The organism is Rahnella bruchi, assembly GCF_003614975.1.
Classification (GTDB): Bacteria; Pseudomonadota; Gammaproteobacteria; order Enterobacterales; family Enterobacteriaceae; genus Rahnella; species Rahnella bruchi.
This window is the reverse complement of the sequence record NZ_QZWI01000017.1, coordinates 57,672-103,047: the sequence shown is the minus strand read 5'-3', so window position 1 is coordinate 103,047 and position 45,376 is coordinate 57,672. Positions and strand designations below refer to the sequence as shown.

Annotated in this window: 32 protein-coding genes (1 of these 32 running past the window's edge); 19 read left to right on the top strand and 13 right to left on the bottom strand. The window is 54.0% G+C overall.

The features are described 5' to 3' along the window. Nucleotides 1-135 precede the first annotated feature (135 nt). Nucleotides 136-840, bottom strand: a complete 705-nt coding sequence (locus D5398_RS21705; RefSeq protein ID WP_120509486.1) for an SDR family oxidoreductase — start codon at nucleotides 838-840, stop codon at nucleotides 136-138. A gap of 553 nt (nucleotides 841-1,393) precedes the next feature. On the opposite strand from D5398_RS21705, the gene D5398_RS21700 reads away from it, so the two are divergent. From D5398_RS21700 to D5398_RS21685, 4 genes are all read left to right on the top strand, one after another. Further along, a complete protein-coding gene (locus tag D5398_RS21700) occupies nucleotides 1,394-1,975 on the top strand; it encodes a fimbrial protein (protein WP_113877688.1) in 582 nt (193 codons plus the stop codon). Nucleotides 1,976-2,168: 193 nt separating this feature from the next. Next, on the top strand, nucleotides 2,169-4,571 hold the full coding sequence (locus tag D5398_RS21695) for a fimbria/pilus outer membrane usher protein (protein ID WP_244216810.1): 2,403 nt from the start codon (nucleotides 2,169-2,171) through the stop codon (nucleotides 4,569-4,571). 79 nt (nucleotides 4,572-4,650) lie between these two features. Continuing rightward, nucleotides 4,651-5,361 carry a fimbrial biogenesis chaperone gene (locus D5398_RS21690; protein WP_244216813.1) on the top strand — a complete coding sequence of 237 codons (711 nt, stop codon included), beginning with the start codon at nucleotides 4,651-4,653 and terminating at the stop codon, nucleotides 5,359-5,361. Beyond that, nucleotides 5,361-6,332 (top strand): fimbrial protein, encoded by a 972-nt coding sequence (locus D5398_RS21685; RefSeq protein ID WP_120509484.1) that lies wholly within the window; start codon nucleotides 5,361-5,363, stop codon nucleotides 6,330-6,332. Before D5398_RS21690 ends, D5398_RS21685 begins: the two co-directional genes overlap by 1 nt. On the opposite strand, the gene D5398_RS21680 is transcribed toward D5398_RS21685, so the two are convergent. Continuing rightward, the gene (locus D5398_RS21680) at nucleotides 6,326-7,234 is read right to left on the bottom strand and encodes an HlyD/EmrA/EmrK family protein (RefSeq protein WP_162940810.1); all 909 of its coding nucleotides are present in this window, start codon (nucleotides 7,232-7,234) and stop codon (nucleotides 6,326-6,328) included. The genes D5398_RS21685 and D5398_RS21680 overlap by 7 nt on opposite strands. Before the next feature lie 460 nt (nucleotides 7,235-7,694). On the opposite strand from D5398_RS21680, the gene evgA reads away from it, so the two are divergent. From evgA to D5398_RS21625, 11 genes are all read left to right on the top strand, one after another. Then, on the top strand, nucleotides 7,695-8,327 hold the full coding sequence (gene evgA, locus D5398_RS21675) for an acid-sensing system DNA-binding response regulator EvgA (RefSeq protein WP_113877684.1): 633 nt from the start codon (nucleotides 7,695-7,697) through the stop codon (nucleotides 8,325-8,327). A 4-nt stretch (nucleotides 8,328-8,331) separates the two neighbouring features. Next, on the top strand, nucleotides 8,332-11,943 hold the full coding sequence (locus tag D5398_RS21670; protein ID WP_120509487.1) for a response regulator: 3,612 nt from the start codon (nucleotides 8,332-8,334) through the stop codon (nucleotides 11,941-11,943). A gap of 283 nt (nucleotides 11,944-12,226) precedes the next feature. Further along, nucleotides 12,227-12,739, top strand: coding sequence for a fimbrial protein (locus tag D5398_RS21665; protein WP_120509482.1), 513 nt, complete (start codon nucleotides 12,227-12,229; stop codon nucleotides 12,737-12,739). Between the two features lie 117 nt (nucleotides 12,740-12,856). Then, nucleotides 12,857-13,573: a fimbrial biogenesis chaperone gene (locus D5398_RS21660; protein WP_120509481.1), complete on the top strand. Its 717-nt coding sequence runs from the start codon at nucleotides 12,857-12,859 to the stop codon at nucleotides 13,571-13,573. After that, nucleotides 13,557-14,099: a fimbrial protein gene (locus D5398_RS25685; RefSeq protein ID WP_113877681.1), complete on the top strand. Its 543-nt coding sequence runs from the start codon at nucleotides 13,557-13,559 to the stop codon at nucleotides 14,097-14,099. The genes D5398_RS21660 and D5398_RS25685 overlap by 17 nt, the downstream gene beginning before the upstream one ends. 21 nt (nucleotides 14,100-14,120) lie before the next feature. Continuing rightward, complete coding sequence (locus D5398_RS21650) at nucleotides 14,121-14,687, top strand: fimbrial protein (protein WP_120509480.1); 567 nt, start codon at nucleotides 14,121-14,123, stop codon at nucleotides 14,685-14,687. 10 nt (nucleotides 14,688-14,697) lie between these two features. Then, nucleotides 14,698-15,444, top strand: coding sequence for a fimbrial biogenesis chaperone (locus tag D5398_RS21645; RefSeq protein ID WP_120509479.1), 747 nt, complete (start codon nucleotides 14,698-14,700; stop codon nucleotides 15,442-15,444). After that, nucleotides 15,441-16,196, top strand: a complete 756-nt coding sequence (locus tag D5398_RS21640) for a fimbrial biogenesis chaperone (RefSeq protein ID WP_120509478.1) — start codon at nucleotides 15,441-15,443, stop codon at nucleotides 16,194-16,196. Before D5398_RS21645 ends, D5398_RS21640 begins: the two co-directional genes overlap by 4 nt. A 91-nt stretch (nucleotides 16,197-16,287) precedes the next feature. After that, nucleotides 16,288-18,846: a fimbria/pilus outer membrane usher protein gene (locus D5398_RS21635; RefSeq protein WP_120509477.1), complete on the top strand. Its 2,559-nt coding sequence runs from the start codon at nucleotides 16,288-16,290 to the stop codon at nucleotides 18,844-18,846. Nucleotides 18,847-18,901: 55 nt separating this feature from the next. Next, nucleotides 18,902-20,032 (top strand): hypothetical protein, encoded by a 1,131-nt coding sequence (locus D5398_RS21630; protein WP_162940809.1) that lies wholly within the window; start codon nucleotides 18,902-18,904, stop codon nucleotides 20,030-20,032. A 113-nt stretch (nucleotides 20,033-20,145) separates the two neighbouring features. Next, nucleotides 20,146-21,204 (top strand): hypothetical protein, encoded by a 1,059-nt coding sequence (locus D5398_RS21625; protein WP_120509475.1) that lies wholly within the window; start codon nucleotides 20,146-20,148, stop codon nucleotides 21,202-21,204. A gap of 101 nt (nucleotides 21,205-21,305) precedes the next feature. Here D5398_RS21625 and D5398_RS21620 read toward each other — a convergent pair whose 3' ends face one another. Further along, a complete protein-coding gene (locus D5398_RS21620; RefSeq protein ID WP_120509474.1) occupies nucleotides 21,306-22,151 on the bottom strand; it encodes an EAL domain-containing protein in 846 nt (281 codons plus the stop codon). A gap of 547 nt (nucleotides 22,152-22,698) precedes the next feature. Here D5398_RS21620 and D5398_RS21615 point away from each other — a divergent pair. Together D5398_RS21615 and D5398_RS21610 are read left to right on the top strand one after the other, a co-directional pair. Further along, on the top strand, nucleotides 22,699-23,196 hold the full coding sequence (locus D5398_RS21615; protein WP_120509473.1) for a helix-turn-helix domain-containing protein: 498 nt from the start codon (nucleotides 22,699-22,701) through the stop codon (nucleotides 23,194-23,196). 97 nt (nucleotides 23,197-23,293) lie between these two features. Then, the gene (locus D5398_RS21610; RefSeq protein ID WP_120509472.1) at nucleotides 23,294-24,391 is read left to right on the top strand and encodes a pectate lyase family protein; all 1,098 of its coding nucleotides are present in this window, start codon (nucleotides 23,294-23,296) and stop codon (nucleotides 24,389-24,391) included. A gap of 57 nt (nucleotides 24,392-24,448) precedes the next feature. On the opposite strand, the gene D5398_RS21605 is transcribed toward D5398_RS21610, so the two are convergent. Continuing rightward, complete coding sequence (locus D5398_RS21605) at nucleotides 24,449-32,983, bottom strand: glycoside hydrolase family 94 protein (RefSeq protein ID WP_120509471.1); 8,535 nt, start codon at nucleotides 32,981-32,983, stop codon at nucleotides 24,449-24,451. A 332-nt stretch (nucleotides 32,984-33,315) separates the two neighbouring features. On the opposite strand from D5398_RS21605, the gene lldD reads away from it, so the two are divergent. After that, on the top strand, nucleotides 33,316-34,464 hold the full coding sequence (lldD, locus tag D5398_RS21600) for an FMN-dependent L-lactate dehydrogenase LldD (protein WP_120509470.1): 1,149 nt from the start codon (nucleotides 33,316-33,318) through the stop codon (nucleotides 34,462-34,464). A 44-nt stretch (nucleotides 34,465-34,508) separates the two neighbouring features. On the opposite strand, the gene D5398_RS21595 is transcribed toward lldD, so the two are convergent. The 9 genes from D5398_RS21595 to fhuE all read right to left on the bottom strand — a co-directional run bounded on the left by D5398_RS21595 (nucleotide 34,509) and on the right by fhuE (nucleotide 44,805). Next, entirely contained in the window at nucleotides 34,509-35,639 is a 1,131-nt protein-coding gene (locus D5398_RS21595) for a GGDEF domain-containing protein (RefSeq protein WP_120509469.1), read from the bottom strand. 84 nt (nucleotides 35,640-35,723) lie between these two features. After that, nucleotides 35,724-37,907, bottom strand: a complete 2,184-nt coding sequence (pqqF, locus tag D5398_RS21590; RefSeq protein WP_120509468.1) for a pyrroloquinoline quinone biosynthesis protein PqqF — start codon at nucleotides 37,905-37,907, stop codon at nucleotides 35,724-35,726. 7 nt (nucleotides 37,908-37,914) lie between these two features. Then, nucleotides 37,915-39,048, bottom strand: a complete 1,134-nt coding sequence (gene pqqE, locus D5398_RS21585) for a pyrroloquinoline quinone biosynthesis protein PqqE (protein WP_415838502.1) — start codon at nucleotides 39,046-39,048, stop codon at nucleotides 37,915-37,917. Beyond that, on the bottom strand, nucleotides 39,035-39,292 hold the full coding sequence (gene pqqD / locus D5398_RS21580; RefSeq protein WP_244216812.1) for a pyrroloquinoline quinone biosynthesis peptide chaperone PqqD: 258 nt from the start codon (nucleotides 39,290-39,292) through the stop codon (nucleotides 39,035-39,037). Before pqqD ends, pqqE begins: the two co-directional genes overlap by 14 nt. A 26-nt stretch (nucleotides 39,293-39,318) precedes the next feature. After that, on the bottom strand, nucleotides 39,319-40,086 hold the full coding sequence (gene pqqC, locus D5398_RS21575; RefSeq protein ID WP_120509465.1) for a pyrroloquinoline-quinone synthase PqqC: 768 nt from the start codon (nucleotides 40,084-40,086) through the stop codon (nucleotides 39,319-39,321). Nucleotides 40,087-40,098: 12 nt separating this feature from the next. Continuing rightward, entirely contained in the window at nucleotides 40,099-41,010 is a 912-nt protein-coding gene (gene pqqB / locus D5398_RS21570; RefSeq protein ID WP_120509464.1) for a pyrroloquinoline quinone biosynthesis protein PqqB, read from the bottom strand. 58 nt (nucleotides 41,011-41,068) lie between these two features. Further along, nucleotides 41,069-41,140: a pyrroloquinoline quinone precursor peptide PqqA gene (gene pqqA, locus D5398_RS21565; RefSeq protein ID WP_013578120.1), complete on the bottom strand. Its 72-nt coding sequence runs from the start codon at nucleotides 41,138-41,140 to the stop codon at nucleotides 41,069-41,071. A gap of 170 nt (nucleotides 41,141-41,310) precedes the next feature. Next, on the bottom strand, nucleotides 41,311-42,348 hold the full coding sequence (locus D5398_RS21560) for a dipeptidase (protein ID WP_120509463.1): 1,038 nt from the start codon (nucleotides 42,346-42,348) through the stop codon (nucleotides 41,311-41,313). 234 nt (nucleotides 42,349-42,582) lie between these two features. Next, entirely contained in the window at nucleotides 42,583-44,805 is a 2,223-nt protein-coding gene (fhuE, locus tag D5398_RS21555; RefSeq protein ID WP_120509462.1) for a ferric-rhodotorulic acid/ferric-coprogen receptor FhuE, read from the bottom strand. 511 nt (nucleotides 44,806-45,316) lie between these two features. Here fhuE and D5398_RS21550 point away from each other — a divergent pair. Continuing rightward, a protein-coding gene (locus tag D5398_RS21550; RefSeq protein WP_120509461.1) for a methyl-accepting chemotaxis protein crosses the window boundary here: on the top strand, nucleotides 45,317-45,376 show its 5' portion. 1,608 nt of this gene lie beyond the right edge of the window; only the first 60 of its 1,668 coding nucleotides appear in the window; the start codon lies at nucleotides 45,317-45,319; its stop codon lies beyond the right edge, outside the window.

Sequence of the window (45,376 nt, the reverse complement as noted above, 5' to 3'; positions counted from 1 at the left end):
TTACTGCCCATCGAGGCCAGTGTAAGTCCGTCATAAAGGCGGTTGCAGCCTAAGAAGTGGGAAGCCTCGCCGTTTACGGCGGGGAGCAGTCACCCGTCGCTTCCTTTTCACATCTGCAATACTATTTATCCTGATTCAGCGCTTCGCCTTATCCCGCCTCGGTCTGACCGCAATATCTGTAATTTGCGTGTCGTCACTGGCGTCGATCACCAGACGTACTGCCGCAGCCACTGATTTCGGCGTGCTGTATTCGCGCGGGTCGATGGCTTCAAAGTTGCCCTGACTTTCGCGAGTTTTGCGATTCATCGGCGTATCTGTCGGGCCGGGCGCGACGGTGGAAACACGCACGCCGTGTTCGCTTTCTTCCTGCCGCAGCGCGTGGGCGAGGGCGCTGAGGGCAAATTTTGACGCGCAATACACCGTGTTTCCGCCATCGGCTTTGGTACCGGATCCTGAACCGATAAACACCACCTGACCTTCCTGTTTTCTCAGCGCCGGTAATGCCAGTCTCGTGAATTCAGCGGGGGCAAACACGTTAATGGAAAACTGCTGCTGCCAGTCCTCTGGCGTTGCATTTTCAAGACGGAACGGTTTGGAAATGGCCGCCGAATGCACCAGCACATCAATCGCCGGTATTTCACCGACAAACCGCGCAATGGTGTCAAAATCATGCAGGTTAATTTCAACAGCATCGACATTTTCAATCAGCCGCAGCGCAATCAGGCTGTCTTTATTACGCCCGAGCGCATAAACGCGATGGTCGCGCGCCAGATTGTGGACAACCGCCAGTCCGATACCGCTGGTACCGCCGGTGACCACTGCAACAGGGAGTGAACTCATGATGTTTTCCTTAGGTTTTTTCATCAAGTTATCAGCTTTGCGCAGGGCGAACGACTGCGTTTATTGGATTAGCTTTTGCACGGAGTGGAATAGTCATGCTGTTTTTTGGAATAATAAAAAAAGGGATTAATTCTTTATTTATCCCGCCGCTTACATCCTGACTAAATCGGTAAATAAACTGTGGGAAGAGGCCCTAATGCGAGTTGAGAATACTGGCGGAGAATATATGCGCGAAGAAAATTCCTAAAAAATCGGAATAGGCACCCAATTGTTATTAATTTCCCCAATATTTTGTCTTACCAAAAGCTGCATTCTTATCATGCTCAGATTATCTTGTGCTGATTGCTTTCATTTTTATGTGAATTTTCATGATTTTTTTCATGTTTAACGGCTTGCTATAGAGCAAAAATCTTAACAAATGAGTTATTCAACTTAATATAGCGCAGCCTGAGTAGTTGTTAGTATATTGATCTGGCGGGAGCAAGGGTTGCTCTCAGAGTCAGGGCGAAAATATCGCTTAATAACGACGCCATCAATATCTCAAGGACTTACAATGTTTAACACTAAAAATAAAACGCTGGTTATTGCTTTATCTGCCCTTATTTCAGCTTCTGCTTTCGCAGCTGATGATCCGACGCCACCGGCGGGTGCCGATAATGGTTCCGGACGTATTCATTTCACCGGAACCGTGATTAATGCACCTTGCTCTGTCGCGGCAGGGGATGAAGACATTAATGTGAATATGGGACAGGTAGCGAATAAAGTGCTGGAAAGCGGCAGCAAATATTCGCAAAACGTGAACTACACGATTCACCTGCAAGACTGCGACCTGGCGGCCCAAACCGTGGGTACTGTGGCTTATCCTGCAGTTTCTAAAGTCGCGGTGTCATTTACCGGCACACCTGACAGCAGTGCAACTGAACTGCTGGCGAATACCGGCAGTGCCAAGGGTGCGGGCATCCGCCTGATTGACGCTAACGGCGATTTGCTGAAAGTCGGTGATACCTCTAAAGATATTGATCTGGTGACGGGTAATAATAATCTGGTCTTTGCTGCGCGTGTGGAAGCCAATACTCAGCCTGTTGCCACCGGTACTCTTGTTTCTCAGGCAACTTACGCCCTGAATTATAAATAAACGTCCGCTATCACTTGGGGGGGAGTATTTCCCCCTTTTTATCTTTGCCAGTACCGGGGTTTTCGATTTATTACCATAAACAAGTGATTTTATTATGGCAGTTGCGATGGAATGGATTTTCACAGGGAAACGGGCAGTTACCGGCATTGTTTTATTTTTATCAGGATGTTGTATTTCAGTCAGAATTTTCGCAGTGGAATTTAACGTTAACTTTATTGATTCCGCCGACCGTAATAATGTCGATTTATCGCGTTTTCAGGTGGCTGATTATATCGCACCCGGCGAATACCTGCTGGATGTGGTACTCAATGGTCGCACGCTCGGCGATCAAAGCCTGATTAAGTATTATGCCTCACAAGATAATAAAAACAGCCGCCTTTGTCTGCCGCCCGCGCTGGTGGATAAATTCGATCTGACGAAGGATGCCCGCCAAAAGCTGACGCTCTGGCATCACGGCGAATGTACCTCTTTAGACCGGCAACCAGAAGTCACCGCCCGCTATGACCAGGAAAAACAAACGCTGAACATTAGCATTCCGCAGGCGTGGCTGGTTTTTCACGACCAGAACTGGGTGCCGCCTTCACAGTGGGATAACGGCGTGAACGGCGTGTTGCTCGATTACAACCTGCTCGGCAGCAAATACATGCCGCATTCTGGCGACAGCACCACCAGTTTCAGCAGCTACGGCACCACCGGTTTTAACCTCGGGGCGTGGCGCGCCCGTGCGGATTATCAGTATTCATCGTCGCGTACCTCCGGCACACCGGCCAGCGATCAATTCACCTGGACGCAGAGCTATTTGTATCGCGCTTTACCGTCGATGGGGGCACGACTGACGGGCGGACAAACTTATCTGAGTTCTGACATTTTCGATTCTTTCCGCTTTCTTGGCGCTTCACTGAACAGTGACCAGCGCATGTTACCGCCTTCGTTACGCGGTTATGCGCCACAGGTCACCGGCATCGCCAAAACCAACGCGAAAGTGAGCATCAGCCAGAACGGTCGTGTGATTTATCAGACCAATGTGTCGCCGGGGCCGTTCGTGGTTCAGGATTTGACCGAAGCGGTTCAGGGCGCGCTGGACGTGAAAATTGAGGAAGAAAACGGCAGCGTCACGACCTATCAGGTGACCACCGCGACTATTCCGTTTCTGACCCGCAAAGGCCAGGTGCGCTTCAAAACGGCGATGGGTAAACCGACCACTGGCAGCAGTCATCACGTTTTGCAGCCCGGTTTTTACAGTGGCGAAATGTCGTGGGGCGCGCTGAATGATTTCTCGGTATATGGCGGCCTGATCGCTACCACCGGCAACTATCAGGCGCAGGCGGTCGGTGTCGGACAAAACCTGCAAAAGCTCGGCGCGGTGTCTTTTGATGTCACACGATCTTCGGCGGCCGTACCGGTGGTGGGTGAGCAAACCGGCCTGAGTTACCGCGCCAACTATTCCAAGCGTTTCGACTCCACCGGTAGCCAGATAACCTTTGCCGGATACCGTTTCTCGGAAAAAACCTTCATGTCGTTCAGCCAGTATCTCGACAAGATGAACGGCGACGGTTATTCGCGCGACGATAAACAAACCTACACCGTTACCGCTAACCAGTATCTGCCGTGGCCGGCCATCACCTTGTATCTGTCGGCGACGCACAAAATCTACTGGAACGAGAGTGCCAGTAACAACTACAGCGCGTCGGTGAGCAAGATTTTCGACATCGGCCGCTTTACCGGCATTTCCGCGACGTTCTCCGCCAGCAAACTGAATTACCGCAGTACCGATGAAAACCAGATGTTTCTGTCGCTGAGTCTGCCGCTGTCTTCCAGGCAGCAAATCAGTTACGACGCGCAGCAGGACTCGCAAAACGGTTTCTCGCAAACGGCGTCCTATTACAACAGTCAGGATCCAAATAACAGCTGGCGCGTGGGCGTGGGGGGTAGCAGTCCGGATCTGCAAAAAGGCCAGGGTGTATTCCGCGCGAACTACCAACACATGTCGCCATACGGCCAGTTCGGGGCTAACGGCAGCGCGAAAAATAACGATTACCGCTCGGTGAATGCTAACTGGTACGGCTCGATGACCGCCACGGCGATGGGTGCGGCGTTGCATCAGAGCAGCGCGGGCAACGAGCCGCGCATGATGTTATCAACGGGCGTAAAGGGGATCCCGGTCAGCGACGGCGCATCAGTCACCAACGATTACGGGATCGCGGTGGTCAACGGTGTGTCGAGCTACCAGACCTCTGATGTTCGCGTGGATGTGAATAATTTGCCGGACGACATAGAAGTTTACAGCTCGGTGGTCAGTAAAACGCTGACCGAAGGGGCGATTGGTTTTCGCAAAATGCGCGCGATCAAAGGCGAACGTCTGATGGCGGTGATCCGCCTGAAAGACGGCAGTCATCCGCCTCTCGGTGCGGCCGTCACCGACAACAGCTCAGGTTTTGAAGCGGGACTTGTCGGCGACAGCGGACTGGCGTATCTGGCCGGAGTGTCCGGCGAAACATCTCTGACCGTGCACTGGGGCGAAGGGCAGCAATGTCAGATTCAGGTGCCGTCAGACCCCGGCGCCCGCGCCGGACAAATTTTGCTGCCGTGCAGCTAATGAAAACTGAAAATCGATCATACAAATTTTACGAGGAAAGGAAGTCCTGATGCACAAACTCATTTCATACTGCGCACTCATGCTGATGGCTGGCGCGGCGTATCCGGTTTATGCCGCCATCAATCTTGACCGGACGCGCGTCATTTTTAACGGCAGCGATAAATCCGTCAGCGTGTTGCTGGAAAACCAGAGCAAACAACTGCCCTATCTGGCGCAGGTCTGGCTGGAAGACACGCAGGGCGAAAAGATCACTTCGCCGCTGGTGGCCTTGCCGCCGATGCAGCGCATCGAAGCCGGACAGAAAAGTCAGATCCGCATCCTGCAATTGCCGCAAGCCGCCACTCTGCCGAAAGACCGTGAATCGCTGTTTTACTTTAACGTGCGCGAAGTGCCTCCAAAGAGTGACATGTCAAACGTCATCCAGGTGGCGATCCAGAGCCGTGTGAAGCTGTTTTACCGCCCTGAGGCATTACAGGATCAGCTAAAGGAAAACTGGCAGGAGCAGCTTGAAGTTTTCGGTCTCAGTGACGGACTAAAACTGACCAATCCCACGCCGTTTTACATCACCGTCGGCTATCTGGGTAAAGATAATAAAGGCAATTTTGCGGGTTTTGATAGCGTAATGCTGGCACCGTTTACCTCTGAAAATCTCACCGGCAGCCGGTATGTGAGTCATCAGTACAGCCTCGGTTATATGGATGATTACGGAGGTTTGCAGGTGAACGAATATTCCTGCCAGACCGCGCATTGTCAGCTTGTGCCAAAAAATCCTCAGGCGAAGAGGTTGTGATGGTTGAACTGATTCGGTTTTTAAGCGGACGAATGACAGTCCTTTTTATCATGCTGTTATTTTCCCGTAGCGCGCTGGCGCTGGACTGCGTGGAGAAGGGCACCGGAATTGTCGACAAACTGCCGATCCCGGTCGGGCAACTCGCTATTCCGGCGAATGTGCCACCGGGAACCAAAGTCTGGGAATCCAACGACATCACCGTGACCGCGTATTGTGACAACGTGCTGGGCAGTAGCATTGACGTGGTGCATTTCTATTTTAATCCCAAATCACAGTCGATTGGTGAAGGGTTAAGGCTGGGCGTCAGTTATAACGGGCAGGAGCTGGAGCAGGATCAGCAGCGCGCCAGTACCAACAGCGCACCGATTCAGCGGGGTGGAAGTGTGACGCTGGACGTCACTTTCCGTCTGTATATCAAGGTAACCGGCACTCCGCCTTCCACCGGGTATTATCTGGGTGCGGATCAGTTCACGGTATTTCAGCTCGACGGCAGCAGCAGTGTCAACAACACGCCGGGGGCGAAAAACCTCAAATACAATCTGTCGGGTTTACAAGGGGTGCGTTTTCTGGCCTGCGGTTCAGATCTGAAAGTGTATCCGGAATCGCAGATTTTAAATTTTGGCGAAATTCAGCGCACGACACTTTCGCGAACTGCGGGCGTTTCGCTGCCGTTTGCTATCCGGGCGGTGAAGCAGGGGTGCTTGGATAACTTCTCGCTACAGGCGGAATTTTCAACGGCCAGTCCGCTGTGGGATAACACGGCGATTGACCTGGCCAACGGAGCGAAACTGATGCTGTTTAACGAGCAGCAACAGGCTATTACGTTCAACCGCTACGATGACTTTGCTCAGCTGAATAATGTGAATGAAGTGACCAAAAACTTTACGGCAAGAGTGAGCGCCATTCCCGGAAGAGAGCTGTCGCTCGGGCAGTTTGATGCGTCGGTGATCGTAAAAATTAACTATTACTGATGGCCATCCAGCAATGTCACCTGTGAGGATAACCCCGGATGCAGCGGATACTGGCTCAGTTGCAGGGGATTAATTGAGATACGCACCGGAATTCGCTGCACATCATTAATCCAGTTCGCCGCGCCGTTTTTGGCTGACAGGGCGGCCAGCGCGGTATCTGTGTCCAGATTGATCCCTTCAATCTGGCCGTCTAATACGACTTTTCTGCCATTAAACTCAGTCACGATGGACGCCTTCTTGCCGATAAGCAGGTCAGAAAGTTGCGTCGCTTTAAAACTGGCGGTCACCCACATCTGATCGTCGGGCACGATGGTCATCAGCATTTGTCCGGCGCTGACGCCCACGCCCGCATGCACATTGTGCCGGGCGACATAACCGGTCACCGGACTGCGCACTTCGGTACGCATCAGTGCCAGACTGGCTTGCTGAAATTCTTCGGTGGCCTGCGAAACCATCTGTTGCTGAGCCGCATCAGAAGCGTCAAGTAATTGCTGATCCTTACGGTAGGCAGCAATCGCTTCATCCAGCGCTCTCTGGCTGCTGCTGACGGCTTTGAGGGTCTGTTGCAAATCCTGTTTTGAAATTGTCACCGCGCCTTTTGACTGGATCCGGCGATGATACCCGCTCAGCGCCTGCTGGTACGCCATCTGGGCTTTCAGGATGCGGGTATTATTCTTTTCATCGGTGGCATAACGGACCTGCGTTTTTTTGACTGATTCTGACAGTTTATTCTCAGCCTGCATATAAAGGTGCCGGGCTTCAGTGTCGTCCAAACGTACCAGTAAATCCCCTTTTTGCACCCGGCCGGTGACGGGCGCGAAAACCTGCGCCACCCGGCCACTGATTTGTGCGGCAAGCGTTATTTCATTGCCGGTGATATATGCATCGCGGGTGCTGGGCATAGCAGAAAAATTAAAATGCCCCCCGGTGGTGAAAATAAAGCACGAGATAAAAATAAATATCCTGATAAGTAATCGTGTTTTATTTCTTGTCTGAAGGGGCAGCGAAATGCGATGTGTTTTTGCATCGTGCCGTAGTTTCATGAAAAATCTTAATTCGCCTTTCCGTAGGAAATAGAAATCCTCACGCGTTCCGAGCACTTAACAAGCCGTGAGGTCATGTCAGTCAGCAGGGGCGTGTAAATATGATCCGTGTTTAAAATATCGAATAAGACTAATCTCCGCTGTCTGATAAATACAGCGGACACGTCGGAAATTTTTGCAGGTGATATCCTACACGTGAAGTCCGTGAGGAAATTTGGGGATTAATCAGTACTATTTTTCTTAACGCCAATGGCAATGGTATTAGGGAGGCTGTAGACTTAATATGAACTCCGTTTCCGGCAAAGAAGAATGCTATAGCATGAGTAAAACGAATAAATTAAACGCTGTCATTGTGGACGATCATCCGCTGGCGCGTATGGCGATTAAAAATTTGCTGGAAAGCGAAGGCATTACCGTGGTCGCAGAAGCCGGAGATGGCGCGCAGGCGCTGCTGCTGGTGGAAGAACACTATCCGGATCTGGTGATCGTGGATGTGGATATTCCGGTAATGAGTGGTATCGAAGTAGTGGAGAAACTCAGGAAACAAGCCTTTAGCCGTATTATTATTGTGGTTTCTGCCAAGAACGATCTGTTTTATGGCAAGCGTAGTGCCGATGCCGGGGCGAATGCTTTTATCAGTAAGAAAGAGGGCATGACCAATATTATTGCCGCCGTTAATGCTTCGCTGAATGGTTACAGTTATTTCCCGTTATCGCTGCATGCTTTTATGGGCAGTCTGTCTTCAGAACAGGAAATGTTGCAGTCGCTTTCCAGTCAGGAAATCAAAGTGATGCGCTATATTCTCGGTGGTGCGGATAATATGAAAATCGCCTCAGAAATGTTTATCAGTAATAAAACAGTAAGTACCTATAAAAGCCGCTTGATGGAAAAGCTGAATTGTAAATCGCTGATGGATTTGTTCTCTTTTGCGCAGCGCAATAAAATTGGGTAAAAGCATGATAATCAGGGTAATAACGTTGTGGTTTGTCTGGTTGTCGGTGATATATCCGGCACAGGCGGCAACGCCCGAACCGGTCACGCTGACGCTGGCTAGCGATTATGACGTTTTTACCCCGGCACTTCCGTTAAACCATTACGATTTATTATGGCTTGCTGCCAAGCGTACGCTGAACATTGGCGTTTATGGCACAGAAATCCCGCCGCTGAGCCTGAATTCCTCCACCGGCCGTTACCGGGGAATGAACGCGGATTACCTGCGGTTGCTGGAAAACTCTTTGCAGGTCAGTGTCGTCATTAAACATTATAACGACGAAGCGCAGGCGCTGGCCGCGCTGAAAGACGGCAATATCGACACCATTCTGACTTCACCCTCCGGCAACGTTGACCTGACCGCGCCGTTCGTTGTCTCGCTCCCGCTGGTTCGTGCGTTTCCGACGTTAGTCACCCGGCAGGCCGATGTGATGAACCCGCTGTCCGATGATAAGGACGAAGTGCGGGTGGCTATCCGGCGAGGATATCCTTCCGAACAATTTATCAGAATTGCGTTCCCGAAGGCTCAAATCACCGCGTATGACGATAACTATCTGGCGCTGGCTTCTGTCGCCAATAAACAAAATGACTACTTCTTTGGGAATAACCTGACGTCGAGTTTTATTCTGGCTCGCGATTTTTATCAGTCGCTGCAAATGGTGAAATTCTGGCGTGAGCCGCAAACCGGCAATCACTTTATTGTTCTGGAAAATCAGTCGCAACTGCGCGGCATTCTCGACACCTTTATCAGTTCCCTGAGCGAACAGACGCATAAACAGGTGGCGCAGTCGTGGGTGGATACCGGCAACGTCTCGTTTCTGAATAAAGCGATGAAATTCACGCCCCGCGAAGAACGCTGGATTGCCAAACATCCGGTGCTGAATGTGCTGATCAACCCGTATTACGCGCCGCTCAGCATGATGGACGACAATCAGGAAATCCGGGGGCTGCTCGGCGATATTCTCAATCTGATCCAACTCCAGACCGGGTTAACGTTCAAGCCGGTCATCGCCAATTCCAACAGCGACATGGTCAATATCATGCGCAAAGGTGGCTGGGATCTGGTGCCGACCGCCACTTACAGCGTCGAGCGCGAAGAAGATATGTTATTCACCCACCCGTTTATCGCCACGCCTTTTGTGCTTGTGACACGGGCCTCCAGCGATCAGCCGGATATTCTGATGCCCGGCGATAAAGTGGCGATCCCCGCTTACCATCCGCTGAGTGAAAAGCTGAAAAAGAAATACCCCGGCGTGACCTGGGTGATTGCCGAAAACACCAGCACGGCGCTGAGTAAACTGATGCTCGGGGAAGTGGATGCCGTTGTCTCCACCCAGCTCGCCTCCCGGTTTATCATCGACCATTATTATCCTGAAAAGATGACCTACACCCGCATCCCCGACGAGCCTTCGGCGCAGATTGCCTTTGCTATCCCGCGCGGTTCACTGGAGTTGCAGAGTATTTTGAACAAGGCGCTGGATGATATTCCGCCGAAAGAAATTCTCAATGTGGCAGGCAAATGGGTGAAAGCGCCGGACGTCAAAATCGGGACCTGGAATCTGTACAACCGCCCATTTTATCTGGTGGTCGGGCTGGCGGCGTTACTGGTGATCAGCAGCCTGTTGTGGGGAGTCTATTTGCTGCGCGCCATCAGCCGCGGCAAAGCGTCGCAGGCCGCGCTGAGCTATCAACTGATTTTGCGCCAGACTTTATCCAACGCCATTCCGGTGCCGGTGTATGTCATTACGCCGGAAGGTGAACTGGAAAGTTATAACAGTGCTTTCGGCGAGTTTTTCACGCCACAATTGCGTGAAAATATGCGCCATTCGCTGTACGACCGGCGTAGCCCTCTGGCGGATATTTTCCCTGATGTGCAGCAGGACATTCAGCAAGGGCTGGTGCCGGACACGGTCATCACTCATCAGCTGGTACTCAATAACGGTCAGGAAGACCGGCTGATCCTGCACTGGCTGACCTCGTGCCAGATGCCGGAAAACATGCCAGCGACGCTGATTTGCGGCTGGCAGGACATCACGGAATCCCGGCAACTGATGAAAGCGTTGCAGGTCGAGAAAGACAAAGCCATTGACGCCAGTCAGGCGAAAAGCCGGTTCCTGGCGGATATGAGTCATGAGATCCGCACGCCTGTCAGTTCGATCATGGGATTTCTTGAGCTGCTGACCACCCGCAAGCAAAGCCCGGAAGAAGCCCGCGAGGCGATTCAGTTGGCCTACAGCACGGCGCAGACGCTGATAGGGCTTATCGGTGATGTGCTGGATATGGAAAAAATCGAATCCGGCAACTTTACGCTGGTACCTGAATGGGTGGATCTGGCGGCGCTCGTCCACGCGACGGTGGCGAATTTCGAAGGGCTGGCGCGGCGGAAACATCTCCGGCTGACCGTCGATTGTCGTCTGGAAGAGGGCAAAACGCTGTGGCTGGATCCGCAGGCTTTTAAACAGGTGCTGTCTAATCTGGTCAGTAATGCCGTTAAATTCACCACGCAGGGCGGGATAGAAGTGATGGCGCACACGCAGGCGCTGGGCGAGGAGCGGGTTTACCTGTCAATGAGCGTGCGCGATACCGGCGCGGGGATAAGCGAGCAGGAGCAGCAGCAATTGTTTAAACCGTTCAGCCAGACCGCCGTGGGTAAACGCAGCGTTGGATCCGGGCTCGGGTTGGTGATTTGCCGCGAAATGGTCGAGAGAATGTCCGGGCAAATCAGCCTTGCCAGCCAGCCGGATGCGGGCACGACCATGACGGTCACCTTGGTGACGCGTACTTCTGACCATGCGCCAGGCGTTTTGTTGCTGGCTGAACAGGAAGCAGTGCTTCCTGCTGCATTAAGGATTGTGATTGCCGAAGATAATCCGACCAATCGCCTGCTGTTGCGCCGCCAGCTGGATATGCTCGGTTATCATGTGGATGAAGCCGAAGACGGTTTGCAGGCGCTGAATCTGATCCAAAAGCAGGATTACGATTTGCTGATCACTGACCTGAATATGCCGAACATGGACGGCATTACGCTCACGCAAAAGGTGCGGGAAACCAATCAGCAGATCATTATCTGGGGCTTAACCGCCAATGCGCAGACTGATGAAAAAGAGCGGTGTCTGGCGACGGGGATGAACCTGTGTCTGTTTAAGCCTATCGATCTGCAACAGTTGAAAGCGGCGTTAAGCGGCGTGCATATGTTCGCAGATACCCGCCCGCTGGAAGAATTCGTCGATATGCCGACGCTTGAGGCACACAGTCTCGGTGACAAAAAGCTGATGTGTCAGATGCTGGAACAGTCGCGCATCGAAAACGATAAAGATATGGCCGCCGCGTTACAGGCGCTGGAACGCCAGGACTGGGATGTACTGCGGCACCATCTGCACCGGATCAACGGCACGATGCAGCTGCTGGGCGCGACAAAGTTGCATTTGCTGGCGGAAAAGTTAGAAAACGTGCTGGCTACCGGGCAACAGGGTTTACAAATAGAAGCTGCAATAGAAGAAGGTACTGCGCAGCTTAAACAGCAAATCATGGCATTCAGCGCCGCCATCGAAACGTATTCAAAATCCACCCGGCATTAATATTGTGTTTTATCCCGCTAAGCCATTCTCCGGAATGGCTTTATTTTTATCCGCCGGTGTGATAAATATTTATTTGAGCGGATGTTCATATTCCCTGTAATCCTCCATTTTACTTCAGACGTTATTCGCAGCCTACGCGTGTAGGCCGAGACCTTCATTAAAATAATCTCCCTCTGATATTTAATACTCTTTAGGAAAAGTATTATCTTCTCCTCAGCCAAGGCAGGCTGAAATGAATTATTTCCATTGTCATAATGACGCATATTTAATGAAGGATCTTGTAATGAAAAAAATTATCGCCCTTGCGCCTGTCGCTCTGATGTTAGGTTTGGCAGGTCAGGTTCAGGCTGCAACCCAGGCTGATGTCCAGTTGCAAGGGTCTATTGTAGACACCACTTGTGAAGTGACTGCAAATAACGGTGCTTCTACTCTGAACGTCGGTTCTTTCTCTAAAATCGCTTTCGACGTAGCGAAAAAACAGATTGGTGAAGAACCACTGCTGGTGTCCCTGAAAAACTGTAGCAAAGACGAAGCGGGTGCTTTACAGGTCAGCGGTATCGTTGCGACCGGTAACGAAACTGTGTTCCTGAGCGACGTTGCTCAGTCCGCAGGTTTCATGATGACCCGTGAAGACGGCACCACTCAAGTGACCAACAACACCAGCATCCCGGTTGTTGCTGATACGACTGGCGCACTGACTTATACCTTCAACACCGGTATGGCCGTGCTGGATAAGACTAACGTTGAGCCGGGTGCTTACCACGCGCCGATCAAAATCTCTTACGTAAGCAACTAAGCGTAAAGAACCTGAAGTACGGGACCCGTCGTAAGGCGCGAGCAGTACGGCATTAAGCGTCCGGAAAAGAGAGGTTCTATGAAACCTCTCTTTTTCATTTAACTGGCAGAGAACATTATGAAGTTTATTCACAAGTTAGGCGTTATTTTAAGCCTGGGGATATTATTGACCCCGCCAGCAATCGCAAGTATTGCGGTGCGTGCCTCCCGCATTATTTTTACGGCATCTGACAGCAGTCAGAGTATTGACATTAATAACCGATCTCATAATCAACCTTATCTTATTAATGTCGGTATTTCAGAAAGTCTCTCAGCGAAATCATCGAACAGCGTGTTCTTGCCAACCCCGGCGTTATTTCGCATCGAGCCTGATTCCGCTAATAAAATCCGGATCATGAAAAAATCCAATTCTCTGCCGGGTGACCGGGAGTCGGTCTTTTATTTAAATATTCTGGCGATCCCGACCGGTAAAACAGGTCAGGAAAATAATGACAATAAAGTCGGTGGCACCTTACAGGTGGCGACCGGTAATACCCTGAAGCTGTTCCATCGTCCGGATAACCTGCCGATGACGCAAAAAGAAGCAATGGGCAAATTGCAGCTTTCCAGAGCAGGCCAGAGCGTGAAGGTGTCGAATCCGACGCCGTATTTTATCTCACTCAACAAACTGACGATTGACGGCAAAAAGATCCCGCTCGATGTGATTAAAGGCACCAGCATGATTGCGCCCTTCGCATCAAATAATTATCCGGTGACAGCCGGGCAGGGCAAAGCCGAGTGGACAGCGATTAACGATTTTGGCGGTGTGGAGACGTTCCGTGGCACGGTTAATTAAACAGGTTTCATCAGCACTTTTGCTGATTTTATCCGGCGTTTCTGCCGGTCAGGCACTGGCTGCCACCACTGACATTAAAGCCACGGTAATGGATGGCAATTGTCAGGTGGCGATCGACACGCCGACGCTCAAATTCGACACAAAAGATGTTACGCAATTTGCGACCGGTACCGCCGCCATTCTGCCACTGGCGGTCAGTGTGAACTGCGAAGGAATGCAGGGCAAAACGCCGTCGCTGACTGTGTCCGGGGAATCCGCTCAGCTCAGCGACACGCAGCTGTTTCGCTCGGCCAGTTCAACGGCGAAGTACGTCGGTTTTATGTTGAAAAAAGGCACGCTGAATAACCTCAGTGATTTTTATAACGCGGCCGGTACGGTTGCGCCCGGTGATTCGGTGGCGATCACTCAGGATGACGGCACATCTGTGCAACCTTTCTCGGTGGGACTGGTGCGTAGCGCCGGTGATCCGCTGCTGACGGCGGGTGCGGTCAGCGCAAAAATCACCTTCGCCTTTATTTTCCCTTAACGCTTTCAACAGACAGACACCATGAAAAATCACATTTCTTTATCAGGACACCACGTTGCCCTGAGGGCTTCGCTTTGCCTGTGCCTGCTGGCGATGGCGGGTCACGCGGCGGCGGCAACAGAGGTGCAGTTTACGGCCACATTCCAGGCGCCGACCTGCCAGGTTTCCGCGCCGCCGGTGCTGGATTTCGGTGCGGTGCAGTCTTCCGGTATCCGCAGCGGCGACAGCCTGGCCAATCCGTTACCGCTGACGGTGACCCTGTCGCAATGCGCCGGTTTTGTCGGTGCGGTGCAAAAACCTGTGGTGAAAGTGTCGGGAACCGGCAACACAAGTTCCGGCGATTTTCTGTTCCTGCAACCGGCGTCCTCACAGGTGGTGAATTACGGCGTACGCATCGTGAACGCGACGGGTGATGTGGTGAACAACACCACGTTGCTGCCGGTGCCGCTGAACGCCACCAATTTTGACGGCGGCAACGTCAGCATTCCGCTGAAAGCAGCGCTGTCCTGTGGCACCAAATGCAGCGATGCCGCCACCAAAGGCGGCACGCTGAACGCCAGTGTCACCTTTGATTTCGCCTATCAGTAAGGGGTTTTCTGTGCAGTTTATTTCTCTTTTAGTACGCCGTGCCGCACTGATTTTAATGGGCATTGTGACGCTGATTCAGGGCGCTTTTGCCGCTGACGGGGGGATCAGCCTCAGCCGTACGCGGGTGATTTTTCAGTCAACCGACAGCGCCCAGACGCTGACCGTGCAAAACCACGGTTCCCGGCCTTATCTGGTGCAGTCGGCGGTCGTCGGGTCACCGCAAGGCCGTGAAGTTTCGCCTTTTCTGACCACGCCGCCGCTGTTCCGACTGGAAGAAAATAGCAAAAACACCCTGCGCATTTTGCGTAAGGACGATGCGGCGCTGCCTGCTGACCGTGAGTCGGTGTTTTATTTCACCGCGATCGCCGTACCGGCGATGACGGAACCGAAAGAAGCGGAAGACGCCTCGCTGGCGGCGCGGATTTCGGTGGGTATTCAGAACACCATCAAGCTGTTTTACCGCCCTGCTGGGCTGCCGATGACGGCTGAGGAAGCGCAGGGGCGTCTGACGTTTCATCTTCAGGACGGCAGCATCGAGGTAAAAAATCCGACGCCTTACTTCCTGACGTTTTCACGTCTGGCGTTTGATGGCCACGACGTGGCGGTGCGCGACGTTGTGCCGATGATCCCGCCATTCTCGCAGGCCAGTTATCCGGTGAGCGGTCAGGTGAAGCAGGCGCAGTGGACGGTGATTAATGATTACGGCGGCAACAGCCCGCTATTTTCAGCCGCTGTGCACAACGGAGGGAAATCATGACGTTTTCGCTGAAAGTGCCGCTGCTGATTGCCGCGCTGGCATTGGCATTGCCGTGTGTTGCCGCGCCGGAACAGCCTTCCGGCCTATCGATCAATCAGTTCCGCCTTGTGTATCCGGCATCGGAAACCAAAGGCATCACCTGGTCAATGACCAATAACACCCACCGTGCGTATCTGATGCAGTCATGGGTGCGGCCGCTGGATTTGGCCACCGGTTTACCGGCGACAGAACAAGACGATAAAGCGCCCGCCACGGCCATTCCGCTGCTGGTGACGCCGCCGTTAAAACGTGTTGATCCGGGTGAACAGCTCCAGCTGCGCATCCGCCTTACCGACATGACGCTGCCGCAGGACAGGGAATCAGTGTTTTACCTGTCGGTAAAAGGCATCCCGTCGGTGCCGGATAAAGACAACCAGACCGGCGGTCAGCTGGTGGTCGCGGTGGTCAACAACATGAAGTTGTTCTACCGACCGGAAGGTTTACCGCCAGGCGGCGTCACTAAGGCGTCTGAGCAGCTGCGTTTCAGCCTGCAAGGGGATGCGCTGGTGGTGGATAACCCGACGCCGTTTTACCTCAACTTCAGCCAGCTGAAAGTGGGTGGAAAAACCTTACCGGCAGCCGATCTGCGCAAGCTGGTACCGCCGAAAGGGCAGCAGCGCTATCCCGTCCCTGAAGGGGCGCGGGGCGAGGTGGAGTGGCAGGTGATCGGCGAAGACAGCCGGGTGACATCCGTCCAGCGTAAGACATTGTAAGACCGGGGAAATCCGGAACCGCTAATCATATATTACAGAGCAGGGAACGACCTTGAGTAAGAAATTGACATCCTGTTTAAGGACTAACGGAATGGCAGCCAGCACCCGCGCCTTCCCGCGCAAAACGCTTGCGCTGTTTGTATTAATGAGCTGCCAGAACGCGTGGGCAGAGGATTACTTTGATCCCGAATTGCTCTCGCTGGGAAGCGGCGCATCGGATGTCGATCTCTCCGCGTTTTCCCAGGCGGGCGGCGTGGCGGAAGGGAAGTATCCGGTCACTATTTTCGTCAACCAGCGTGAAGCGGTCTCCCGCGAACTGGTGTTCGGCAAAAACGCCCACGGCAATATTGCGCCTGAACTGTCGCCGGAGTTGCTTGGCGCGCTGGGCGTGAATGTGGATCAGCTGCCTGCATTTAAAGGCTTAGCGAAAGACAAACCGGTGGATGATCTGACAGCGCTGGTTCCGCAATCTACGGTGAAATTCGATTTATCCCGCCTGCGGCTGGACGTCAGTATCCCGCAGGTGGCGATGCAGCCGGGCAGTGACAGCCAGACGGATCCGTCACAGTGGGACGACGGCATTCCGGCGATGTTGTTTAACTACAACGTCAGTGCCGGTCGCAATGAGCAGACGCTCAACAGCGATACCCGCGTGAATAACAACCTGTTTGCCAACGTGCAGACCGGCGCTAACGCCGGTGCCTGGCGGCTGCGCAGTACGCTGACGCACAGCCACACTGATGTCAGTGGTAGCAGCAGTAATAACGACAGCACGCATTTTTCCAATACCTATCTGTCGCGCGATATCCGTGACTGGCGTTCTCGCGTGACCATGGGCGAATCCAATACCGGCAGTGACGTGCTGGACGGCGTGCCGTTCCGCGGCGTGCAGCTGAATTCGTCCGAACAAATGATGCCTTCGCGTCTGCGTGGTTTTGCGCCGCTGATCACCGGCGTAGCCAGCAGTAACGCCCGCGTGACCGTGCGTCAGAACGGCTACGTGGTGTATGAAACCTACGTCGCGCCGGGCCCGTTTGAAATTAAGGATCTGTATCAGGCGGGGTCCTCCGGTGACCTGGACGTGGCAGTGACCGAATCCGATGGCAGCGTACACAGCTTCGTGGTGCCGTATTCCTCCCTGCCGGTGATGCTGCGACCGGGCGCCATGAAATATGAAGTGACCGCCGGGCGTTATGACGGCGGAACGACGCAGGGTTCACGCGAATCAGAATTCGTGCTGGCGACGCTGATTTATGGCTTACCGAAAAACCTGACCCTGTACGGCGGTCTGTTGGGCTCGCAAAACTACAGTGCGCTGAGCATGGGTTCAGGTATTTCGCTGGGCGATCTCGGCGCAATGTCTGTGGACGGCACTTTCTCCAGCACGAAGCTGGAAGAAGAAGATCGTCAGGCGGGCGGGTCATGGCGGGTGCGTTACTCCAAAAGTATGTTGACCACCGGCACGTCGTTTGACCTGACTGCGCTGCGTTATTCCACCCGAAATTATTACAGTTTCGCAGAATACAACAGCATGGGTTATGCGCAGAAGGATGATGTGTCGCCGTGGACGATGAGCCGCCGGCGCAGCAGTTTCCAGACGCAGGTAACACAGCAACTTGGGGATTATGGCTCTGTGAGCCTGCGCGCCAACCGTGATGATTACTGGGGGTCGACCAAAACGCTGACCAGCCTGTCATCCGGTTACAACGGCAGTTATCACGGCGTCAGTTACGGCGTGTATTACACCGTGGATCGTATGAAAGGCAACGGCGACTGGCCGGAAAACCGTCAGGTTTCCTTCAACCTGAGCGTGCCGTTCAGCATCTTCAGCTATTCGTCTGCGTTGCAAAACACCTACGCCACCAGCCAGATATCTCATGACAACCACGGACGCACGCAGAATCAGGCGGGGATTTCCGGCAGCAACCCGAACGGCGCGTTGTCGTACAGCGTGATGCAGGGCTGGGGCAATCAGGATCAGGCCAGTAACAGCAACCTGAATCTGGGATATCAGGGCAGCAAAGGCAACGTTTCTGCGGGTTACGGTTACTCAAACGACATGCGCTCGATGAACGTCAACATGAGTGGCGGCGCGGTGGCCCATGCGCAAGGTGTGACGCTGTCACGTCCGCTGGGCAGCTCGGTGGCGCTGGTCAGCGCGCCGGGTGCGGAAGGCGTCAGCCTGTCTAATGGCGGTGGCAAAACCGATTCGCGCGGGTTCGCCGTGGTGCCGTATCTGTCGGATTATAGCCGCAACAACGTCGGTCTCGATCCGAGCACGTTACCGGACAACGTCGATTTGCCGCAAAACCAGAAAGTGGTGTACCCGACCAACGGCGCGGTGGTGAAAACTGACTTTGCCACGCGTATCGGTTATCAGGTGCTGATGTCCCTGACGCGGGCTGGCGGAGCAGGCGTGGTGCCGTTTGGTGCCACCGCATCACTGCTGGAAAACGCAGGTCGTGAGGAAATCACCGGCATCGTCGGCGATAACGGCCAGGTCTATCTGACCGGCCTGCCGGAAAAAGGCCAACTGGCGGTGTCGTGGGGCAAAGGCAACGATAAACAGTGCCGCGTCAGTTATGACCTGAAGGGGCTGAAACCGACGGCACAAATGCCGGTTATTCAGCTGAACGGCGAATGCCGCTGATAAACGGCCGCGCACCGTTGCGCGGCCTTAATGCACACCAATTTAAGGAGCAGTCATGACTGCAAGGATGTTATTGGGGTCTGTGGCTCTGATGTGGGGAATGAACTGCGCTGCACTCGAGCTGAAATCGGGTTATCAGGTGGTCAGTGACGTGGTCAACACCCGGCTGACGTGGACCGAGGGCGATACCATTCCGGGCAATAAACCCGGCTGGTATTACTCACAAAACGTGGTGCCTTTTATGGCCTCGGGCGTGGCGGGCACCGTGGTGGTTTCCCCCGTGCCGGTGCCCAGCGGCGAATGTGCGTCGATGTATCCGATGAAATCCTATGACGGCTATCGCGGTTATGAAATTTCTCCCGGCATTCTGATGATCCCGTTCGGTTCTATATCCGGCCAGATTGTCATTAATTCCGGGACGATGAACCCGGTCGCCACCGGTGGCACGTTTATCCCTAACGGTGCGCCGGATCTGAACACCGTGTCGTCCGCGTCATGGGACAAATCCGGCAACGGCAGCGGCGACGTCAGTATTCGCACCGACTGTCTGGGGGTGATGACCACCTTTAATCAGTCGTTTGGCGCGGTGGAAATGAACAGCGGAGGCGGCTCGCAGTCGGCGATGGGTTACGGCGTCTATGTACAGCCGGGAGCCGCCAAAATGGCAGCAAAAACCGTCTATGCACAGGCCGCGCGGGGCTACCGCTGGAACGTCACGCCGGCGACCTTTGACCGGCGTATCCTGTCGCTGGCGTGGAGTGGCATGGACTGTACGGTGAATTCAACGCCTGCGATTGCCTTCGGTGATGTCACGCCGGATGAGCGCAAGGTCGCGGTGAACGCCTCAGTGGATGTGACGTGCAGTAATCCTTCCGGCACCGCGTTGCCGGTGTCCTATTCGGTGCTGCCCAAGACTCAGGCCGGTGACCATTTCAGTATCCCGATGATGTCGGACAAAGGCGTGGCGGGCGGCGATGTACGTGGTTTTATTGGTGCATCCGCGACCACAGAAGCCGGTTGTGCAGACCGCACTTCCTCATTGCCGATGGACGGCACCAAAGTCAGCCTGCACACGGTCACTACCAGCACGAACTGGTCTGATCCACTGGTCTGGGTGTTATGCCCGCGGACGACCGCAGAACCCGGTCCGGCCACGGCGGCGGTGACGCTTGACATGAGCTGGTAATCAACCACATCGAGCCAGATTTTAGTCTTTACAAAATTGTTGATATAGGGAAAAAGATGTCTGTTTTTAAGCGTTTTTTGGCGCAAGCCTTTCGTCGATGCGGGATCACCTGCATGGCCGCTACTGCACTGTTATCTTGCCAGGCGGCATTCGCGGTGAATCTCCCGCAGGGTTATACTCGTCTCGGTACCTGGACGCCGACCATCAACGGTACGGCTCATGGACCTTACGCTAGCTCCACCGCTCTGACATACGGATGGGGCTGGAAACTATCGGCCTGGCAAACCACGCCAAATGACAGTAATGGTGCAACCTGCTCAATAGCGGGCCTGCCCTACACCACGGTAGACGGTTGGTCGGGATACGAGATCCAAAAGGGCGTGTTAATTGTCCTGACCGGCAGCCTGAACGCGACGACCATTACGGCGACGCCGACCGGCAACGCCAACGTGGTCACCGACACCTATTCCGCCACATGGGACAGTAAAGGGGCCATCATCACTGACTGGCAGACGCCCGGCACCGCGTCGCATTGTGCGGCGATAAAGCGTTCGATCAGCGGCAACTTCTTCATTCTTGACGGGTCTAGCACTTCGATGAATGTTTCGTACGGAGTGTATGTTTCACCAAGCGCCGCGGCAGGCCCGTTGCCAACAACCTATCTGCAACTGCATAAAACCAGTGGAAATAACAGACAGTCGCTACTGAGTTTCAGTGATCTGGTAGTGGCCAGCACGCAATGTTCGATGAACACAGCGGCGGTCGTGCCATTTGGTGACGTGACCGTAGGTCAGGCAACGGACGGCAAGGGGATTGCGGTGCAGTCTTCGCTTAATGTGAACTGTACTAACGACGCCGGTACCAGTGCGGATATCACCTATTCTGTGACGCCGAAAACCCAGGCAGGCGACGATTACACGCTGCCGATGATCTCGACCGCAGGCGGCGGTATTGCGGGGGATATCCGCGGCTTTATGGGCGCAAACGCCAGCGCAGAGGCCGGATGTACCACCAAAGGCTCGTCGATGCGTATGGATAGCAGCAAAGCGGCGCTGCGCACGGTGTCTTCCACACAGTCGTGGTCTGATAATCTGGTATGGGTATTGTGCCCGAAAACCACCGCAGAGCCCGGCACTGCCACGGCAGCCGCCACACTTGATGTGAACTGGTAAGCACAAAGGCACAATGGATCGAAAAAAGGCGGACTGCATCACAGCAGGCCGCCTTTTTCGTTATCGGGAAGCGTTTGCGGGAAGAGTAAAACGGGACCAGATCAGCGCAGGGGAAGGGCGTGCATAAGCTGATGGAAGAAAACCGAAGCCTCGACCGGCTTTGAGAAGAAATATCCCTGAAAGTGACTGACGCCCAGGGTGGTGAGCTTTTGTCGCTGTGCGTCTGTTTCCACGCCTTCGGCGATGGTCAGGCAGTGCAGTTCCGTTGCGACGGCAATAATGTTGCGCACAATCGCTTCTTTCACCGGGTCGGCTTCAACACCGGCCGTGAACATTTTATCGATCTTGATATAGCGCGGGCGAAACTGCATCAGATAATGGTAGTTAGCATTACCCGTTCCAAAATCATCGACAGAAAGATCAACGCCCAACAGCGCGAGGCTTTTGCACAGATCTTTCACCAACGTCGTATCTTCAACCGCTTCTCTTTCGGTGATTTCCAGCCCGATACGTAAATCCCGCTGCGCGGTATCCCTTTTGAACGCTTTGCAGAGATTCACAATGGCGTGATTTTTAAAATCTGCCGCAGAGACGTTAAAGAATAACGTGGTCTCAGGGCGACAGATAAATGCCATCGACATCACAGTGCGGGCGACGGACTGAATGCCTGACTCTGTGATACGGGAAATAAGCCCGTTTTTCTCAGCAAGCGGAATAAAATACTCAGGAGAAATATTTCCAAGCGCGGGATGGTGCCAGCGCATCAATACTTCGCCCGCCACCGTTTCACCGGTTCGGGCATCCACAATGGGCTGAATAAAAGGCATCAGCTGGTGTTTATTGATGGCCCTGCGCAACATAAAAAGCAATGCGTGCGGCTGCGCCAGAGTTTTATCCGATAATGCAGATAACAGGGCGGATTTAAATGTCCGTTTAAAAATACGCATGGCGCACCCTAAGGTAATAACAGGACATGAGGTTTTAAATCATACCGTTTAAACATTCTATAAACGATCACCCGTGAACGTGATATTTCAGACGGGAACTACAGGCGTAGTCATTGACGCACATAAAAATAATCTGAGGCCGATGTTGATCTTTTGTTAAGTGTGTAAAATCTGCCGGACGTGAACGAAATATTGTGGTGAATGCTGCAAGGTATTTTCACTAAGAAAAATCCATTTTTGAAATTATCATAAGTTTTGGCTATCAAACCATTGCGGATTTTAACGTAAAGTTGATTCTACAGTGTAGTGATAAGTGCTGCGAAAAGATTATTTATTGGTGGTTTACACTATCTAACGCGGTAAATTTCAGGCTGATGTCCTTTCATCATGAAAAATTAAGATGAATTGAACGTTTTTAAATTGAAAGAAAATTCCTGTTACTTTTGTAGTGTCAAAAATTTGTGGTTTCTGTAAATTTTATAAAAGGAAATGAAGCGAATTACTGACAGTTAAATAGGGTAAAAGGAACTACGGAAAGGGAATTTATATGGACTTATCAGACTCCGTGATTTCTGATGATTATTTTTTTATTTTCGGCTTCAGCGCGTTATTATCGCGGGAACTGATTGATGAGAATTATTATATCGTCGATGTGGAGACCACCAGTTATGCGCAGGTGACCGATTGTGTCTGCCAGGGAAGAAAGGTTTTTGCCTTTATCTCCAACGATATTGATTATTACGCCTTACAGCATCTCGAGAATGTGACGCTGATTGACCGGCGCAGCCCTATAAATGAAGTGCTGTCATGTTTTCTGGTGAGTAATTCACGATTTAATTATCACGTTAAATATAAACTTTCTGCGCGGGAAAATGAGGTGTTGACCTGTATGCGGCAAGGGCTGGATACGCAGGAAATTGGTGAGCGCCTGGGAATGAACATGAAAACGTTTTATGCCCATCGCACCCGCATGATTAACAAATTACAAATCAGCAATCGTATTACGTTGTACAAAAATATTGCCAGACACCGAGCAATAAGCTGACGGCGTAAGGCGCGGTACTACGCCGGGATCCCCATTCTAAGGACGGAAAAGCAGGTGGCATCACTCATTTTTATTTCAATAAAATGGAGCTGTCTCAATGAAATCAATTCATCATATTCCCCCGCATGAATTCTGGTACCAAACCCCGGCAGGCTGGGCCTCTGAAGCAGGGGGCACGACCGGCGGCGGCGAAAAACCTGAGCTTTCCTATTACGTCACGAATATCGGCGAACTCCGGCAGGCCATTGAGGAGTCCGGCGACCGTCCGAAACGCATCTGGATTGGCGGGCTGATTGACGCCAGCGGCGGCGTGCCTTATCTCAACCGTCAGGATCAGTCCCGGCGCGGCAGGATATTTATCGGCAGTAATACGACGCTGATGGGTATCGATGAAAATGCCCGGTTCGTTGAAAGCGCGCTGATTATTCAGGATGTCAGCAACGTCATTATTCATAATATTTACATCGAAAATCCTGTCGACGTCGATCCTCAGTTTGAAGAGGGCGATGGCTGGAACGCGGAATGGGACGGGCTGAGTATCATTCGCGCCCAGCATGTCTGGGTCAGCAATGTGACATTCAGCGACGGGCGTTTTACGATGGACATGTATAAAACCGTCGATGGCTGGAAATACGTCCAGCACGACGGTTCTCTGGATATCAAACGTGCCTCGGATTACGTCACCGTTTCGCACTGCGTTTTTACCCTGCACGATAAAACGATTCTCATCGGCCACAGCGACAACAATGACGAAGAAGACGCCGGCAAACTGCGCGTGACCTTTCACGACAATCTGTTTACCCGTGTGGTACAGCGCACACCGCGCGTGCGTTTCGGCAATGTTCATCTGTTTAACAACGTGTTTGATAATGATGTCGCCGATCCGATATACAAATATCAGTACAGTTTTGGCATCGGAAAAGATTCCAGAACGTTGTCCGAACTGAACGTATTCAACGTGAAAGGGCAGACGGTTGTTTGCAGATTGTTCAAGGGGTTTGGCGGCGAATATTTGTCTGATTCGGGCTCGGTATTTAACGACACAACAACGGATTTAAACGCCTGCGGTTTTAACACTACATCCGTCGTCAGGCCGCCGTATGACTATTTCCCGCAATGGGATCTGACGCCGGAGTTTGTCGATGCGCTAAAACGTTCAGCGGGAAACATGCTGGATTACCGCGTTCTGGTGTAAAAAAAATGCCCTGCGATCCACATGCAGGGCATTTCTTCCTGGCGACGTGCTAACTCGTCACTCTCCCAATTCAACCTCCACCCTGTGTTCAACGCCATCATCGTTGAGTGGGATCTTGTCACCGGCAAGCGGTGTGCCGTCCAGCGTGACGCCATATTCTCCGGTACTGCGGCGGACGGTGATCAGATAACGGCTGCTGCCCTGCTGGTAGGTGACGGTGATTTCCGGCCAGTCCTGCGGGAGTTTACTGTGGATCGAAATGGCGTCGCCGTGGCGGGTGATGCCGAGCAAAGATTCGGTGATCAGGCGATACGTCCAGCCTGCAGAGCCGGTGTACCAGCTCCAGCCGCCGCGCCCGCTGTGCGGATTCACCGAGTAAATATCGGCGGAAATCACGTAAGGTTCGGCTTTGTAACGGCTGACGGCCTCCGGCGTCAGACTGTGATTGACCGGGTTAATCATCGACATCAATTGCCACGCGCGTTCAGTGTTGCCCTGTCTGGCAAAAGCCATCACCGCCCAGATTGCCCCGTGCGTGTATTGCCCACCGTTCTCGCGTACGCCCGGCAGATAACCGCGAATATATCCCGGATTCGGCCCGTTGCCGTCGAAAGGCGGCGTCAGCAGTTTGATGAGGCCCGCGTCACTGTCCACCAGATATTTGTCCACCGACTGCATGGCGCTGGCAGTTCGTTCCGGCGTGCCTGCCCCGGAAAGCACTGACCAGCTCTGAGCGATGGCATCTATTTGGCATTCCGCATTGACATGTGAACCCAATGTTTCACCGCTGTCGAAATAACCGCGCAGATACCATTCGCCGTCCCAGGCATGAGCATTGAGGTTTTGTTTCAGCTGCGCCGACTGTTCGCGGCACAACGCGGCGGTGGCGGCATCCTGACGGATGTCCGCCAGTTCACCGTAACGTTGCAGCACGTCATAGAGGAAGAAGCCCAGCCAGACGCTTTCACCGCGCCCGCCCAGGCCGACCAGATTCATGCCATCGTTCCAGTCGCCCGCGCCCATCAGCGGCAGACCGTGTTCGCCCATTTTCAGGCCATGTTTCAGCGCGCGGATCCCGTGCTGCCACAAGCTTTCGAAGGTTCCGCTGACCACCGGTTGTTCGTAAAACGACTCTTCGCCCGGTGCCAGTAAACGCGCCTCAAGATACGGCACCTGTTCTTCTGCAATTGCGTGATCGTCGGTCACCGCGATGTAATGGCTGATGGCTAGCGGCAGCCACAAATAGTCATCGGAGCAGCGGGTGCGCACGCCGTTACCGGTTGGCGGGTGCCACCAGTGCTGGACATCGCCTTCGATAAATTGCCGTGAAGCACACAGCAGGATTTGCTCACGCATCCGTTCCGGTGCCGCGTGAGTCAGCGCCAGCGTATCCTGCAACTGGTCGCGGAAACCAAACGCGCCGCCAGACTGGTAATAACCGCTGCGCGCGAGGATCCGGCTGGCGAGGGTCTGGTAAATCAGCCAGCCGTTGGTCAGCAGATCGACAGATTTGTCCGGCGTCGTTATCTGAATTTTATCCAGCACCTGGTGCCAGTGGTGATGAATTCTGTCCAGTTCAGCCTGCGCGGCACCTTCCTGGAAGAATTGATGGATCAGGGCTTCGGCATCACCGGCGTTTTGTCCGAGACCGAGGGCAAAGATAAAGGTGCGCTGGTCGCCGTCGATAAGCGTGGTGGCCGACTGTACGGCACCGCAGGGATCGAGCATCGCGCCGGTTTTATCCGACAGGCGCTGGTTTTTCATGGCCGCGGGCGCGGCGGTTGAACCGGTGCGCCCGAGGAATTCACGACGATCGCCGCTCACTGAGCAATGTGCGCCGGTTACGGCGAAAAAGGCGGTGCGCGGCGAGCCGTTACTGGTGTAGTGATTGGTCGCCAGCACGCCGCAGCCTTGTGCCACATGTGCCGCCGAGGTGACGATATGCATGGCTGATTTGGCGCGTAAATCCGCCATCACCCATTCGGCATAACCGGTCACAGACAGCCTGCGCGGGCGGCCTGACGCGTTGGTCAGCGTCAGCATAATCAGTTTCACCGGCGCATGTTCCGCCACTAATACTGTCATTTCGCTGCTGATCCCGTGCCCGGTGTGCTCGAACACGCTGTAGCCGAAGCCGTGGCGGGTGACATAACCGCCGTTGCCGCGTACCGGTAACGGTGCAGGAGACCAGACGCTGCCGGTTTCCTCATCGCGCAGATAGAATGCTTCGCCGGAGCTGTCGCTGACCGGATCGTTCTCCCACGGCGTCAGGCGATATTCGTGGGCATTTTCAAACCAGGTGTAAGCCTGTCCGCTTTCTGAAATCACTGAACCAAAACCGGCATTCGCCAGCACGTTTGACCACGGCGCAGGCGTATTCTGACCTTCGTTAAGCACAATCTGATATTCACGTCCGTCCGGCGAGAAACCGCCTAACCCGTTGAAACACATCAGGTCGCGCGGTGGTGCGGCGACCGGCGTATTGTCCGTGGCAGTACGCACCGGCAGCAACGCAGGCAGGCTGACGTGCGGCAACTGCATGCGCAGGTTGAGCTGATCGGCAAGCGATCCGCGCCTGTCGTCGATCACCACCCGCGCCACGCTCATCAGCAGCGTGCGGTCTTCCTGTGTCAGCTGCTCGCCGTTGCGGACAAAAATTCCTCCCGGAATATCGGTCTGACTCGATCCTGCACCAGAAGCGACCAGGCCAAGGATCTGATTTTGCAACGCCTGCTGATAGCCGCCGGAGTCATTACATAGGAACACCAGATCGACTTTTAGCCCTTTGAGACGCCAGTAGTTGTGCGCACGAATAAGTTGCGTCACCAGCCCGATATTTTCATCACTGGTCAGGGTGAGCAGCACGATTGGCAGGTCGCCGGAAAGCGATTGTCCCCATAGCCCGGACTGTCCACGGCGGTTGGCGGCCACGGTCTGCGCGTCGCCACGCATTTCCTGGCTGGCAAACACCAGCGCACCGGCCAGACGGTTGTACAGTCCCGCATCATCTTCGGTGGCATTCAGCTGGCGCAGCACCACCTGACTGTGCGACCAGGCGATTTCAAATACCCTGTCAGCAATATGATGGTCACGGTATTTTTCCAGCAGCATCAGGCTTTGCAGCCGGGTGTCGGAAATGCCGTATACCATATCGATAATCACCGGCACGCCCGGTTTAAGGGTGATGCGCTGGCGAATGGACATCACCGGATCCAGCACCGCACCGGCGCTATTGGTCAGTGGTCCAGCCTGACGCAAGGCCTGCGGGCTGGCGGCGGTATTACCGCGTCCGATAAAGGCCGCACGGTCAGTTTCAAACGACGTTTCCCGTTCCACAGAACCGTGAATAGCCATCATATGGAACATCCACGGGCACTGTTCTTCCGGTTCACGCGGGCGGCGGTGGCACAAAATCCCTTCCTGTGCAGGCACCAGCTCGGTCTGCACAAACAGATTGCTGAAGGCCGGGTGCGCAGTGTCATTGGCGGCGGGCGCCAGCACCACTTCGGCGTAGGTAGTGATTTCCAGCTCACGCGGATGGCGGCCATGATGCGTAACCGTCATGCGGCGAATTTCGACGTCATCTTCGGGCGAAACGACGATGTGAGTCTGCATGGTCAGCGAACCCTGCGTGCGCTTGAACTCCGCACCGAAATCGTTCAGAACCGCATGGTAATTGCCTTTCTGTTTGCCGAACGGCTGCCAGGTGTTGCTGTAGACTGCGCCGGACTGCGGATCGCTGATATAGCAGAAAATCCCGCGATTATCGCGCGTCGCATCTTCGCGCCAGCGGGTCAGCGTCAGATCTTTCCAGCGGCTGACGCTGCCACCGGCCTGCGTCACCATCAGATGATAGTTGGTGTTGGAAAGCAGCTGGATTTCCGGTGATGCACTGTCAGTGTCAGTGAATTCGCGCAGCTCGATGTTCACATTTTGCAACGTATTGTCATGAGATTCAAAGTGGCGACGCGGACTGTAAAGCTCGACGGCATCCGGTACCCGTTCCTGTAAAAGCAAGCGGGCAGACTGGAATGCGGCATTGGCGGCAAAGCGTGCGGTCATCGGCGCGCCGAGCAGCACATTGGCCAGCGCCAGGAATCCCATTCCCTGATGATGAGCCATGTAAGAGCGCACCACGATGTAAATCTGGCCACGGATCAGGCGTGACGGGCTGTAATCCAGCGCGTCGTAAAAACCGTATTCCCCGCGCGCACCGCAATGTTCCAGCACTGTGAGATTCTGACAAGCTTGCTGCGGGCGGATCATCAGCGCCATCATGGTGGCATAAGGCGCGACCACCATGTCTTCGCCGAGACCGCGTTTCAGCCCCAGACCGGGTACGCCGAACGCGTGATACTGGTAATTCTGGTTGAGGTCAAATGCTGCATAGGCGGATTCAGAAATCCCCCACGGCACGTTATTTTCCTTGCCCCAGGCGATTTGCCGGTCAACGGCGGTCTGACACATCTGCACCAGCAACGTATCCGGATAGGCCGGCATCACCAGCTGTGGCATCAGGTATTCAAACATCGACCCGCTCCACGACATCAGCGACGGCTGTTTTTCTATCACGGTAAACAGGCGTCCGAGTGCAAACCAGCTTTTTTGCGGCAGCTGATTGGTGGCGATAGTGACGTAGTTGGTCAGACGGATTTCAGACGGCAGCAGATCGTATTTTCCGCTGTCCATTTTGTGCGCGTCGCAGTTATATCCGACGGTCAGCAGATGGGTGTTTTTGTCGTACAGGAAACGGAAATCCATGTGCGCATGGTCGTTAAGGCGCTGTTCCAGCTCGCCGATAATGTCCAGACGCTGCCGCGCCAGCCCGATAGCGCGGGAAAGCGACGCAGCGGAGCGGGCATCCTGCTGCGCCAGCCATTGCAGCGAAGGCAGCAGCCCGTTTTGCACTTCCGGCGACAGTTCAGCGTAAAAATCTGACCACGCCTGCAAACCGGCATCCAGCTGCTGCGCCAGCCGTTGCAGCCAGCCTTCTGCCGTGGCAGGGATCAGCGTACGCATTTCGCGCAGATGCAAAATACTTTGCTCCGTTTTTTCGCCAGCTGCCTGTTTCAGGCTTTCGCGAAGTTTTACCACCAGCGGCGCATCGGCCGGAGTTTCCGCCATATTCAGCGTGTCTTCCAGACCTTTCATCCACGCCGGTATATTGACCGCAGGCTGCGTTCTCCACAGGCGCAAGCCGGTGCTCAGCGTCAGTAAATGTCCGGCCAGATTGCCGCTATCGACGCTGGAAATGTAGCGCGGATTGAGCGGCTCAAGCGTGTGCGTGTCGTACCAGTTATATAAGTGGCCGCGGTAATGCTCGAGTTTATCCAGCGTATCCAGCGTCAGGCTGGTGCGCTCCAGCACTTCGCCCTGCGTGATATAGCCGAAATCCCACGCGGTGATATTGGCCAGCAGCGACAGTCCGATATTGGTCGGCGAGGTGCGGTGAGCAATCACCGGCTGGGGGATTTCCTGGAAGTTATCCGGTGGCAGCCAGTTTTCGGTTTCATTAACGAAAACTTCAAAAAAAGACCAGGTCTGGCGCGCGGTCTGGCGCAGATACAGCTGTTGCTGGATATCCAGATCCGGCACTGCGCGGCGCGCAGGCTGACTCAGCCAGCAAAGAACACGCGGTGCGATAAACCACAGCAGACCGAGCGGGACGGCAAATCCCAGCAGCGGCATATGTGACTGTGCAGCCAGCAGAATGACCGCCACGCCCGCCAGCGGATTGGCCCACATCCGGCGGTAGAAATATTCCGGCGCATGCGCGCGGGATTTGGCGCTGATATTAACACTCGCCCATTCATGTAACTTGCGGTGACTGACAGTGAGCCGCCAGAGTGTAAGCAAAATCGCCTGCACTGAATACACGGCTTCATGGGGCAGCGTCATCAGATTCAGCAGCACGCGGGAAATCCGGCTGACGGTGGCCGAGGCGACGCTTTTCAAATGCGGGACCAACGCCCGGCGCGGCCCTTTGTTAAACAGATCCAGCACCAGCGCCACCAGTACCGGGAACAGCAGCATCACGGCGATAAAACCAAGCCAGTAGAGTTTGTCCGGCACCAGCAGCAATGCGCTGAAAATCAGAACCAGCAGGGCAGGCGCCACCAGACTGCGGCGCAGGTTGTCGAACAGTTTCCAGCGCGAAAGCATGGTCAGCGGATTGCGGCAGCGTTTACCATCTTCCTGCGTGACATAAAATCCCAGCCAGTTGAGCAACTGCCAGTCGCCGCGTATCCAGCGGGTTTTACGCGCCACATCGGCCAGATAATGATCCGGATATTGTTCGTAGAGCACCACATCGCTGAGCATGCCCGAGCGTGCGTAACAGCCCTCCAGCAGGTCGTGACTGAGTACCAGATTTTCCGGGCAGGTGTTGTCCGTTGCGCGGATGAACATATCGACGTCATAAATCCCTTTGCCGACAAAAGAGCCTTCACCGAATAAATCCTGATAAATATCGGATGACATCGACGAATAAGGATCATTGCCCGGTACGCTGCTGCACAAGGCGGCATAGCGTCCCTGACCGTTTTCCGGAATTTCTTCCGCCAGCCGTGGCTGGAGAATCGCATAACCGGACACCACGCGCTGACGCTGTTCGTCATACACCGGATGATTGAGCGGATGCGCCATCGCCGCGACCAGCTGATGCGCGGTTGCGCGAGGCAATACGGTATCGCTGTCGAGCGTAATGACATATTTCACCTGACGCAGATGCGCCTGCGTGCTGCCTTCAATCCGCGAGAACGGCTCGCCTTCATCGCGCAGCCAGCGGTTAAGCGCATTGAGCTTGCCGCGTTTACGCTCATACCCCATCCACACGCCCTGTGCGGAATTGAGTTCGCTGTCGCGATGTAACAGCGTAAACAGTGCGCCCTGCGCCGAAGGATAACGGCGGTTCAGCACCTGAATATGCTGCGCGGCATACGCCAGCAGTGCATTATTATCCGCATTCTGCGGGTTCGGGCTGTCGTGAAAATCACTGAGCAGCGCGAAATTCAGGTTCGGTAACGCGTTGCCGAGATAGCAGACTTCAAGGCTGCTGATCAGCGCCTCGATATTTTTACGACTGCCGAGCAGACAGGGGATCACCACCAGTGTGCTGGCGGTTACAGGAATACCCCCGGCATATTCCAGACGCGGCAGCGGTTGCGGCGTGCGGCTGCGGGTAGTGATTTCACTGAGCAGATTGAGCGCAAACTGGCTGGCGACCAGCACTACCGGTATCAGCAAACTCCACCACAGCCAGTGCATAGCCGGATGCGCCGAGCGGTAAAGCGCATCGGCGGTAACGGCGGTGGTCAGCAACAGCAGGCTGCCGAGCCACGAGAGCAGCGGCGTCTGACTCAGGCGGCCACGCATGCGCGTCACCCAAGAAAATCTGACGCTGAGGTCTTTCTCAAGCGTCTTGCGACCGGCATCAATCAGGTAATAACCCACATGGTGTTGCGGAACCGCCCCCTCCGCCTGTTGCGCTAAGGCAACTGCGCGGCTGGCGACAAAGGCTTCGTCGTGGCGGGAATTGCGTGAAAGACGTTCGATCTGATGGCGGTAATTATCGCGGGTATCGAAGTGCATGGAGGCGTAAATACCGGCGGGATCTTCATGGAGGATTTTCTCCACCACGCTGAGATTTTCGGCGAAATCTGCCCAGTCCATTTCGGTCAGTTGGCGTAGTCCCATAATGCTGTTACTGACTGAAAGCTGGTTGGCCGCCAGTTGCTGATTAAATTTGTCGATCACTTCCCGCTGGGTTAGCCCGACTTCGCTCAGACGCTGTTCCACCCAGGTCAGCGGCAGCGCCAGAATTGAACCGTGGCCCTGCAAACGGCGGACCAGTTCGGCAACAAACGCGCTGGTACGCGGCGGATTACTGCGCGCCATATCGGCAATCACAATAATCTGACTTGCGGGATCGTTCTCGGCGCTGTCCTGCAATTTGTTGACCCAAAAATCAGCCAGATTGCGCTCCTGCTGAGCATTTGCCACTTCGATACTGACGCGGCGCAGGTTTTCTATCAGCGCAAGACGCAGCATCCCCGGAAACGCCCACAATTCGCCGAGTGTCAGCTGTCGTACACTCTGATACGTGGAGAGAAAACGGGTCAGCGTGGTGATGTCCCACAGGCCGTCGCTGTGACTGACCACTTCTGTAGCAATATCGTAAATGCGCGGACAAAAGTGCGGTGCGCCCAGAGAGGGCAGGCCTTTACCGAAGTTTTTCGGCAATAACTGGCGGACGACGCGGATCTGTTCTTCGATCAGGTAAAAGTTATCGAGCAGCCATTCTCCGGCGGGCGTAATACTGGCTTTCTCGCCACTGCTGAGGATAAGGCAACTGCGGGTCAGAACTTTTTCGTTATCGTCGAGGCGTTTAAGCAGGTAATAGGGTAGTTTTTTACCGGAAAGCTTATGCGAGAGAGCCAGCTTACCGCCAAAACGTTCCATCTGATCGGCCGAGAAAAGTTCGGCACGGATAGGCGCGGGATTTTCCAGCGCACTGGCCCGATGACGTCGGGTAATGACCGGAGCTGGAGGTGCTCTTTTACTTTTAAACCAGTTAATCACAGCATTTTTCACGTCGTCATACCTTACGCGGACCCGAAAAGGCAGTTGCCTGGGCTGCGATAAGAGTTCACATGAAAAGAAAATGGGTAGAGGGCAGGGAGGCAGATCGGATTTGTCGCCGGGCGGGCGTCTCCCCTGAGCTTAGTCTTTTTTGAGGCGGAGCGTGGGTTTAGTTTCCAGATTGCTTACGTTTCAGCGCAAATCGCCGCTAAATTAATGAGGATCGTGAAACAGTTCTGAATTTCGTTGTCATTGTTTTCTCAAGGGTTGTGTTTATCAGCTACACTTCGGGGACCCCTACAGCGCCATGTAAAAGAGCGCGTTATAAATAACGAGAAAACATCATGATCATTTCTGCATCAACGGACTATCGCGCTGCGGCAAAAAGTAAACTGCCGCCATTCCTGTTTCACTACATTGACGGCGGGGCCTACAACGAGCACACGTTGCGTCGTAACACCGCTGATCTGGCCGATATCGCTCTGCGCCAGCGCATCCTGAAAAACATGTCCGATCTTAGCCTCGAAACTGAGCTGTTCGGCGAAAAACTGGCGATGCCAGTCGTGCTGGCGCCGGTCGGGCTGACCGGTATGTACGCACGACGTGGAGAAGTTCAGGCCGCCCGAGCCGCCGCCAAAAAAGGCATTCCCTTCACATTATCCACCGTTTCTGTTTGCCCGATTGAAGAAGTCGCACCAGCCATCGACCGCCCGATGTGGTTCCAGCTTTACGTGCTTAAAGATCGGGGATTCATGCGCAATGCGCTGGAGCGCGCGCAGGCCGCGGGCGTAAAAACGTTGGTCTTTACCGTGGATATGCCGGTGCCCGGTGCACGTTATCGCGACGCGCATTCCGGCATGAGCGGACCGAACGCGGCGGCGCGCCGTATGCTACAGGCAGTGATGCATCCGCAATGGGCGTGGGATGTTGGTCTGAAGGGTAAACCGCATGATCTCGGGAACGTATCTGCCTATCGCGGCAAACCGACCACGCTGGAAGATTATATCGGCTGGCTGGGAACGAACTTCGATCCGTCGATTTCATGGAAAGACCTGGAGTGGATCCGCGAATTCTGGAAAGGCCCGATGATTATCAAAGGTATTCTGGATCCTGAAGACGCAAAAGACGCGGTGAAATTCGGGGCAGATGGGATTGTGGTTTCTAACCACGGCGGCCGCCAGCTCGACGGCGTGCTCTCGACCGCCCACGCGCTGCCCGCCATCGCAGACGCAGTGAAAGGCGATATCACGATCCTCGCCGATTCCGGTATCCGCACTGGTCTTGACGTGGTGCGCATGATCGCGCTCGGCGCAGACAGCGTATTACTCGGCAGGGCGTTTGTTTATGCACTGGCGGCGGGCGGTGAGGCGGGTGTGATCAACTTGCTGAACCTGATCGAAAAAGAAATGCGCGTGGCGATGACATTAACCGGCGCGAAAACCATTGCTGAAATAAGCGGGGAATCGCTGGTGTACGGGCGGAGTTTACGCTGATACGTTAATTCACGGGACAGTCTGCTAATACTGCCCCGGTCTTCCTATTCCCCCACGCAATACCCGTTTCGTCCTGCATGTTTAGCCTGATACAGGGCGCTGTCTGCGCGTTTGAGTAACTCGAGGGACGTCATTCCCGGCGCCCATTGCATGATGCCCTGACTGACCGTGACGGTTTGTGAAACTTGTGATAATGCGTGGGGAATGGCTGCTTTTTCCACGCTCTGTTTGATACGTGATGCCACCACTTCGGCGTCCTGCGTGCCTGCATTGGGGAGCAGAACAACAAACTCTTCGCCGCCGTAACGTGCGACCAGATCGGTTGGCTGGCGGACAACATGTTTGAAACAGTCTGCGATACTGATAAGGCAGCTGTCACCGGCCTGGTGGCCATAATGGTCGTTGTATTTCTTAAAGAAATCGACGTCGATCATTATGAGTGAAAGGGTTCCACCCTGAAGTTCAGTCTGCGCGATCAGTTGCTCGAGCTGGGAATCCAGCTGTCGACGGTTGGCGACACCGGTTAGCGGATCATTATGAGCCAGGTCATCGAGCTTACTCACCAGCAGGGCGTTGTCACACTCCCTGCGAACCGACAACACGAACCAGCGGTTAAGCATTATTCGTCCACTTTCAAACAGGCCGCTGGCAATGATCATCGCCGCCACCTCAAGTATCGGAATAGTGGTTCGCAGAAAAACCAGATGAACAAATAGCGACAGCCACAGAGGTGCGGTGAAGCTGTAGAGGATTGGCGTTGAGGGATAAAGTGCAATCAGCGCAGTAAAAATCAACATGCAAAACAGCGGGAAAACCAGTTGCTGTTGAGTGTCATTGCTTACCATGACATGGAACACCACCGCCCAGTATAAACCTGTCACGAAAGCCAGTGCCATCGCAGGTAACATTCCGCGGATGTAGCGTACTAAGGGCAGGGCGATGATGAAAAAGACGATAATTATCAGGGATAATTTATCGAAAATTGTCGCCGGGATCGCCACTTTTGATACCGGGTCGAGCAGTAACTGGAAATGATGGCGACCAAAAAGAAAAAGGGTAAAGCAGATATTGGCAAACAGCAGCCATAGCCCGCTGGTACGCAGGGACGCGGTTTTATAATGGATTAGCAAGGCGTTGAAAGCCGTGTCTTGCAGGGTATGAGTGGTTTTTTGCATGGTTTTCCTTAACTTCATCTTCGTGGATAGTGTAGACGAAGAGAGCACTCAAATCTCCCCTTCACCGGGGAGTTTACTGTCCGGTTAGAGCGTTTTAAGGATGAAACGACAGCCAGCCTGGGATCCTGAGCCACTCATGGCCTCGGCAAAATCCATCAGCGACTTCCCTGTAACCGTGCCAATTGCTGCCTCATCAATGGGCGGTGTAAATGCAAACTCGTCCAGCCATCTTTGCCTCGCCGCTTCCAGCTTGTCCGCAGGCTTCACGTTCAGCGACTCCCGCAGTGCGCACCGTTTTTCTTCCAGTGCCTGCGCAGTGATGCCATCGATGAATGCCGGAATTTGTGCGATAAACTCATCAACAAACGTCAGCAAATCTTCTGCGTTATACAACGGCGACTGCAATGCAAACAAAATGCCTGAATGGCGTGCGGTGTGATGGAAACGACAGCTCACCACGTAGCCGATGTTCTTTTCGAAGCGAAATTGCTGGAAGAATTTTGGCTCGAGGAAAGACGCCAGAATTTGCGTTGCAGCCAGACATTCCGCCGTGTTTTCCGCCAGCGGGCAGAACACCAGCACCGCGGCGTCTTCACCGGCCGTCGCGAACTCACGTACTTTCGCGGATGATTCGTTGATCACTTCGGGCAGTTTTGCCAGCAACGTGCGGACAGCAATATCTGATGCCAGCTGGCGTTGTTCTTGTGCAAAAAGCCGTTCACCCTGAGCCAGTGCGGTCTGCGGCGGGGCACGCAATAACTCCGTCGCAGCAGCCAGCGTGCGCCTTACCCATTCCAGCGGCCCGCTGAGCTGCAACAATCCGATTCCCTGCACATAGGTAAACACCAGCGAATTGCCTTCATGTGCAGATTGCGAACAAAGGGCGCGCAGGCTGGCGCGGGCGATACAGGCCTGATGCGCAGTCAGTGATGCTCCAGTTGTCTGGATGCTTTCATCCGTTTTTAGCACGGTGTTAGCGGACGGGAGGTAAAAATTAAAAGATGATTCAGTGACATTGTCACTTATTGTCTGCCACGCAGCGTAACTGACCGGCAGGCTGAAACCCTTTGCGGATACATTTTCCCCCTGAACATCCGGCGCAATCCACAGCCGTGTCATGTTATGTGGTTGTAACTCAGTGAGTAAAGCTGGCCAGCCGTTTTGCGAGGCAGGGGGAAAATCCAGCGTTCGAGTGCGGAGCTGATCCAGCGGCGTTAACCGGCAGAAATCCCGCTGTGCGAGTCGGGCATAATGCTGCAAATGTCCCGCGGTTAAATCCCGGATCTGTTGCAGCCAGTGGCTAAAAAGTGTTTCGATGCGGCCGCGAACTGCATCCGTCGCATCACAGGCGAGAAATTCAATGCTGAGAATAACGTCACTGGCGGATATATACGGCAGAGAAACCCGTACACTGTCGGCCAGCGCCTGCGTCCGCAACTGATCCAGTAAACTGCCCGGCGCTTCGTCCGTCAGTAACTGGCGCAATAGTGTCAGGGCGGAGGAAGGCGTAACCGGGAACGAAAAACGCAGCCGTGGCGAACCTTCCAGACGCAGTTGCAGATGGCGTTGGTGCAGGAGACTGAGTGGCTGAGTAGGCGCAGGCTGAAAACCATGGTCGTCTGCAAACGCATTACCATAACACTCCGCCAGTGCGGTCAGTTCGGCGGCAGCTTGCGGTCCCTGCAACCACAGCGAGAGATGGTTTGTGGTAAATAATTGCTGATGATAGTGCGTCAGCGCCTGTTGTAGCGCCGGAATATCTTCGCCGAAAGAGGTACGGCTACCGACGTGAAAATCGTGCAGCCGCGAGGGTGCACTGAACGCCAGACTTAGCGCCGCATCACAAAGCGAATCTGCGTGGCCGGTCAGCATGTTGTATTCGGCGTCAATCACCGCCACTTCCTGCCTGACCGAATCCTCTGTCAGCAAAGGTTGCGCCAGCATATCCACCAGACGTGCCAGACCGGCTTCGAATTTTGCCGGTGTCATGTCGAAAAACCAGGCGGTCGATGTGGCGTGCGTGGTGGCATTGAGTTTTGCACCCTCGGCCTGCGCCCACATCATCAGCCGATCGTCACCCTGAAACTGACGGCTTCCGGCAAACACAACGTGTTCGAACAGATGCGCCAGACCGGGGAATTCCGGCGGTTCGTGATGACTTCCGGCACGAAGATGAATAAGCGCCGCCGCACGAGCAGCCTGCGGGTCATGCAAGATGTTAACCCGCAGGCCATTCGCCAGCGTCAGTGACTGCACGTCAGTCAGCATCAGCGTTTCAGCCTTTGAAAATCAGCTGAGAGTTCGCGCGGTTGCGGAACTGGAGCTGATTGATCTGAATGTTGGTGCAGTTCGCCTGCTCGCGTGCGGTCAGGATCATGCCGTGATGTTCAGATTTGGAACACACCGGATCGGCGTTATCGGCATTGCCGGTCAGCATAAAGGCCTGGCAGCGGCAGCCGCCGAAGTCTTTCTCTTTTTCAGAGCAGGAACGACAAGGTTCCGGCATCCAGTCAAAGCCCCGGTATTTATTAAAGCCGAAGGAGTCGTACCAGATTTCCTGCAAGGTATTTTCCAGCACCGACGGGAATTCTACCGGCAGCTGGCGCGCGCTGTGGCATGGCAACGCCATACCTTCCGGCGTGACGCTTAAGAAAATCGCGCCCCAGCCACCCATGCAGCCTTTCGGACGCTCTTCGTAATAATCCGGCGTCACAAACAGCAGATTGGCGAGATTACCGGTTCCGGCCATTTTTTCGCGGTACTGATGTACTACATCCTCGGCGCGCGCGATCTGCTCACGGGTCGGCAGCAAACCTTCGCGATTGAGCTGTGCCCAGCCGTAAAACTGACAGGTCGCCAGTTCGACGTCATCGGCTTCAAGCTCAATGCTCAGGTCGATAATTTTGTCGATCTGATCGATGTTATGGCGATGCAGCACAAAGTTCAGCACCATCGGATAACCGTGTGCTTTCACCGCTTTGGCCATTGCCAGTTTTTGCTGGAACGCTTTGGCATTGCCCGCCAGCGCGGCATTCAGTTCTTCATCGCTGGCCTGAAAACTGATCTGAATATGATCCAGACCGGCTTGTGCAAACGCATCGATTTTCTTCTCAGTCAGCCCGATCCCGGACGTGATCAGGTTGGTGTAAAAACCCAGATCACGGGCCGCGCGGATAAGCTCCGGCAAATCTTTACGCACCAGCGGTTCGCCGCCGGAGAAACCAATCTGCACCGCACCCATTTCCCGCGCTTCTTCGAACACTTTGATCCACTGCGCGGTGGTCAGCTCTTTTTCCTGTTTTGCGAAATCAAGCGGGTTCGAACAATACGGGCATTGCAGCGGGCAGCGATAGGTCAGTTCGGCCAGCAGCCATAACGGCGGCTTAACCGCAGGTTTAAGCAGGTTCACGAAAGGTAATCCACTTTTGTGCATGGGCCTGAGAGAAGAAATCTTTGACGTCGTCGTTTACGCCACCGGCTTCAGGAAAGCGTGTATTCAGCTCATCAATGATATTGGCAATCGTCCGCTCACCGTCGACCAGCTGCAAAATAAACGTCGCGCTGTCGTTAAGTTTCGCCATCCCTTCCGGATACAGAATCACGTGGCATTCCTGCGTTTTTTCAAACTGCATGCGGTAGCCACGGCGGAACATCGGCGTGTAGTGCTCGGTAATAGTGATCACAGAAGTCGTCCTTTGTGCCAGACCGCCTGTTGCGTCACGCTGTGATAGGGCGGGCGGTTCAGTTCGTAAGCCATGGTCATGGAGTCGAGCATGCTCCACAGAATGTCGAGTTTGAATTGCAGGATTTCCAGCATGCGCTGTTGTTTTTCGACGGTATCGCAGTATTCCAGCGCCAGCTGTAAACCGTGCTCAACATCGCGGTTCGCCTGACTCAGACGTCCGCGGAAATAGCCGTAACCTTCTTCCTCAATCCATTTGTAATGCTGTGGCCAGGTATCAAGACGTGCCAGATGGATTTGCGGAGCGAACAGTTCAGTCAGCGAGCTGCAAGCGGCTTCCTGCCAGACTGCGCGGCGGGCAAAGTTGACGTAGGCATCGACGGCGAAACGCACACCCGGCAAAACCATTTCTTCTGAAAGCAGCACGTCGCGGTCTAAACCGACCGCTTCACCCAGACGCAGCCACGCTTCGATACCGCCGTCACTGCCGTCATACCCGTCGTGATCGAGAATACGCTGCACCCATTTGCGGCGGGTCTGTGAGTCCGGACAGTTGGCCATGATCGCCGCGTCTTTCAACGGAATGCTGGTCTGATAATAGAAGCGGTTCGCCACCCAGCCCTGAATTTGCTCGCGTGTCGCCTGACCATTATGCATCGCAATATGGTAGGGATGATGGATGTGATAAAACGCGCCTTTTGCACGCAGCGCCTGTTCAAATTCCTGCGGCGTCATCGGTGACGCTGGTTGTGAAGAAGTTGTCATAATCGTGTTTACCTACAGTTTGATGCGCATCCCGTCCCGGCTGACTTCAATGTTTTGCTGCGTCAGCGCCTGCCGTTCGGCAGAGGATTCATTAAGGATCGGGTTGGTATTATTAATATGGATGAGAATTTTGCGTTCTGCCGGAAGTGACGAGAGCAGGGCAATCAGCCCCTGTTCTTCGGCAAGGGCCAGATGCCCCATGTCTTTACCGGTATTACGGCCGACGCCGGTGGTCGCCAGCTCATTGTCCTGCCACAGCGTGCCGTCAATCAGCAGGCAGTCGGCCTTGTTGAGCCACTTCAGCAGCTCGTCATCCGGCTCGCCCAGACCCGGCGCGTACAGCAGCGAGGTGCCGGTTTTCGTGTCTTCGATAAACAGCGCAATATTGTGGCCGGGCAGCGGCTTGCCGCGATATTTCGAATACGGCGGGGCATTGCTCAGCAGCGGAATAGCGGTGAATTTCAGATCCGGGCATACGGCGACGGAGAAGCTGTTCTCCGGCTCGATAGCGTGGTGTTGCAGGCCGCCATTCCAGTGTGAAAGCATGGTGAAAATCGGGAAACCAGTGGTGAGGTCTTCATGCACTTCCGGCGTACACCAAACCTGATGCGGGCAGCCTTCGCGTAAATTCAGCAGGCCGGTGCAGTGGTCAATCTGGCTGTCGGTCAGGATGATGGAGCCAATCGCAGTGCCGCGTAAAACGTCGTGTTTAATCAGTTCCGGCGTGACGGCAATCTGGTGGCAAATGTCCGGCGAGGCGTTACACAGCACCCAGTCGGTGCCGTTGTCGCTGACAGCAATGGAAGATTGCGTGCGCGCGGAGGTTTTCATGGAGCCATTGCGCACGCCCTGACAATTGGGGCAATTGCAGTTCCACTGCGGGAAGCCGCCGCCTGCCGCGGAACCAAGTACGATAATCTGCATGTGAGAACCAGGGGAAAGGGAAGGAAAGATGCCCACAGCGAGCCGTGGGCATAAGGGCTTAGCGGTTAGAAATATACAGAGTCACTTCTAAGCCTAAACGCAGGTCTTCGAAAGAAGGTTTAGTCCACATGATAACGTCCTCTTGGTGATTACAGTTTTAAGTTCACTGCCGCTTTAATTGCGGCAGGTGATCGGCTTATTGTCAAATATCGCTGGTTTGGCTAAGAAAATGTTGCGATGAGCACAAACCGATATTGCCCTGTAAGCCACAGGGATTAGTGCAAAATGCCGGATGAAAAGCTATTCACCCCACGTTTGCTTTAATACTTTCAGCCAGTTGCGATAGGCGATTTTTTCGATCAGCGTCTTGCCGTATCCAGCATCAGACATGGCCTGCAACAGAACGGGCAGTCCGGCGACATCGCCGAGGGCATCCGGCACATTGATGCCGTCGAAATCCGAACCAAAACCGACATTTTCTTCGCCCAGTTTACCAAGAAGGTTATCAAGATGTTTAACAATTTCGGTGACTGGCGTATCGCCGTTTCGTTTTCCATCAGTACGTAAAAAAGCTGTGCCGAAATTCACGCCGACAAAGCCATCGCTCTCGGCGATCGCCGCCAGCTGCTTATCGGTCAGGTTGCGCGGCTGCGGGCATAACGCATGGACATTGGAATGCGTGGCGACCAGCGGCGCATCGCTGAATTTCGCCGTCTGCCAGAAAGCTTTTTCGTTCATGTGCGAGACATCGAACAGAATCTTTCTGCGGTTGCATTCACGCAGTAACCCAAGCCCGGCGGGCGTCAGGCCGTCACCGGTATCAGGTGAGCCCGGAAAATCGCCTTTCACGCCGGTACCAAACTGATTCGGTAAATTCCACAGCGGTCCGATGCTGCGCAGCCCTTTTTCATACCAGAGCTCCAGCCGCGAAAAGTCATCGCCCAGCGCTTCAGCCCCCTCAATATGCATCACCATCGCCAGCACACCGTGAGCAATACAATGCTCAATTTCGGCGACCGTACGGCATATTTTGGTCCGTCCGGCGGACTGCATTTCAATGCGTTCAAGCAGTGAAATCTGCGCCTGTGTGATAGCTAAAGCGTCATGCGGTTCAGCCGGTGAGTTTGGCCTGAGTTGCGGCATATACGAAGCGGGTGGTACGAAAACCGCAAATAAGCCGCCAGCGAAGCCGCCCAGCCGACAACGCCGGAGATCAAGATGTCCGTCCAGCGCGCCATCAAGGAACAGAGCAGCAGGATCTGCTGCGTCGTGCAGCCACAGGCGAAGTAACAGGTCGTTATGACCGTCAAAGACAGGGGGATTGGGGATGGTGTTCATGATGTTAATGGTACTTTATAAAAGCACGAAAATGTATGCGGAATATGTAATGGTTTGTTTGGTGGATGTTATCTAATTTGACTGACTTGTTTTCATGTGGAAGTGCAAGAAAAATACGGCTTTGACCTTTTGTCTGCTGGTCAGGCAAATCTCAGTCAGGTCCCTCCCCCTTCGCAGGGGGAGGAGCAAAGAAACAACATTCTGCTTTTGAATTTTTGCTGCGGCCTCAGCAAATCAGAAACTATAGCTCGCCGTCACCGACACATTTCTCGGTTCGCCGTAAACCACATATTGATTCACGCTGGTGTCGTATTCCTTGTCGAACAGGTTGTTGACGTTGGCCTGCACGGCCAGCTGTTTCGTCACCTGATAACGGCTGAACAGATTGACCAGCGCGTAGCTGCCTTGTTCCGCGTAACGGGTGCCGTTACCGCTCGGGCCAGGGACGTCCTGCCACACGTGGGTTTGCCAGTTCACGCCACCTCCGACGGTCAGGTCCTGCAACGTCGGAAGACGGTAACTGGAGAACAGTTTCAGCTGCGTGCGCGGCAGTTGCGGGTTAACCGCATCACCGTTTTCATCTTCTGCAATGTAACGGGTGCCACCGAACGTCATCTGCCAGTTATCGGTCAGTGCTCCGTTCACTTCAAATTCCACACCACGGCTGACGGTACCGTTCTTCCCTTCATAAGCGGTGTCGGTCGAGCCCGGTATCGTACGTCCGGTACTCTGCGCGACGTTGTCCAGTTCCGCGCGGAAGATGGAAACGGAAGCGGTCAGGCGGCTGTTAAACCAGTCAGATTTCACCCCGGCTTCGTAGTTTTTACCGATGACCGGAGAAAGATATGCGCCGTTGATATCACGGTAAGTCTGCGGCTGGAACACCGAGGTATAGCTCGCGTAAGTCGACAAGGTATCGTTAATGTCAAACACCAGACCGGCATACGGCGTGATGTTGTTCTTCTCGATCTGATCGGTCAGCGTGTGCGAGTTCCAGTTGGTGTAACGCGCGCCAACGATCAGATGCAGCGGATCTGCCAGTGACAGACGCGTCGCCACATAGGCTGATTTTTGACGGATAGTGTCGTCTTCGGCCAGAGAACGCGGGCTCCAGTTGGTTTCCGGGAACTGTCCGTTGAAATCATTGAAGTTACCCAGCTCTTCGGTCGAAATATTGGCGAACGAACTGTAATAGGTATTCTGCTGTCTGGAATAGCTCACGCCGGTCATCAGCTCATGCTGACGGCCAAACAGCTGATACGGGCCGCTGGCAAAGGCATCGACGCCATCGACTTTACGCTTGCCGGTGTTATAGCCGGTCCCTGCGACAACCGGATATCCGGCATAGGCGGATTCACCGACGCCGGTGGTTTTGTCGAATGTCCCGTCAATATACATCATTTTAGAATCGATGTGGGATTCGGTATGTGTGCCGTTCAGGGTTGCCTGCCAGCCGTTATCGAAGGATTGTTTGAGGGTGGTGAAGAGCTTAGTGGTTTCTTTATCGCTGTACGCCCAGTCAGGCGCAGAGTTAAAACCACGTCGGTAGTCGGTTTTACTGCCGTCCAGATACCAGCGCGGCATGCCGCCCCAGGTCGGACTGTCGGTATTGGTTTGCTGGAATTCGTATCCGGCAGAAAGCAGGGTGGAGTCGGTCAGGTCTGCATCGACAGTGGCGTAGACGAATTTCTTGGTCGCGCCGTAGCGTTCGACGTAGCTGTTTTTATCCTGATAACCGGTGACCAGACGCCCACGGACGCTGCCGGATTCATTCAGCGGGGTGGATAAATCCGCCACATAGCGTTGTTTGTTCCAGCTGCCGTAACTGGCAGAAACGTTGCCGGTAAACTCTTTGCTGTCGGCGTGTTTACGCACCTGATTGACGGAAGCCGACGGATTACCCGGACCGGTCATCAGGCCGGTCGCGCCGCGGACGACTTCGATACGATCATAAATGGCGGTGTCGGACTGGGAATCGCCGATGTCCCAGCGTGGATCAAAAGTCGTCGGGATGCCATCAACCATATAGTTGTCGATCAGGAAACCGCGCGCGTAGTAGGTACGGCGGTCAAGGTCAGAGACACTTTCCTGGATACCGGTGGTATTTCGCAGCACATCACCCAGCGATTGCAGCTGCTGATCCTGCATGCGTTGTTTGCTGATAATACTGACGGACTGCGGGATATCGCGCGCAGTCAGCGCCATTTTGGTGCCGGCGGTGGTCACCGGCACACTGTAATCAGTGGCTGCGGTATCAGCCGCGCTGGTGTCGTTCTGGCCGGTCACGACCACGGTGTCTTCCGCGGTGTTTTTTGCGCTGGCTTCTGCTGCATACGCATTATGCAGTGAAGAGGAAACCAGCAGGGCGATGACGGAAAGTGAAAGTTTCTTTCCTGAATTATTTTTATGGTTTCCCTTAACGCATCTGACGGCGTAATTCCCTGAAAAATATGACATAAATACTCTCCGCACGGTTGTTTTATTATTTTTAAGCCACTGCATTTTTGTATGAATACGGCTTTATCAGCATGAGCAAATCCCGCCAGTATCCCCCGGAACAAGGGCTGGAAAGGACGAAATAGCCACAGTTAATAAAGCGAATGAGAATAATACGCATTGGGTTTATCGATGTAAATAAATATTACAGCCATCCGGATTTACTGCCGTTCTTCTCCCTGTGAAGGGTGAGGCGGGGAGGGAGCAAAACAGTCATTCCTCTTTACACTTTCCAAATACTCCCGTTACTAAAGATCTCCTTATTTTTACCGATATACCCTCTGAACAATAAATATCCTGTGATGCTTTTTGCTCATTTCAGTATTTAATTTGAGATAAATAATTTCACTTTATTTTAAGAGGGTGGTGTTTCTTCACCCGAAATAAGAAAGTAATTCCGCTATGCAATTATCAATATTTGGAATTGTTCCATGTTGTATTTATTTATTGGCCAGGAAATAAGGGAGAAAGAATGTTTAGAGCGATTAACAATATGCGTGTCGGCGCCCGTCTGGGTGCGGCATTTAGTCTG

Bases quoted from the DNA above. Each gene is read 5' to 3' on its own strand.
- D5398_RS21705 (WP_120509486.1), bottom strand. From the start codon at position 840: ATGAGTTCACTCCCTGTTGCAGTGGTCACCGGCGGTACCAGCGGTATC.
- D5398_RS21700 (WP_113877688.1), top strand. From the start codon at position 1,394: ATGTTTAACACTAAAAATAAAACGCTGGTTATTGCTTTATCTGCCCTT.
- D5398_RS21690 (WP_244216813.1), top strand. From the start codon at position 4,651: ATGCTGATGGCTGGCGCGGCGTATCCGGTTTATGCCGCCATCAATCTT.
- D5398_RS21685 (WP_120509484.1), top strand. From the start codon at position 5,361: ATGGTTGAACTGATTCGGTTTTTAAGCGGACGAATGACAGTCCTTTTT.
- D5398_RS21680 (WP_162940810.1), bottom strand. From the start codon at position 7,234: ATGCCCAGCACCCGCGATGCATATATCACCGGCAATGAAATAACGCTT.
- evgA (WP_113877684.1), top strand. From the start codon at position 7,695: ATGAGTAAAACGAATAAATTAAACGCTGTCATTGTGGACGATCATCCG.
- D5398_RS21670 (WP_120509487.1), top strand. From the start codon at position 8,332: ATGATAATCAGGGTAATAACGTTGTGGTTTGTCTGGTTGTCGGTGATA.
- D5398_RS21665 (WP_120509482.1), top strand. From the start codon at position 12,227: ATGAAAAAAATTATCGCCCTTGCGCCTGTCGCTCTGATGTTAGGTTTG.
- D5398_RS21660 (WP_120509481.1), top strand. From the start codon at position 12,857: ATGAAGTTTATTCACAAGTTAGGCGTTATTTTAAGCCTGGGGATATTA.
- D5398_RS21650 (WP_120509480.1), top strand. From the start codon at position 14,121: ATGAAAAATCACATTTCTTTATCAGGACACCACGTTGCCCTGAGGGCT.
- D5398_RS21640 (WP_120509478.1), top strand. From the start codon at position 15,441: ATGACGTTTTCGCTGAAAGTGCCGCTGCTGATTGCCGCGCTGGCATTG.
- D5398_RS21635 (WP_120509477.1), top strand. From the start codon at position 16,288: ATGGCAGCCAGCACCCGCGCCTTCCCGCGCAAAACGCTTGCGCTGTTT.
- D5398_RS21630 (WP_162940809.1), top strand. From the start codon at position 18,902: ATGACTGCAAGGATGTTATTGGGGTCTGTGGCTCTGATGTGGGGAATG.
- D5398_RS21625 (WP_120509475.1), top strand. From the start codon at position 20,146: ATGGCCGCTACTGCACTGTTATCTTGCCAGGCGGCATTCGCGGTGAAT.
- D5398_RS21620 (WP_120509474.1), bottom strand. From the start codon at position 22,151: ATGCGTATTTTTAAACGGACATTTAAATCCGCCCTGTTATCTGCATTA.
- D5398_RS21615 (WP_120509473.1), top strand. From the start codon at position 22,699: ATGGACTTATCAGACTCCGTGATTTCTGATGATTATTTTTTTATTTTC.
- D5398_RS21610 (WP_120509472.1), top strand. From the start codon at position 23,294: ATGAAATCAATTCATCATATTCCCCCGCATGAATTCTGGTACCAAACC.
- lldD (WP_120509470.1), top strand. From the start codon at position 33,316: ATGATCATTTCTGCATCAACGGACTATCGCGCTGCGGCAAAAAGTAAA.
- D5398_RS21595 (WP_120509469.1), bottom strand. From the start codon at position 35,639: ATGCAAAAAACCACTCATACCCTGCAAGACACGGCTTTCAACGCCTTG.
- pqqF (WP_120509468.1), bottom strand. From the start codon at position 37,907: ATGCTGACTGACGTGCAGTCACTGACGCTGGCGAATGGCCTGCGGGTT.
- pqqD (WP_244216812.1), bottom strand. From the start codon at position 39,292: ATGTTCCGCCGTGGCTACCGCATGCAGTTTGAAAAAACGCAGGAATGC.
- pqqC (WP_120509465.1), bottom strand. From the start codon at position 40,086: ATGACAACTTCTTCACAACCAGCGTCACCGATGACGCCGCAGGAATTT.
- pqqB (WP_120509464.1), bottom strand. From the start codon at position 41,010: ATGCAGATTATCGTACTTGGTTCCGCGGCAGGCGGCGGCTTCCCGCAG.
- D5398_RS21560 (WP_120509463.1), bottom strand. From the start codon at position 42,348: ATGAACACCATCCCCAATCCCCCTGTCTTTGACGGTCATAACGACCTG.
- fhuE (WP_120509462.1), bottom strand. From the start codon at position 44,805: ATGTCATATTTTTCAGGGAATTACGCCGTCAGATGCGTTAAGGGAAAC.